Annotated in this window: 59 protein-coding genes, 1 pseudogene and 1 riboswitch (1 of these 61 only partly in view); of the genes and pseudogenes, 15 read left to right on the top strand and 45 right to left on the bottom strand. The window is 70.4% G+C overall.

The features are described 5' to 3' along the window. Positions 1-234, top strand: partial view of a DUF6986 family protein gene (locus ABD808_RS12535; RefSeq protein ID WP_344894814.1) — the 3' end only. It extends 987 nt beyond the left edge of the window; the window shows 234 of its 1,221 coding nt (coding positions 988-1,221); its start codon lies off the left edge, out of view; its stop codon occupies positions 232-234. A gap of 44 nt (positions 235-278) precedes the next feature. On the opposite strand, the gene ABD808_RS12530 is transcribed toward ABD808_RS12535, so the two are convergent. The 4 genes from ABD808_RS12530 to ABD808_RS12515 are packed head-to-tail and all read right to left on the bottom strand — an operon-like array spanning position 279 to position 4,098. Continuing rightward, positions 279-872, bottom strand: coding sequence for a nucleotidyltransferase family protein (locus ABD808_RS12530; protein WP_344894809.1), 594 nt, complete (start codon positions 870-872; stop codon positions 279-281). A gap of 17 nt (positions 873-889) precedes the next feature. Then, the gene (locus ABD808_RS12525) at positions 890-2,014 is read right to left on the bottom strand and encodes an XdhC family protein (protein ID WP_344894802.1); all 1,125 of its coding nucleotides are present in this window, start codon (positions 2,012-2,014) and stop codon (positions 890-892) included. Beyond that, positions 2,007-3,206, bottom strand: coding sequence for a vWA domain-containing protein (locus tag ABD808_RS12520; protein ID WP_344894799.1), 1,200 nt, complete (start codon positions 3,204-3,206; stop codon positions 2,007-2,009). The genes ABD808_RS12525 and ABD808_RS12520 overlap by 8 nt, the downstream gene beginning before the upstream one ends. 7 nt (positions 3,207-3,213) lie before the next feature. Then, entirely contained in the window at positions 3,214-4,098 is an 885-nt protein-coding gene (locus ABD808_RS12515; RefSeq protein ID WP_344894796.1) for an AAA family ATPase, read from the bottom strand. Positions 4,099-4,291: 193 nt separating this feature from the next. On the opposite strand from ABD808_RS12515, the gene ABD808_RS12510 reads away from it, so the two are divergent. Continuing rightward, positions 4,292-5,692: a selenium-binding protein SBP56-related protein gene (locus tag ABD808_RS12510; RefSeq protein ID WP_344894793.1), complete on the top strand. Its 1,401-nt coding sequence runs from the start codon at positions 4,292-4,294 to the stop codon at positions 5,690-5,692. Then, positions 5,689-6,327 (top strand): hypothetical protein, encoded by a 639-nt coding sequence (locus tag ABD808_RS12505; RefSeq protein ID WP_344894791.1) that lies wholly within the window; start codon positions 5,689-5,691, stop codon positions 6,325-6,327. Before ABD808_RS12510 ends, ABD808_RS12505 begins: the two co-directional genes overlap by 4 nt. A 24-nt stretch (positions 6,328-6,351) precedes the next feature. Here the strand turns inward: ABD808_RS12505 and ABD808_RS12500 are convergent, their stop codons facing one another. From ABD808_RS12500 to ABD808_RS38505, 11 genes and pseudogenes are all read right to left on the bottom strand, one after another. Next, complete coding sequence (locus ABD808_RS12500; RefSeq protein WP_425548916.1) at positions 6,352-6,981, bottom strand: Uma2 family endonuclease; 630 nt, start codon at positions 6,979-6,981, stop codon at positions 6,352-6,354. Positions 6,982-7,057: 76 nt separating this feature from the next. Next, a complete protein-coding gene (locus tag ABD808_RS12495) occupies positions 7,058-7,504 on the bottom strand; it encodes a PH domain-containing protein (protein ID WP_344894788.1) in 447 nt (148 codons plus the stop codon). Next, a complete protein-coding gene (hisG, locus tag ABD808_RS12490) occupies positions 7,497-8,372 on the bottom strand; it encodes an ATP phosphoribosyltransferase (protein ID WP_344894785.1) in 876 nt (291 codons plus the stop codon). Before hisG ends, ABD808_RS12495 begins: the two co-directional genes overlap by 8 nt. Positions 8,373-8,481: 109 nt before the next feature. Then, positions 8,482-8,988, bottom strand: coding sequence for a 6,7-dimethyl-8-ribityllumazine synthase (gene ribH / locus ABD808_RS12485; protein ID WP_344894782.1), 507 nt, complete (start codon positions 8,986-8,988; stop codon positions 8,482-8,484). After that, complete coding sequence (locus ABD808_RS12480) at positions 8,985-10,229, bottom strand: bifunctional 3,4-dihydroxy-2-butanone-4-phosphate synthase/GTP cyclohydrolase II (RefSeq protein ID WP_344894779.1); 1,245 nt, start codon at positions 10,227-10,229, stop codon at positions 8,985-8,987. The genes ribH and ABD808_RS12480 overlap by 4 nt, the downstream gene beginning before the upstream one ends. Further along, a complete protein-coding gene (gene pnuC / locus ABD808_RS12475; RefSeq protein WP_344894776.1) occupies positions 10,223-10,867 on the bottom strand; it encodes a nicotinamide riboside transporter PnuC in 645 nt (214 codons plus the stop codon). The genes ABD808_RS12480 and pnuC overlap by 7 nt, the downstream gene beginning before the upstream one ends. Continuing rightward, positions 10,864-11,457 carry a riboflavin synthase gene (locus ABD808_RS12470; protein WP_344894773.1) on the bottom strand — a complete coding sequence of 198 codons (594 nt, stop codon included), beginning with the start codon at positions 11,455-11,457 and terminating at the stop codon, positions 10,864-10,866. Before ABD808_RS12470 ends, pnuC begins: the two co-directional genes overlap by 4 nt. Before the next feature lie 71 nt (positions 11,458-11,528). Beyond that, a riboswitch (FMN riboswitch) is annotated at positions 11,529-11,659 on the bottom strand. Positions 11,660-11,837: 178 nt separating this feature from the next. Further along, positions 11,838-11,969, bottom strand: a complete 132-nt coding sequence (locus ABD808_RS12465; protein WP_425548915.1) for a type II toxin-antitoxin system YoeB family toxin — start codon at positions 11,967-11,969, stop codon at positions 11,838-11,840. Next, entirely contained in the window at positions 11,966-12,238 is a 273-nt protein-coding gene (locus ABD808_RS12460; RefSeq protein WP_344895393.1) for a type II toxin-antitoxin system Phd/YefM family antitoxin, read from the bottom strand. Before ABD808_RS12460 ends, ABD808_RS12465 begins: the two co-directional genes overlap by 4 nt. An 83-nt stretch (positions 12,239-12,321) precedes the next feature. Further along, positions 12,322-12,786, bottom strand: a complete 465-nt coding sequence (locus ABD808_RS12455; RefSeq protein ID WP_344894770.1) for a hypothetical protein — start codon at positions 12,784-12,786, stop codon at positions 12,322-12,324. A 35-nt stretch (positions 12,787-12,821) separates the two neighbouring features. Further along, positions 12,822-13,109: pseudogene (locus tag ABD808_RS38505) on the bottom strand (ATP-binding protein); the annotation flags it as partial. A 167-nt stretch (positions 13,110-13,276) separates the two neighbouring features. Between ABD808_RS38505 and ABD808_RS12450 the strand changes: the two are divergent. Both ABD808_RS12450 and ABD808_RS12445 read left to right on the top strand, forming a co-directional pair. Further along, positions 13,277-14,128 (top strand): helix-turn-helix domain-containing protein, encoded by an 852-nt coding sequence (locus tag ABD808_RS12450; protein WP_344894767.1) that lies wholly within the window; start codon positions 13,277-13,279, stop codon positions 14,126-14,128. Between the two features lie 17 nt (positions 14,129-14,145). Next, complete coding sequence (locus ABD808_RS12445; protein WP_344894764.1) at positions 14,146-14,391, top strand: DUF397 domain-containing protein; 246 nt, start codon at positions 14,146-14,148, stop codon at positions 14,389-14,391. 173 nt (positions 14,392-14,564) lie between these two features. Here ABD808_RS12445 and ABD808_RS12440 read toward each other — a convergent pair whose 3' ends face one another. The 10 genes from ABD808_RS12440 to ABD808_RS12395 all read right to left on the bottom strand — a co-directional run bounded on the left by ABD808_RS12440 (position 14,565) and on the right by ABD808_RS12395 (position 26,817). Continuing rightward, complete coding sequence (locus ABD808_RS12440; RefSeq protein ID WP_344894761.1) at positions 14,565-17,081, bottom strand: tetratricopeptide repeat protein; 2,517 nt, start codon at positions 17,079-17,081, stop codon at positions 14,565-14,567. 122 nt (positions 17,082-17,203) lie between these two features. After that, the gene (locus ABD808_RS12435) at positions 17,204-17,587 is read right to left on the bottom strand and encodes a trypco2 family protein (RefSeq protein ID WP_344894758.1); all 384 of its coding nucleotides are present in this window, start codon (positions 17,585-17,587) and stop codon (positions 17,204-17,206) included. Between the two features lie 87 nt (positions 17,588-17,674). Continuing rightward, entirely contained in the window at positions 17,675-18,313 is a 639-nt protein-coding gene (locus ABD808_RS12430) for an HAD-IA family hydrolase (RefSeq protein WP_344894755.1), read from the bottom strand. Further along, entirely contained in the window at positions 18,310-18,987 is a 678-nt protein-coding gene (gene rpe / locus ABD808_RS12425) for a ribulose-phosphate 3-epimerase (protein ID WP_344894752.1), read from the bottom strand. The genes ABD808_RS12430 and rpe overlap by 4 nt, the downstream gene beginning before the upstream one ends. 12 nt (positions 18,988-18,999) lie before the next feature. Next, a complete protein-coding gene (locus ABD808_RS12420) occupies positions 19,000-19,938 on the bottom strand; it encodes a phosphatase PAP2 family protein (protein ID WP_344894749.1) in 939 nt (312 codons plus the stop codon). A 28-nt stretch (positions 19,939-19,966) separates the two neighbouring features. Then, entirely contained in the window at positions 19,967-21,376 is a 1,410-nt protein-coding gene (locus ABD808_RS12415; RefSeq protein WP_344894746.1) for an RsmB/NOP family class I SAM-dependent RNA methyltransferase, read from the bottom strand. Next, the gene (fmt, locus tag ABD808_RS12410) at positions 21,376-22,302 is read right to left on the bottom strand and encodes a methionyl-tRNA formyltransferase (RefSeq protein ID WP_344894743.1); all 927 of its coding nucleotides are present in this window, start codon (positions 22,300-22,302) and stop codon (positions 21,376-21,378) included. Before fmt ends, ABD808_RS12415 begins: the two co-directional genes overlap by 1 nt. Beyond that, positions 22,303-22,848, bottom strand: a complete 546-nt coding sequence (def, locus tag ABD808_RS12405; RefSeq protein WP_344894740.1) for a peptide deformylase — start codon at positions 22,846-22,848, stop codon at positions 22,303-22,305. It abuts the gene before it with no gap. A 77-nt stretch (positions 22,849-22,925) separates the two neighbouring features. Continuing rightward, complete coding sequence (locus ABD808_RS12400; RefSeq protein ID WP_344894737.1) at positions 22,926-24,734, bottom strand: hypothetical protein; 1,809 nt, start codon at positions 24,732-24,734, stop codon at positions 22,926-22,928. A 16-nt stretch (positions 24,735-24,750) separates the two neighbouring features. Then, on the bottom strand, positions 24,751-26,817 hold the full coding sequence (locus ABD808_RS12395; protein ID WP_425548914.1) for a primosomal protein N': 2,067 nt from the start codon (positions 26,815-26,817) through the stop codon (positions 24,751-24,753). Between the two features lie 133 nt (positions 26,818-26,950). Here ABD808_RS12395 and ABD808_RS12390 point away from each other — a divergent pair, with 133 nt between their 5' ends. Beyond that, positions 26,951-28,618, top strand: coding sequence for an MFS transporter (locus ABD808_RS12390; protein WP_344894734.1), 1,668 nt, complete (start codon positions 26,951-26,953; stop codon positions 28,616-28,618). Between the two features lie 118 nt (positions 28,619-28,736). Here the strand turns inward: ABD808_RS12390 and metK are convergent, their stop codons facing one another. The 13 genes from metK to pyrR all read right to left on the bottom strand — a co-directional run bounded on the left by metK (position 28,737) and on the right by pyrR (position 43,286). Continuing rightward, the gene (gene metK, locus ABD808_RS12385) at positions 28,737-29,930 is read right to left on the bottom strand and encodes a methionine adenosyltransferase (protein WP_344894730.1); all 1,194 of its coding nucleotides are present in this window, start codon (positions 29,928-29,930) and stop codon (positions 28,737-28,739) included. A gap of 151 nt (positions 29,931-30,081) precedes the next feature. Then, complete coding sequence (gene coaBC, locus ABD808_RS12380) at positions 30,082-31,299, bottom strand: bifunctional phosphopantothenoylcysteine decarboxylase/phosphopantothenate--cysteine ligase CoaBC (protein ID WP_344894727.1); 1,218 nt, start codon at positions 31,297-31,299, stop codon at positions 30,082-30,084. A 52-nt stretch (positions 31,300-31,351) separates the two neighbouring features. Beyond that, a complete protein-coding gene (gene rpoZ, locus ABD808_RS12375) occupies positions 31,352-31,606 on the bottom strand; it encodes a DNA-directed RNA polymerase subunit omega (RefSeq protein ID WP_021597645.1) in 255 nt (84 codons plus the stop codon). A 25-nt stretch (positions 31,607-31,631) separates the two neighbouring features. Next, on the bottom strand, positions 31,632-32,225 hold the full coding sequence (gmk, locus tag ABD808_RS12370) for a guanylate kinase (protein ID WP_344894723.1): 594 nt from the start codon (positions 32,223-32,225) through the stop codon (positions 31,632-31,634). A 146-nt stretch (positions 32,226-32,371) separates the two neighbouring features. Next, the gene (mihF, locus tag ABD808_RS12365) at positions 32,372-32,698 is read right to left on the bottom strand and encodes an integration host factor, actinobacterial type (protein ID WP_026405770.1); all 327 of its coding nucleotides are present in this window, start codon (positions 32,696-32,698) and stop codon (positions 32,372-32,374) included. A gap of 724 nt (positions 32,699-33,422) precedes the next feature. Then, positions 33,423-34,145, bottom strand: coding sequence for an orotidine-5'-phosphate decarboxylase (pyrF, locus tag ABD808_RS12360; protein WP_344894717.1), 723 nt, complete (start codon positions 34,143-34,145; stop codon positions 33,423-33,425). Next, positions 34,142-35,122: a dihydroorotate dehydrogenase gene (locus ABD808_RS12355; protein ID WP_344894714.1), complete on the bottom strand. Its 981-nt coding sequence runs from the start codon at positions 35,120-35,122 to the stop codon at positions 34,142-34,144. The genes pyrF and ABD808_RS12355 overlap by 4 nt, the downstream gene beginning before the upstream one ends. Continuing rightward, positions 35,119-36,006: an iron-sulfur cluster-binding protein gene (locus tag ABD808_RS12350; RefSeq protein ID WP_344894711.1), complete on the bottom strand. Its 888-nt coding sequence runs from the start codon at positions 36,004-36,006 to the stop codon at positions 35,119-35,121. Before ABD808_RS12350 ends, ABD808_RS12355 begins: the two co-directional genes overlap by 4 nt. Before the next feature lie 48 nt (positions 36,007-36,054). Next, the gene (gene carB, locus ABD808_RS12345; RefSeq protein ID WP_344894708.1) at positions 36,055-39,393 is read right to left on the bottom strand and encodes a carbamoyl-phosphate synthase large subunit; all 3,339 of its coding nucleotides are present in this window, start codon (positions 39,391-39,393) and stop codon (positions 36,055-36,057) included. Then, on the bottom strand, positions 39,393-40,511 hold the full coding sequence (gene carA, locus ABD808_RS12340; RefSeq protein ID WP_344894705.1) for a glutamine-hydrolyzing carbamoyl-phosphate synthase small subunit: 1,119 nt from the start codon (positions 40,509-40,511) through the stop codon (positions 39,393-39,395). The genes carB and carA overlap by 1 nt, the downstream gene beginning before the upstream one ends. Continuing rightward, positions 40,508-41,791 carry a dihydroorotase gene (locus tag ABD808_RS12335; protein WP_344894702.1) on the bottom strand — a complete coding sequence of 428 codons (1,284 nt, stop codon included), beginning with the start codon at positions 41,789-41,791 and terminating at the stop codon, positions 40,508-40,510. Before ABD808_RS12335 ends, carA begins: the two co-directional genes overlap by 4 nt. Continuing rightward, entirely contained in the window at positions 41,788-42,729 is a 942-nt protein-coding gene (locus tag ABD808_RS12330) for an aspartate carbamoyltransferase catalytic subunit (protein WP_344894699.1), read from the bottom strand. The genes ABD808_RS12335 and ABD808_RS12330 overlap by 4 nt, the downstream gene beginning before the upstream one ends. Next, positions 42,726-43,286: a bifunctional pyr operon transcriptional regulator/uracil phosphoribosyltransferase PyrR gene (gene pyrR / locus ABD808_RS12325; RefSeq protein WP_344894696.1), complete on the bottom strand. Its 561-nt coding sequence runs from the start codon at positions 43,284-43,286 to the stop codon at positions 42,726-42,728. Before pyrR ends, ABD808_RS12330 begins: the two co-directional genes overlap by 4 nt. 433 nt (positions 43,287-43,719) lie before the next feature. Between pyrR and bldD the strand changes: the two genes are divergently transcribed. After that, on the top strand, positions 43,720-44,214 hold the full coding sequence (gene bldD / locus ABD808_RS12320; RefSeq protein ID WP_103935631.1) for a transcriptional regulator BldD: 495 nt from the start codon (positions 43,720-43,722) through the stop codon (positions 44,212-44,214). A 497-nt stretch (positions 44,215-44,711) separates the two neighbouring features. Next, positions 44,712-45,245, top strand: coding sequence for a hypothetical protein (locus ABD808_RS12315; RefSeq protein WP_344894686.1), 534 nt, complete (start codon positions 44,712-44,714; stop codon positions 45,243-45,245). Between the two features lie 346 nt (positions 45,246-45,591). Here ABD808_RS12315 and ABD808_RS12310 read toward each other — a convergent pair whose 3' ends face one another. Both ABD808_RS12310 and ABD808_RS12305 read right to left on the bottom strand, forming a co-directional pair. Further along, positions 45,592-46,089, bottom strand: a complete 498-nt coding sequence (locus ABD808_RS12310) for an SAV_6107 family HEPN domain-containing protein (RefSeq protein ID WP_344894683.1) — start codon at positions 46,087-46,089, stop codon at positions 45,592-45,594. 217 nt (positions 46,090-46,306) lie between these two features. After that, the gene (locus ABD808_RS12305) at positions 46,307-47,077 is read right to left on the bottom strand and encodes a L,D-transpeptidase family protein (protein ID WP_344894680.1); all 771 of its coding nucleotides are present in this window, start codon (positions 47,075-47,077) and stop codon (positions 46,307-46,309) included. A 23-nt stretch (positions 47,078-47,100) separates the two neighbouring features. Between ABD808_RS12305 and ABD808_RS12300 the strand changes: the two genes are divergently transcribed. The 3 genes from ABD808_RS12300 (at position 47,101) to ABD808_RS12290 (ending at position 48,610) form a co-directional block, all read left to right on the top strand. Next, positions 47,101-47,565: a YbaK/EbsC family protein gene (locus ABD808_RS12300; RefSeq protein WP_344894677.1), complete on the top strand. Its 465-nt coding sequence runs from the start codon at positions 47,101-47,103 to the stop codon at positions 47,563-47,565. 5 nt (positions 47,566-47,570) lie between these two features. Continuing rightward, positions 47,571-47,921 carry an arsenate reductase family protein gene (locus ABD808_RS12295; protein WP_344895386.1) on the top strand — a complete coding sequence of 117 codons (351 nt, stop codon included), beginning with the start codon at positions 47,571-47,573 and terminating at the stop codon, positions 47,919-47,921. 86 nt (positions 47,922-48,007) lie between these two features. Beyond that, complete coding sequence (locus tag ABD808_RS12290) at positions 48,008-48,610, top strand: GNAT family N-acetyltransferase (protein WP_344894674.1); 603 nt, start codon at positions 48,008-48,010, stop codon at positions 48,608-48,610. Here ABD808_RS12290 and metF read toward each other — a convergent pair. Further along, positions 48,547-49,482 (bottom strand): methylenetetrahydrofolate reductase [NAD(P)H], encoded by a 936-nt coding sequence (metF, locus tag ABD808_RS12285; protein ID WP_344894671.1) that lies wholly within the window; start codon positions 49,480-49,482, stop codon positions 48,547-48,549. The two genes, ABD808_RS12290 and metF, sit on opposite strands and share 64 nt — an antisense overlap. A gap of 180 nt (positions 49,483-49,662) precedes the next feature. Here metF and ABD808_RS12280 point away from each other — a divergent pair, with 180 nt between their 5' ends. Together ABD808_RS12280 and ABD808_RS12275 are read left to right on the top strand one after the other, a co-directional pair. After that, a complete protein-coding gene (locus ABD808_RS12280) occupies positions 49,663-50,715 on the top strand; it encodes a polyprenyl synthetase family protein (RefSeq protein ID WP_344894668.1) in 1,053 nt (350 codons plus the stop codon). 225 nt (positions 50,716-50,940) lie between these two features. After that, positions 50,941-51,849 (top strand): serine/threonine-protein kinase, encoded by a 909-nt coding sequence (locus ABD808_RS12275; RefSeq protein WP_344894665.1) that lies wholly within the window; start codon positions 50,941-50,943, stop codon positions 51,847-51,849. Positions 51,850-51,871: 22 nt separating this feature from the next. Here ABD808_RS12275 and ABD808_RS12270 read toward each other — a convergent pair whose 3' ends face one another. The 4 genes from ABD808_RS12270 to ABD808_RS12255 all read right to left on the bottom strand — a co-directional run bounded on the left by ABD808_RS12270 (position 51,872) and on the right by ABD808_RS12255 (position 54,523). Next, the gene (locus ABD808_RS12270; RefSeq protein ID WP_344894662.1) at positions 51,872-52,030 is read right to left on the bottom strand and encodes a hypothetical protein; all 159 of its coding nucleotides are present in this window, start codon (positions 52,028-52,030) and stop codon (positions 51,872-51,874) included. A 62-nt stretch (positions 52,031-52,092) separates the two neighbouring features. After that, positions 52,093-52,761: a thiamine phosphate synthase gene (gene thiE, locus ABD808_RS12265; protein ID WP_344894659.1), complete on the bottom strand. Its 669-nt coding sequence runs from the start codon at positions 52,759-52,761 to the stop codon at positions 52,093-52,095. A gap of 79 nt (positions 52,762-52,840) precedes the next feature. Beyond that, entirely contained in the window at positions 52,841-53,224 is a 384-nt protein-coding gene (locus ABD808_RS12260; protein WP_344894656.1) for an Rv2175c family DNA-binding protein, read from the bottom strand. Between the two features lie 69 nt (positions 53,225-53,293). Beyond that, positions 53,294-54,523: an NAD(P)/FAD-dependent oxidoreductase gene (locus ABD808_RS12255; protein ID WP_344894653.1), complete on the bottom strand. Its 1,230-nt coding sequence runs from the start codon at positions 54,521-54,523 to the stop codon at positions 53,294-53,296. A 158-nt stretch (positions 54,524-54,681) separates the two neighbouring features. Here ABD808_RS12255 and thiO point away from each other — a divergent pair, with 158 nt between their 5' ends. Continuing rightward, positions 54,682-55,809, top strand: coding sequence for a glycine oxidase ThiO (thiO, locus tag ABD808_RS12250; protein ID WP_344894650.1), 1,128 nt, complete (start codon positions 54,682-54,684; stop codon positions 55,807-55,809). Continuing rightward, on the top strand, positions 55,806-56,006 hold the full coding sequence (gene thiS, locus ABD808_RS12245) for a sulfur carrier protein ThiS (protein ID WP_344894648.1): 201 nt from the start codon (positions 55,806-55,808) through the stop codon (positions 56,004-56,006). Before thiO ends, thiS begins: the two co-directional genes overlap by 4 nt. Positions 56,007-56,090 lie beyond the last annotated feature (84 nt).

Here is a 56,090-nt window from a genome sequence, read left to right as displayed (position 1 = left end):
CAGGGCTGGGACCTGCACCCCGCGCACCTGCCGAGCCGGTACGCCGCCGTGTACGCCTTCCACCTGACCGGCGTCGACGACGTCATCGGACGGGTACGGGCGTGGCACGAGCAGGCGGGCGGCGGCGCGAACGGCGCCGTGGACGAGCCTCCCGTCATCAGTGCGCTCACGGCCCGCCTCCGCCGCGCCGTCGACTGCGGGGCGCTGGACGAGAGCGTCCTGCCCGCGCCCTGACGCCTTCCCGCCCTGACGCCTTCCTGGCCTGACGCCTTCCCGTCCTAACGCCTTTCCTTCCTGGTCAGGGCGGCGAGGTCGTCCGGGGTGTCGACGTCGTCGGGCGCGGCGACGTCGTCGCACGGGACGGGCGTGACCAGCCCGAGGTTCGCGCGCAGGAACTCGCGCGCCCCCAGGTCGCCGACCGCGGCCTCCGCAGCCCCGGCGAAGTGCTCGGCCCGCAGCAAGACGGGATTTCGTCGCGCTCCCCCATATGTCGCGACCGCGATCCCGGCGCCCGCCTCGTACGCGGCGATCAGCCGCCGGACGGCGTCTGCGGTGACCAGCGGCTGGTCGACGAGCGCGACGACCACGGCGGGACACGCGGGCGGCAGCGCGGCCAACCCGGCGCGCAGCGAGGAGCCCATGCCCGACCGCCAGTCCGCGTTCGGGACGACGACCGCGCCGATCACCTCGACCGGCTCCGCCCCGACCACCACGATGACCGGGGAACAGCCCGCGTCCCGCAGCATCCGGACGCCGCGGTCGACGAGACGTTCACCGTCCAGCTCCAGCGCTGCCTTCGGACGGCCCAGCCGGCGGCCCTCCCCCGCCGCGAGCAGCAGGCCCGCCGGGGGTTCTTGACCGTGCAATGTCATCTTGTGAGGGTAGTGCGTCAGGGCGCGTCGCCGTGGATCCTGCCGGTGGTGTCGGTGAGCGGACGCCCCGACCCGCCCCACCGCAACTGGACCAGCTCCGCCGCGATCGACACCGCCGTCTCCTCGGGGGTGCGGGCGCCGAGGTCGAGCCCCACCGGGGAGCGCAGCCGTCCCAGTTCGGCCTCGGTCAGGCCCGCCTCACGGAGCCGGGCGAGACGGTCGGCATGGGTGCGGCGCGACCCCATCGCGCCGACGTACCCGGCGCCGGTGCGCAACGCGACCTCCAGCAGCGGGACGTCGAACTTCGGGTCGTGGGTCAGGACGCAGATCGCGGTCCGCTCGTCGATGCCGTCCGCCGCCTCCTGGAGGAACTTGTGCGGCCACTGCACCACGACCTCGTCGGCGTCCGGGAACCGCTTGGCCGTCGCGAACACCGGACGCGCGTCGCACACCGTCACGCGGTAGCCGAGGAACGCTCCGATCCGCGCGACGGCGGCGGCGAAGTCGATCGCGCCGAACACCAGCAGGCGCGGCGGCGGCGCGAACGAGTGCACGAAGACGGTCAGGTCGTCGAGCCGCCGCTCCCCCTCACGGCCGTAGTGGCGCTGGCCGGTGAGTCCCTGCGCGAGCATGCCGCGCGCGTCGTCGTCGACGGCGGCGTCGAGCCGCGCGGCGTGCGGGGCGCCGGGCGCGAGCGAACCGTCGGCGCGGTCCGGCCAGACGAGGCGGCGGGCGCCGATCCGGCCGGGCCCCGCGACGACGGTCGCGACGGCTACCGGCTCGTGCGCCCCGATCGCCGCGGCGACCTCCGGGAACTGCGGGAACGTCGCGGGCCCGACCGGCTCGACCAGCACGTCTAGGATCCCTCCGCAGGTCAGCCCGACCGCGAAGGCGTCGTCGTCGCTGACCCCGTAGCGCTGCACGACCGGCTCGCCGCTGTCCAGCACCGACTGCGCCAGCTCGTACACGGCGCCCTCGACGCAGCCGCCGGACACGCTGCCCGCCACCTCGCCGTCCGGCGACACAGCCATCGCAGCGCCCGGCGGACGCGGCGCGCTGCGGAAGGTGTTCACCACGGTCGCGAGCCCGAACGTCCGCCCGGCCGCGTACCAGTCGGCGATGTCGTCCAACACGTCACGCATGCGCGCTCCCCTGCGGGGGAACGACCCCCCGCACCCCCCGGTTCGCTTCGCTCATGTTCGTCCCCTTCCCGGATGTCGCACCGGCACGCCCTCCGGCGCCCGCGACGAGGCGGGCCAGCTCCTCCAGCGCCCCGAGGCTGTGCCCGGACGTGAAGTCGTCGACGTACGGGAGCGCCGCCGCCATCCCGGCCGTCAGCGGCTCGTAGCCGGGACGCGCCTTGTGCGGGTTCGCCCACACGACCCGGTGCGCCAGCCGGTGCAGCCGCGCCATCTGCTCGCCGAGCAGGGCCGCGTCGCCGCGCTCCCAGCCGTCCGACGCGATCACCACGATCGCGCCGCGTGCCAAGCCCCGCTGCCCGAACCGGTCCAGGAACTCCTTCAGCTCCGCGCCGAGCCGGGTGCCGCCGCTCCAGTCCGGGATCGCCGCCGACGCCGCCGCCATCGCCGCGTCCGGGTCGCGGTGCCTCAGCTCGCGGGTGAGGCGGGTCAGGCGCGTCCCGGCGCTGAACACCTCCACGCCGCGTCCACCGGCACGGGTGGCGGCGTGCGCGAACCGCAGCAGGGCGTCGGCGTACGGGCTCATCGAACCGCTGACGTCCACGATCAGCACGACGCGGCGCGGACGGGTGCGGTGCGCGCGGTGCCGTGGCAGCGCCGTCTCGCCGCCGCGCCGCAGCGTCTCCCTGATGGTCCTGGCCGGGTCGAGCCTGCCGGTCGACGCGGGCGCGAACCTGCGCGACCTGCGGCGCTCGGCGCCCGCGTCCAGCACGGCGATCAGGCGGGCGACTTCGGCGCGCTCAGCGGCGGTTAGTCGGGCCACGTCACGGTCGCGCAGAACCTCGGCCGCGCTGGCGTTGGCGGCCCGCACACCACCGGCCCGTTCGCCGCCGTCCCCGCCGCCACCTTGGGCAGGGCTCGCCATCCGGCGGACGACCACCTGCGGCATCCGCCTTCCCGGCCGGACGGTCGTGCCGGAGAAGTACGCGGCGAAGCACCGGTCGTAGCGAGCCAGGTCGTCGGGGCCCGCGCACAACGTCAGCCGTCCCGCCCAGTACACCTCGGACGGGTCGAGCACGTCGAGATGGTCGAGCACCGCCAGCATCGCCTGCACCCGTTCGGGATCGGCGGCGCCGCCCGCCGCGCGCAGCGTCCGCGCGAACCCGACCATCGTCTCGACGACATCCCGTTCCACGCCCCGCTCACCCCCCTTCGAGCAGGGCCTCAAGCGCACCGCCGAGGACGCGCTGTTGGTCCTCCCGGTATTTGAGGACGGCGCCGAGCGTCACCGCCGCCGCGCCGGGGTCGAGGTCGCGGACGCCGAGCGCGACGAGCGCCTCCGTCCAGTCGAGCGTCTCCGCCACGCCGGGCGGTTTCAGCAGGTCGGCGCCGCGCATCCGCTGCGCCGCGCGGGCGACCTGCCCGGCGAGCCGCTCCGCCGCGCCGGGCAGCCGCCGTCTGATGATCGCGACCTCGCGGTCGAACGACGGGTGCTCCAGCCAGTGGTACAGGCAGCGCCGCTTCAGCGCGTCGTGCACCTCGCGGGTGCGGTTGGACGTGACCACCACGACCGGCGGCCGCTCCGCCCGGATCGTGCCGAGCTCCGGGACCGTGATCGTGAAGTCGCTGAGCACCTCGAGCAGGAACGCCTCGAACTCGTCGTCGGCGCGGTCGATCTCGTCCACCAGCAGCACGCTCGGCGCCGTCTCCAGGGCCTGGAGCAGCGGCCTGGCCAGCAGGAACCGGCGGTCGTACAGCTCGCCCTCCAGCCGGTCGACGTCGCGGGCGCCCGCGGCCTCGGCGGCGCGCAGGTGCAGCAGCTGGCGGGGGAAGTCCCAGTCGTACAGGGCCTGGGAGGCGTCGAGCCCCTCGTAGCACTGAAGCCGGATCAGCGGCGCGCCGAGCCCGCGCGCGAGCGCCTTGGCCAGCTCGGTCTTGCCGACGCCCGCCTCGCCTTCGAGGAACAGCGGCCGCCGCATGCGCAGCGCGAGGAAGCACGCCGTCGCGAGGCCCTCATCGCACAGATAGTCGTGCCGGTCGAGCAGCCGCCCGAGTTCGCCGGGCGATTCCACCAGGTCCGCGGTCATCGGCGCCGTCCCCCCACGGCCCCCAGGCTACTCTCCTCCCCCGCCAGGGCATTTCTATGGTAAATCAGTAGGGAAAGCATTGTTTCGAGGGCGGTATTGGCCTTGCCGTCAGGTGACAGGTGTTGGACATCGCGCCCGTCCGGTTGGACGCTTGGCCTGTCGTGGAACCGGCCGCCTTGCCCGAGAGGACACCATGGCACTCTGGACACCAGATCCGACCTTCTACGCCTCACCGCGCGACGCCGCCTCCGCGCCGGCCGAGCGGCTCGCCTACGTGGCCGCGTTCGACCGCGCCGCCGAGAAACCCGACGCCATCGCCGTCCTCGACGTCGACACCGACTCCCCCACCTACGGCTCCGTCGTCGGCTGGACCGATCTACCGTTCCTCGGCGACGAACTGCACCACTTCGGGTGGAACGCGTGCAGCAGCGCCCTGTGCCCCGGGTCGCCGCACCCGCACGTCGAACGCCGCCATCTGATCGTCCCCGGGCTGCGCTCGTCGCGCGTGTACGTCATCGACACCAAGGACGACCCCGTCGCGCCGAAGATCATCAAGGTGATCGAGCCGGACGAGCTGGCCGAACGCGCCGGGTACTCGCGGCCGCACACCGTCCACTGCGGCCCGGAGGGGCTGTACCTGACGGCGCTCGGCGGCGCCAACGGCGAGGACGGCCCCGGCGGGATCGCGCTGCTCGACCACACCTCGTTCGACGTGGTCGGACGCTGGGAGGTCGAGCGCGGGCCACAGTACCTCGCCTACGACGCCTGGTGGCACCTCGCGCACGACGTGCTCGTCACGTCCGAGTGGGGCACCCCGTCCATGGTGGAGGACGGCGTCGTCGCCGAACTCCTGCTCAGCCGCAAGTACGGGCACTCGCTGCACTTCTTCGACCTGCGCACGCGCAAACACGTCCAAACAGTGGACCTCGGCGACCAACACCAGATGGTCCTCGAACTACGTCCGGCACACGACCCGACCAAGCTCTATGGGTTCGCGGGCGTCGTCGTCAGCGTGGAAGACCTGTCGGCCTCCGTATGGCTCTGGCACCGCGACGGCGATTCCTGGGCGGCGCGCAAGGTCATCACCATCCCCGCCGAACCCGCCGACCCCGAGTCCCTGCCGCCGGTCATCCAGCCGTTCGGCGCGGTCCCGCCGCTGATCACCGACATCGACCTGTCCGTGGACGACCAGTGGCTGTACGTCTCGTGCTGGGGCACCGGCGAACTGAAGCGCTACGACGTCAGCGACCCGTTCAACCCGGTCGAGGCGGGCTCGGTCCGCGTCGGCGGCATCGTCGACCGGACGCCGCACCCGGCGGCCCCCGACCAGCCCCTGGCGGGCGGCCCGCAGATGGTGGAGGTCAGCCGCGACGGCAAACGCGTCTACATCACCAACTCGCTCTACGGCTCCTGGGACGACCAGTTCTACCCGGACGGCGTCGGCGCCTGGATGGCCAAGCTCGACTCGACCCCCGACGGTTTCGCCTTCGACGAGCGCTTCTTCCCCAACGGCGACGCCTTCCGCGGGCTCCGCCCGCACCAGACGCGACTCCAGGGCGGCGACGCCTCCTCGGACTCGTACTGCTACCCGTGAACGACGGTTCGCTGGCCGCGCTCGTGGCGCTCGGTGCCTTTCACGGCGTCAACCCCGCCATGGGCTGGCTGTTCGCGGTGGCCCGCGGCCTCCAGGAGCGCAGCCGTTCCCTCGTGCTGCAGTCGCTCCCGGCGATCGCCGCGGGCCACGCAGCCTCGGTCGGCACGGTCGCGATCCTCGTCGCGCTCACCCAATCCGTCATCGCGACACGGGCCCTCGCGATCGGCGGCGGCGCCGTCCTCGTCGGCTTCGGCCTGTGGCGACTGCTCTCGCAACGCCACTTCCGCTGGGTCGGCATGCGAATCTCGCTGCGACAGCTCGCCGGATGGTCGTTCCTGATGTCATCGGCCCACGGCGCAGGCCTAATGCTGCTGCCGGTGCTGACCGCGTCCGGCACGGCCCCGGCGGGCCACGACCACGGCCTGGCATCCTCATCCGGCAACGCGGTCTCGACGGGCGTATTCGTCACGGCCGTCCACACCCTGTCGATGTTCGCCGTCGCGGGCGTGATCGCCGTCGTCGTCTACGAGGTCGTCGGCCTGGCCATCCTCCGCCGAGCCTGGTTCAACCTGGACCGCCTCTGGGCCGCCGCTCTCATTACGGCAGGCACCCTAACCGTCGTCACCGCCCTCTGAACCGAAGACGGCAAGAACCGCAGACTATCGGCGGCGCCTGCCGAGGTCGCCGAGGTCGATATCAATGTCGTACGGCACAGTCAGTTTGAGCCGGTCGTGATGGATCCCTGTTGGGACGTACACGCCGGTCGCCGGATCGAGTTCGTAGATGTACACGACCGTCCGGCCTTCGTCTTCTTCCACCCGCCAGAAGTGCTGAATCCCGGCGGCCGCGTACCGGCGCGGCTTGATATCGCGATCACGAATCCGGGAATCCGGCGAGACCGCCTCGACCGCGAGCACGACGTCTTCTGGGAAGTAGTAGGTGGACGGTTCGTCGCGCTCGTATGCGTCGGCCGTCACGATGAGAACGTCGGGTTCCGGCACCTGCGACACGGCAAGCTTTACCGACATCTCCCGATCTGCGCACAGGTGGCCGGGCGCCTGCCGGTTGAGCTCATACTTGAGGAGATCGATCACCCTGACGTGCCACTTGCGCTGCGGGCTCACGAAGACCAGGCTCCCGTCGATCAGCTCCGTGTGCCGGGGCAGACCACGCATGCTCAGGAAGTCGTCCGCAGTGAATCCGTCCGGCGGGGGGATCACCCAGTCTGGCAGTGGCGCAGCATCCATGTCGCTACTTTCTGCAAATGCCTCGACACTCTGAGCGCTCATGAACACACTGTCGCACACGAACGCTCCCCTGGTCCTGGCAACAGTCTAGAACTTAGTACCGAAACCCTTGACTAAGTCAGGTGGGGTCGGGGGTTTCGCCTCGGGTGTGGAGGAGGGCGCGGAGTTCGGCCAGTTGGTGGGCGGCGAGGGTCTTCTCGGCGCCGTTGATGCCCATCGCGCCGATGGACGTGCCGTCGGCGAGGTCGAGGGTGGGCCAGGGTTCGCCGACGGTCATGGTGACGTCCACGACCTCGGGCCATTCGAGGCGGCGGGTGTTGAAGGCGTTGACGATGGTGAGGCCCGACTCGTCGGCGGCGACGCGGCAGCGGGCCAGCATGTGCAGGACCCAGGCGACCACCAGCCCGAAGAGGATCATCAGGATCCGGTCGAAGGTGGTGAACTGGGGCGCCACCACCACGGCGAGCACGATCATGCCGAGCATGATCACGCCCGCCGTGAGGTAGGCGACGAGCCGGGTGGTGCGGGGGCGCCACACGGTCGGCAGTGCCGGTGTCTCAGTCAACGATCTTCGCGATGGGGATCTCAAGGATGTCGTGGGCTCCGGCGGCCTTCAGCGCCGGGATCAGGGTGTTCACGCCGCGCTTGGCCACTACCGACTCCACCGCGCTCGACTCGCCACCCGCGAGGGAGGTGACGGTGGGCGACGACATAGACGGCATGATGTCCAGGACGGCCTGGAGGTCGGCCTGCGCGACGTTCAGCTTGAGCAGGACGTTGCCGCGAGCCCGGATCGCGCCCTGGAGGAGGAGGGAGACGTCCTCCATGGCGGCGCGCTTCTCGGGGTCCTCGTAGGCGTCGCGGTTGGCGACCAGTTCGGTGTAGCTGGTGAGGAGCGTGTCGAGGATGCGCAGGCCGTTCTTGCGCAGCGACGAACCGGTCTCGGTGAGGTCGACGATCGCGTCCACGATGTCGGGCACCTTCGCCTCGGTCGCGCCGTAGGACGGGACGACCGTCGCCTTCACGCCGTGCTTCTCCAGGAACCGGCGCGTCATCGCGGGGAACTCGGTGGAGATCCGGACGCCCTCCGGCAGGTCGGACACGCTCTGCCACGGCGCGCCCTCCGGCACCGCCATGATCACGCGGACCGGGTTGGAGGTGGCCTTGGAGTAGGTCAGCTCGCCGAGGCTGACGACGTCGGCGCCGGTCTCGGTGATCCAGTCGCGGCCGGTGATGCCGAGGTCGAACAGCCCCTGCTCCAGGTAGGTCGGGATCTCCTGCGGGCGCAGGACCCGGACCCGGTCGATTCGGGGGTCGTCGATGGACGCCCGGTAGTCGCGGTCCGAGCCGCGCCGGACGGTGAGGTCGGCGGCGTCGAACAGCTGCATGGTCGCTTTCTCCAGCGACCCCTTGGGCAGGACGAGTGACAGCACGGAACAAGCCTTTCGATGGGATGAGATGCGGGACCCGGGAAGCTCAGGAGCCCGGACGAGGGCCGTTCAGGGGCGGCCCCCCGAACCCTCATGCGTATGAGCGACGTCGCTACATATGCTCCGAGCCGTGCCCGGCGTGACCGTGATGCCGCAGACCTCGCAGGGTCAGTGCCGTGTCGAGTGCGGCCACAGTCGCCTCCCATCCCTTGTCCTCGCGGCTGCCGGGCAGCCCGCTGCGTTCCATCGCCTGCTCAATGGTGTCACATGTGAGGACCCCGTTGCCCACCGGAGTCGACTCGTCGAGCGCGACGCGGGTCACACCGGCGGTGACCGAGTCGCAGACGTAGTCGAAATGGGCCGTCTCGCCCCGGATGACCGCGCCGAGGCACACCACCGCGTCGAGGTCGCGCGCCATCTGCTGGGCCACCACGGGCAGTTCCAGGGCTCCGGAGACGCGGGCGACGACGGCCTCGTCGACGCCGCACGCCTTGGCCGCCGCGAGGGCCCGCTCCAGGAGCACGTCGGTGATCGGCTCGTGCCAGCGGGTGCAGACGATGCCGAGCGTGACGCCGACGGCGTCGACGGCGGTGTCCTCGGGGCGTCCCGCGCCGCTCATGCGAGTCCTTCGATCTGGTGTCCGAGACGGTCCCGCTTGACCGTCAGGTAGCGCCGGTTGTGCTCGGTGACGACGACGGGCATGGCCTCGCGTCCCCGCACCTGGAGGCCGAAGCCGTCCAGGCCGGTGAGCTTGTCCGGGTTGTTGGTCAGCACCCGGATCGAGTGTACGCCCAGGTCAAGCAGCATATGCGCGGCGTTGGAGTACTCGCGCGCGTCGGCGGGCAGCCCCAACTCCAGGTTCGCGTCGACGGTGTCGGACCCGTTGTCCTGGAGCGCGTACGCCTTGAGCTTGGCGAGTAGGCCGATGCCGCGCCCCTCGTGCCCGCGCAGGTACAGGACGACGCCGCGACCCTCTTCCGCGATGCGTTCCATGGCGGCGTCGAGCTGAGTGCCACAGTCGCAGCGTTCGGAATGCAGGACGTCCCCGGTGAGGCATTCCGAGTGGGCGCGGACAAGGAGGTCCTCACCGTCGCCGATGTCGCCGAGCACGAGCGCTAGGTGTTCGCCGCCGTCGACGGTGCTGGAGAAGCCGACCGCGCGCCACGTCCCGTACCGGTTGGGCAGGCCGGTCTCGACGACGCGGGTGACCATCGGCTCGTGCCGCCTGCGGTACTCGGCGAGCTGCTCGATGGAGACGAGCTTCAGCCGGTGCTCCTTGGCGAAGACCTGGAGTTCGGGCAGGCGCGCCATGGTTCCGTCCTCGTTGACGACCTCGGCGACGACGCCCGCGGGGGCGAGCCCTGCCAGCCTGGCGAGGTCGACGGCGGCCTCGGTGTGGCCGCGCCTGCGCAGGACGCCGCCCTCCCGGGCGCGCAGCGGGAAGATGTGGCCCGGCCGGACAAGGTCGCCCGGCTCGGACGCCGGGTCGCACAGCGTCGTGATCGTCCGGGCCCGGTCGGCGGCGGAGATGCCGGTGGTGACGCCGAGACGGGCGTCCACACTGACCGTGTACGCGGTGCGCAACCGCTCGCTGTTCTGCGAGGTCATCAGGGGGATCTGCAACCGGTCGAGGTCGGCGCCCTCCATCGGGACGCAGACGACGCCGCTGGTGTAGCGGATCGTGAACGTCAACAGCTCCGGCGTGGCCTTGGCCGCCGCGAAGATGATGTCGCCCTCGTTCTCACGGTCCTCGTCGTCGACGACCACGACGGGGCGTCCCGCCGCGATGTCGGCGATCGCCTCCTCGATGGGGTCGAAAATCCCGTCACCGATCCCGTCACCATCAATGCCGCTCAGCATGCGGACACCGCCTCCTGCCTGGGGGAATGTGCGGCCCCGGACTCCCGGAGCCAGTTCCTGAAGCCGACCATCACCATCACGAAGAAGATCCCGTAGACCGCCCCGGAGACGTACAGCCCGGACTTGAGCGCCACCGGCACCCCGACCAGGTCGACCAGCACCCAGACGATCCAGAAGTCGACCAACGCACGACTCTGCGCGAACGTCGCGACCGCGCTGCCGACGAAGATGTAGGCGTTCGCCCATGGCGACCAGGCCACTTTCAGCCAGTCCAGGTGGACGAACAGTTCCGCGACCACCGCCGTGCCCAGCAGCAGGGCACCGGCGAGGGCCGCGCGTTCTTTGAGCGTTGCCTGCCGGACGGCGATGCCTTGCGCATCGCGTCGTCCGCGGGCCCAGGCCGTCCACCCGTATAGGGCGAGGCCACAGAAGAGCACCTGCTTAAGAGCATTCCCGGGGACGTTCGCGTTCAGCGACGCGGCGAGCAGCAGAAGGGCCCCGACAAGCTGCACGGGCCACGTCCAGAGGGTCTTGCGCATGGCGAGCCAGACGACGGCGAGCGACAGCACGTTGCCGGTGAGGTCGGTCCAAAGGATGTGCTCACCGAACACCTCGAAGCCCGCGTCGAGCCAGCTCATGCGCGATCACCGAGCATGCGCTCGACATACTTGGCGACGACATCGACCTCCAGGTTCACAGGGTCACCCGGACGCTTGTGACCAAGCGTGGTAAGCGCGAGCGTCGTAGGAATGAGCGCCACACTGAACCGGTCGGCGCCCGCCTCGACAACCGTCAGGCTGATGCCATCAACAGTGATGGAACCCTTGTCCACCAGATAACGGCTCAGTTCGCCTGGCAGCGACACGGTGACAACGTCCCACCGCTCCCCCGGCTCCCTGGAGAGGATCTCGCCAACGCCATCAACATGGCCCTGAACGAGATGCCCGCCAAGCCGATCGGACAGCCGCACGGGCCGCTCAAGATTGACCTTGGACCCGGGCTCCAACGCGCCCAGGCTCGACTTGTCGAGGGTCTCCTTGATGACGTCGGCGGTGAAAACCTCGCCCTTGACGTCAACCACAGTGAGACAGACGCCGTTAACGGCGATCGACGCCCCGTGCACGGCGTCCTGCGTGACCAGCGGGCCACGGACGGCGAGCGTGACAGCGTCCTCGTCGGGCTCGATCGCCGCGATCTCGCCGAGCTCCTCGACGATGCCGGTGAACATCTCCCGGGCCTCCTAGATCAAGGCTCCGGGGGACGTCGATACGCCGACGCACGCCCCTGGACAGGGACGTACCGCGCACTGCCTCCCATCCGGACTTTAACCGTCGGTCCCGGAGTTCCACCGGGTCAACCGGCCGATGGCTTCGGCCGGGTCGCGGACTTTTACCGCCGGTTCGGAATTTCACCGACCCCGGAGCGCGCGTTCAATGGTCACCAACCAGTGTGCCATGCAACTCATTCCCCACCCCTGTGACCATCGCCACGACTTCAGGCAACCCAACGACCGGTCCAGCCGTGACAGAACGACTGTCGGCGACCCTGGGGGCCGCCCGTCACAGGCGCCATCCCGGAGCTCATCGAGAGGCGCGAGTCTCCGTCCGATCACTCGCAGTGAGCCCGGCAGGCGACGACATAGACGACGCGGTGTTCGGTGGTGATGCGCCGTGAGCAGAAGCCCGCCAGGTTCGGCCGAAGGGGCTCAGGCTTACCGATGCCTTCGATCAGCCGGTTCAAGTTCCGCTGCCACCAGAGGTAGTCGGATCTTCGACGAGTTCACGCGGCCGAGCTTGACCGTCACGCAGGCTCTGGATCGAGGCTGCGAGATGGGAGGAGTTGGCGGGGATGCCGAGCAGGAACGCCGTCTCTTTCAGAGACTCGTACTCGCGCAGGCTCACCATGACGGCGGGTTCGCGGTTGGCCCGGGTCACGATGATCTCGTCGAGATCCTCGGTGACACGGTCCAGCGCCGCCGCCATCTTCGAGTGGAACTCACTCGCCGACATCGAGTGCACCGCGCCTCCCCTCCCCCGAAGCGGGGGCAATCACGTACCTGCAAGTCTCCATGAAGATCATGAGGATGGGGGTGTCATCGGACGTCCTCTCCGGAGACAGCGCCGCGCTCGTGATGGCAGACGACCTCGTCGGCGACATCGTGTAGATCGGCGTACGGACGACACGCATAGGCGTTCCGTACCCCCGGTCGGACGCGCCATCGGAACACCCCGGGCGGCTCGGACCAGACCGTCAGCCCGCGCAACGTGACCACGGAACGGTCGGACCCGTGGTGGCAATGCGTACCGTCCAGCCCACGCGCGATCAGCAGCCTGCACAACACCACGGCCGCCTCCCACGGAAGCGGACGATGATCACGCGGCGGCACACACACCGGCGTCACCGGCACGGCGAACCAGGTCGCCTTGCCTGACACCGGCCGGGGCAGCAGCCTGGACCGCGTCCGATGCCAGCCCCACTGCGACGAGAGGGCCTCAACGAGCGCGAGCCGCGCCCATGCTCCGCCCAGTTCCCGGCCGCCATCGCGGGACTCGTCCACACGGGCCCGGGGTCGAAGACCTTGAACACGAACTGACTCTCCGGCGTGATCCGGTGATACGCCCACAGCTCCAGGACGGCCCGTCCAGGCACCGCTGAACTCCGCGAGCCGGATGCGCCGCCGACACCGTGCCGCAGCCCATTCGTCGCCAGCTCGGACACAGCGAGGGTGACGTCATCGACGAGTTCGCCCGGAACCTTGACCGCCGTCAACGCCCCTCGCAGATGCGCACGAGCGATACCGGCGCACGTCTCATCAGCGGGCAGCGCCCACGCCGAACACCCGCCGAGCGCCAGGTCAGGAAGATGGCCGTTCTCAGCCATGGGGCCGCCTCCACGTGAGGGTTCGTACTGATCGAAGATCAGTTTCAGTAATCGCCTGCGAACGCTGCGTTACGGCCTAGATACTGCTCTCGGCAGTTCGACACATCAAGCGGTTTGACTTAGATTCTCGAAAATTCAGTATTCGATCATACTGAAGAGGTAGACATATGCCCTCGATCCAGGCAAGCGGCTACAGCCCAACGATCAAGAAGCGCGCGCTCAGCCGAAAACTCGTGGAGTTGCGAGATCAATGCGGCATGACGACCAGCGAGGTCTGCAAGCGCCTCCGCTGGAGCCCGTCCAAGCTCAACTACATCGAGAAGGCGAAGTGGGTCGACCCGAACAGCGACTCGGTCACCGACCTCTGCGAGCTGTACGGCGTCGGCCCTACGGACACCGAGGCCCTGATCAAGCTCACCCGCGAGGCCCGCCAACGCGGCTGGTGGCGCAAGTACAACGACGTCTTCCGTGACGACTACGTGGGGCTGGAGGCAGGCGCTTCCGAGATCTACACGTTCCAGACCACGCTCGTGCCCGGCCTGCTGCAAACACCAGGGTACGTGAGGTTGATCAACAACAACGCGGGCATGCACGACAGCGCCGAGCTGAATCGGCACGTGGATGCCCGAACACAACGCCAGAAGATCCTTACGAGACGGCCAAATCCTTGCCGACTCCACGCGCTGGTCGATGAAAATGCGCTGTTGCGGATCAACGATCCCCTAGTTCGGTCGGAACAGATTCGCCATCTCATCAGCGTCTCGTCAAGAGTCAACATCGACGTACAGGTCCTCAAGATCGCCGATGGCGTCTACCCCGGCACCAGCGAACCCTTCGTCTACCTGAAGTTCCCTGAACCCACCGATCGAGACATCGTCTACCTCGAGACCACCATCGATGACCGCATGATGGAGGAAGAAGACGAGCTGGAACGCTACATGGACAGGTTCGACCGCCTGCGGGCAGTGGCGCCGGACAATGCTGCCACTGGCGCATACCTCACAAGATTGATTGAGTGACTTATATGGATCTTTCAATGATGATCTGGCGGAAGAGCAGCAGATCAAGCGCTGGCGGCCAGGAGTGTGTCGAGATCGCCGCGACCTGGCGCAAGAGCAGCAGGTCTAGCGGTGGCTACCAGAACTGCGTCGAGCTGGCCAGCGTTCCCAATGCTGTACTCATCAGGGACAGCAAGGACGCGACAGGCCCCCTACACATGATCACCCCGGAAGCGTTCCGCATCTTGGCCCACCTGGTCAAGAGCGGCGGCCTCGACTCGTAGACGCAAAGCACACATTGACTTGCGGCGGGTCGGCGTCATGGCAGTCCGGGTGACCCGACTAGCCACAAGTCAACGACGTGACGACGGCCCGGGCTCGGCGGATAGGGTCAAGCACGGCTCGGAGTTCGCTGCCAGCGAGTCAACCGCCCACTGCATGCAAGCAGCAGCCTCGGCTACAAATCTGGAAGCCCCTTCAGCCATGCCATTACCCGCTGGGATCGTTCAAGCTCCGCCTGATGAACTACCGGACGCCTCTCGACCAACTGCTGCCAAATCCCCACCGCCTCAGCAATAGTCTCCAATCCCTCCTCCTGACGCCCCAACTCCCTGAGCCGGACCGACAGGTTATTCAAACTCGTCGCCAGGGAGGGCAAGAACGCATCAGGGCGCACCTCAGCCAACCGCCGCCGAATCTCCACCGCCTCCACAACAGCCTCCAAACCCTCCTCCCGACGCCCCAACTCCCCAAGGTCAACCGACAAATTATTCAAACTCGCCGCCAGGGAGGGCAAGAACGCATCCGGACGCCCCTCAGCCAACCGCCGATACACCCCCACAGCCTCAGCAACAGCCTCCAAACCCTCCTCCCAACGCCCCAACTCCCCAAGCCGAATCGACAAATTGTTCAAGCACGCCGCCAGGGAGGGCAAGAACACATCCGGATCCCTATTGGCTTGGGCGCGATAATGATCGGTCATTCGAGCTGCCAGTTGGGCGGCATAGTCGGCCAGGGTTTGGCTGGGGTAAGGAAGCTGGTCAGCCAGTGCAGTGAGTCGGTCGATGGAGGTTGCGGGGTCGTCGGTTATCTGGTGGAGAGCTTGCAGTAGCGGTGTGGGCTCTTCCACCTGAGTGGCCACATGGGTGGCTGCTGGCGCTAGTTCGTCGGGGCGGCTGGTGCACAATCGGGTCAGGTCCGCGTTCAAGGCGCCGCCAAAGGCGGGGTGCGCGGCGGCTCTGGCGTACACCGTCAGCAATCGCATGGCTTGTTCGGGGCCGCACCCGGTCGCCAACAGATCGGCGAGGCCAGGGGCGTCGCGGAGTCGACGGCCGATGAAGCGTTCCGCCAGCCGGTCCGGTTGCAGGGTGTCCCATGGTCGCGACGGGGACGGCGGGTACAGCGCGGCGATCCACCGGCGGACTCGGTCACGTATGTCACGACTCTGGTCGGCCAACCCCGGAACACGGCACAGCAGTTCATCCGCTTCACCGTGGTCGTCGGCGCCGACGAGGACACTGGCGGCAACCGCATCGGTGAGAGTCTCCCAGCCGAGGACCTCGCTCAGCCCCTGCGCCGCTGCCACCGTCCGCCAATAGCGTCGCTCATGGACCAGCAGGCGATCCTCCACCTCCATGGCGTCATCAGCAGCCGCCTCAGATTGTTCGTCTGTCCGTTGAGCGGTAGCGGTGTCCAGCAGGTCGGCCAAGGCCCGCATCTGTACTGCCAACGCCGTCGCCGCCTGAGCCATTGGCGGCGGGTCCAGCCGTTCCGCCAGAGCGCCCCAGTTGTTGTCTTGGGGACCTATGGAGCCAGGCATGTCACGGAGGAGGGCAGCGAACGCGGTCACCGCTTCCCGGTAAGCGTCGCGTCGCCCTTCGGCGGCGGTGTCCAATGCGGGCAGCCGGGTCACCTGCGCTACACCCAACACCTGCTCAGCGGAGGGTGAGGCGTCCTGGGCCTGCTGCCACCATCCGTCGGCGGTCCGGGCGAGCAGCAGGATCCGGACGGGGCTGGCACCCGAGTGGCGGGCGAGCGCCTCGGCTACCGCCGCCACCTGGGCTGGACGAGTCTCGGCATAGTCAATGATCAGCAGTAGCGGCACAGCGGCGTCCGCCAGATCGCGTAGATCGGCGGCCTGGCCGCTCAGCCACATCACCGCCCAGCCTGCCGCTGATAGTTCGCCCGCCAACCGAGCCGCCAGGCGCGTTTTGCCCTGGCCGCCTGGGCCGTGCACGAGCCGCGCCGCCGTCCCGCTCCCCTGCTGGGCCCACGCCCGTAGCTGGCGCATCAGCTCGGCGCGGCCTCGGAACGGCGTCGCCTCGCGGCGTGCGCGCAGTAGCTCCGCCGGTGATCCGCTCAACCCGCCTGGTGGAACAACCTCACCGGCATCAGCAAGGCCGGTCCACTCCACCGGCTCCAGCACCACAGCCGCCCGCTGACCGGCGTGCTCGACCAGCGCCGCACGGAACTTCTCGTCTTGGTGCAGCACATACGCCGGTACCGCCTCCAGCCGTGCGTGCCCCCAGCCCACCGGGTCGGTGGCCATCACCCCGATCAGGAGATCGGCTCGGTCTCCGCTGAACAGCCCGGCGCCCGACAACCCGCCCCATGGTGAATCATCCCTGGCGTTGGATGGGGCAGGCTGGGTCAAGCTCACCAGGTACCGGTCGGCGACGTATCGATCCCCAGGGTTGAACGTCCCTGACGGTTGCAGCATGTCCACCGGTTGCCCTGTCCGTTGGACGACCTCGGGCACCCCGGCGGTGGTGCACTCGATCTCCGTCCGGTGGGTCACCGTTCGGCCCCATCGGACACCTGCCCCTGCGGGCGCCTGCCAGGACGTATCGTCCACCCGTAGGAGGGCGGCGTCATTGCGACCGCCGGGTGTTCCCCTCCAGACCACCGTCGCGTCGAACACACCCTCGCGGCCTGGGAAGAACACCTGGGCGGCGCTGCCGACCTCGCCGGTCACATGCGCCGAGGCGAGAAGCAGGCGGCCGCCGAGCGCGTATCCCGAACCGGGTCCGCCTGGGCCGGTCACCCCGACCACACGCCTTAGATCCATGGCTGCCCTTCACATGGCTCGTGCGGATCTCAGCGGCCGATGTGGCCTTGCACTGGCCCTGGGCCTGGGGCGCGTTCTGGTTGTCCTGCGATTAGGAGGTCACCGCCATTGGGTCCCTTGGGGTTCAGCGACACTTTCACCCGATGCGTCTGTGCCCGTGCCACCCCGGCTTCGGCGCCGCCCGACACTACCCATGCCTTGACGCCGAACTTGGCCTTGGCGTCCACCCGCAGTTCGACCGCGAACTCCAACTCGATCGGGCCGACGACGAACGCGACGTCCTCACCGGCGCCTCTTGCGGCGGCCTCCATCAGCTCGGACCGCACCGCCGCCACCGCGTCCGCCAGTCCGATCTCCAAGACGTCCCACCCCTCAGGCACGGCCCGGCCCGGCGAGCCCGGCATCCGAAGCATCAACCCTAGAAAATCCGTTCCTGCCAGAACTGGAGAAGCGGATATCGGCCAGTCTCGGACGTCGCTGGAGGGTTAAGCGGGCGTCGGTCAGGCGTTGGTTAGGTGTAGGCCGGTTGGGGTTGTTGTGACGTGGGTGAGGTCGGGGATGGTTCGGTGGGCGTTCGTTAGGACGGCGGGGTCGTGGCTGGTGGTTACGGCCAGGACGGTTGCGCCAGCGGCACGGCCTGCTGCGATGCCTGCGGGGGCGTCTTCTATGACTACGCAGGTGGTGGGGTCTACGCCCAGGTGCGCGGCTGCCTGGAGGTAGCCGGATGGGTCTGGTTTGCCTGCTGGGACGTCGTCGGCGGTCACGACGATGGGTGGGAGGGGTATGGCTGCTACGGCCGTGCGGACCTTTAGCTGCTTTCTGTCCATGGACGTCACGAACGCGTAGGGCAGGCCGTTCATGGTCGTCAGGAGGTCCAGGGCGCCGGGTAGGGCGGTGATGCCGTCGGATCCGGTCGACTCTAAGGCGTCCAAGCGGGCGGTGGCTTCTTGGACCTGGTCGGGTGGGAGGAAGTCCGCTACGCGGTCCATGGTGCGGCGGCCGTGGGCGTCGGACAGGAACTCGTCCGCGTCGATGCCGTATTCGACGGCCCATTCGCGGGCCGCCCGTTCTACGAGGGGTGTGGAGTCGACGAGGGTGCCGTCCACGTCGAACAGGACGGCTTCGCAGGGGAGGATCACCAGTCGGCCTTCCGGGTCGCTTCTTCGGCCTGGGCCCGGAGGCCCTGGACTGCTTTGGCGGGGTCGTCGGCACCGTAGACGGCGCTGCCCGCGACGAACACGTCGGCTCCCGCCTCCGCGCAACGTTCGATGGTCTCCGCGCTGACGCCGCCGTCCACCTGGAGCCAGACGGGGAGGTCGCGGCCCTTGATGAGCTCGCGGGCGCGGCGGACCTTCGGCAGGACGACGTCCAGGAACTTCTGGCCGCCGAATCCGGGCTCGACGGTCATGAGAAGGAGCATGTCGATTTCGCCCAGGAGGTCTTCGAAGCCGTCCACGGGGGTGGCTGGATTGACGCCGAGGCCCGCGCGCGCGCCTGCGGAGCGGATGGCGCGCAGGGTGCGGATGGGTGCCTTTGCTGCTTCGGCGTGGATGGTGACGCTCTTCGCACCGGCCTCGGCGTACTCCGGCGCCCAGCGGTCGGGGTCCTCGATCATCAGGTGGCAGTCGAGTGGCAGCGCGCTGGTCCTGAGCAACGCCTGGACGACGGGCAGTCCCAGGGTGAGGTTCGGGACGAAGTGGTTGTCCATGACGTCGACGTGGACCCAGTCGGCGGAGTCGGCGATGCGCTCGACGTCCTCGGCCAGACGGGCGAAGTCGGCGGACAGGATGCTGGGTGCGATCTGAGGAGCCATGATGCCCCGAGTCTATTGGGGCAGTTCCTCCCGATCGCCGTCTGACCTTGTGATCGCGCGCACGGGACGGCGGGCGAGGCGGAGCCGGACGAACACCTCCGGCGCACCGGCCGTGACCCACAGGGCGAGCAACGTTTGGACGGCGAACGCCTGGATCACGTGAGAGCCGCCGAGCGGGTGGATGGCTGCGGCTCCGGCCAGGCCGACCGGGATACGGGACAGGCGGCGCCAGGGTTCGCCGCCAGGGTCGAACCAGCCGCGAAACGCGAGTAGGGACAGCCCCGCTACGGCTCCGCAGAATCCGCCCGTCGCCTTGGCCGACTCGATGAGGGTGACGGGGTCTGTCCTTCCCCCGGCCGCTCGAACGGCGCGGGCCCAGGCGTCCGGCCAAGTCCAGCCCTGGAGCGGCTGTAGGGCGCCCCAGGCCGCTGTCAGGAGGAGTAGGGAGATGACGAGGGCGAGGGTCATCTGTACGGCCAGTGGGAGGCGGGTCCACCAGGGGACGATGATGGGTTCGAGGCCCAGTGCGGCTACCAGGAGTCCTGCGCCGATGGCCCAGCCCGCCAGGACCTGACCGGTCGAGTGCACTCCTAGCTGGACGCGGGACACGCCGATCAAGGCGATCACGACGAGTGCGGCCGCCCACAGGGCCCTTCGCCTGGTCTGCGTGGCGAAGAAGCCCCAGGCGACCGGGGCGTTCTGGGCGTGGCCGGACGGCATTCCGAACGAGGAGTACGACTGTTTGCCCTCGACGGAGGGGTCCGTCCAGTAGGGGCGGGGGTCGTGGAAGACCAGTTTGAGGAGCGTGTTGAGGTACGCGCTGAACAGGAGGATGACCGTCGCCCGCGCTACCAGGCGCGGGGCGACGCACCAGAAGAGGACCATGAGCAACGGGACGTAGAACGCCGCACTGCCCAGGAAGGACATGACCTGCATGAAGCTGGTCAGCATCCGTCTCCCTGGGTTAGTTCATGCGGCGTCAGGTGCGGCGTAGGAGGGCCAGGAACATGGCGTCGGTGCCATGGCGGTGTGGCCAGAACTGCGCGTATGGGCCGTCTCCGAGGCCGGTGAGGTCCTTGGCCACGGACGTCAGTGCTGCCGGGGCGTCGAGGCGTTCGATGTCGTCGCGCCCACGTAGGACGTCGTCCACGACGACCCTTGTTTCGGCCAGGTGCGGTGAGCACGTGACGTAGGCGACGACGCCGCCTGGGCGGACGGAGTTCAGTGCGGCGGCGAGCAGGTTTCGCTGCAAGGGGCCCAGGTCCGCGACCGATTCGGGGCCGCGTCGCCAGCGGGCCTCCGGGCGGCGGCGGAGGGCGCCGAGGCCGGTGCACGGCGCGTCCACCATGACGCGGTCGAAGGACGCGGGCCGCCACGCGGGCGCCGTGCCGTCGGCCGCGATCACCCCGGCGCGGTCGTCGACCGCGCGCCGGACGAGACCGGCGCGGTGCGGCTGGACGTCGGACGCCAGGAGCCGCGCGTCCCGCTGGGCGGCGAGGGCGGCGAGGAGCCCCGCCTTGCCGCCGGGGCCCGCGCAGAGGTCGGCCCAGCGCGCGTCGGGACCGCCGTTCAGGGGCGCTTCGGCCAAGGCGAGCGCGACCATTTGGCTGGCCTCGTCCTGGACGGCTCCGCGACCATCACGGACGGCCTCGACAGCGGCTGGATCGCCCTCGGGCAAGACGGCGCCGTAGGGCGAGTAGGGGGCGGGTTCGGCGCCCGCGTCGATCAGCTCTTGGACGGCGGCCCGTCCCGGGCGCGCGACCAGCGTCACGCGGGGGCGCGCGTTGTCGGCGGCGAGCAACGCTTCGATTTCGCCGTCGCCTACTGCGTCACGCAGTGCGGAGACGATCCATTTGGGGTGGCTGTGCAGCACGGACAGACGGGTGGTGGTCTCGGCGTCTGCGGGCGCCACGATTTCCAGCCAGGCGTCCAGGTCTCGCGTGGCGACCTTGCGGAGCACCGCGTTGGCGAACCTGGACTGGCCGGGGCCAGCCACGGAGCGGGCCAGTTCGACCGCCGTACCCACGGCGGCGTGTGGCGGGATGCGGGTTCCGAGGATCTGGTGGGCGCCTAGGCGCAGCACGTCCAGAAGCGGCCCGTCGATGCGGCGCAGTTCGCGGTCGCTGCACAGCGCGAGGACCGCGTCGTAAGTGCCGCGGCCACGGAGGGTGCCGTAGGTCAGTTCGGTGGCGAGGGCGGCGTCGCGTCCAGTGAGGGCGCGGTCGCGCAGACGGCTGGGCAGCAGCAGGTTTGCGTAGGCGTCGCGGGTTTCGACGGCGCGGATGACATCGAACGCGGTGCGACGGACGAGATCCTGTGGACGACCCGTCTTGCGGGGGCCGCCCGGCCTGCGGTTCTGGGTGCGTCGTCGGTCACGGGCTGGCGGCATCAGTGCAGAGCGTCCTTGCCGATGAGGTTGATGCCGCGAGCCCAGTCGGCCCCGGCCATGGGGCGCTTGCCCTGCGGTTGGACGTCCCCCAGCGCGACGGGATGTGTGGCCGTCCCCACCAGTACCTCGTTCCTTCCCGCGCGTAGTTCGCCGGGCGACAGCTTGTCCGCGTTGGGCATGAGCCGGACGGGGCCGAGCTTGAGGCGCGTCTCACGGAAGTGGGTCCAGGCGCTCGGCGCGGGGGTGTAGGCACGGACGAGACGGTCGATGTGCAAGGCGGGGCTTCGCCAGTCGACGTGTCCGTCCTCTGACGTCAGCTTGGCGGCGTGAGACACGCCTTCCGTGGGCTGGGGCCGGGGTTCGAGGACGCCCGCCTCGATGCCGTTCATCGTGTCCAGCAGCAGGCTCGCCCCGGCGGCGGCGAGGCGGCCCAGGAGGTCGCCGGTGGTGTCGTCCGGACGGATCGGCTCGGTGAGCACCCCGTAGACCGGGCCCGTGTCCAAGCCTTCCTCGATCTGGAAGGTGGCCGCGCCGGTCATGTCGTCGCCGTGCAGGATCGCGCGTTGCACGGGCGCGGCGCCGCGCCAGGCGGGCAGTAGCGAGAAGTGCAGGTTCACCCAGCCGTGCCGAGGGATGTCGAGGGCCTCCCGGGGCAGCAGCGCGCCGTAGGCGACGACGGGACAGCAGTCGGGCGCGATCTCGCGGAGCCGGTCCAGGAACTCGGGGTCGCGGGCCTTGGCGGGCTTGAGCACCTCGACGCCCGCCTCGGCGGCCAGCTCCGCCACCGGAGAGGCGCTGAGATGGCGCCCACGGCCCGCGCGGCCGTCGGGACGGGTAATGACCGCGGCCACCTCGTGCGAGGAGCCGAGAAGCGCCGTCAGGGCCGGCAGGGCGGTCTCGGGGGTCCCGGCGAACGCCAGCCGCATCTAGATCGCCTTCCCGAAGGTGCGGTGCGGCGACTCCTTGACGACGGGGGCCGAGTCGCCGAACCACTCGGCCTCCCGGATCGCCTTCATGGCCTCCTTGCGCTGCTCGGGGTCCATCCGGTCGATGAAGATGACGCCGTCGAGGTGGTCGGTCTCGTGCTGGACGCAGCGCGCCAGCAGATGCGTCCCCTCCAGCGTGATCGGCTCGCCGTGCATGTTGAACCCCTTCGCCACGGCGCTGATCGCCCGCGGCGTTGGGAAGGCCAGGCCGGGAAGGGACAGGCAGCCCTCGTCGCCGGTCTCCTGCTCCTCGGACAGGTCGAGGGACGGGTTGATCACGTGCCCCAGCCGGTCGTCGACGTAGTAGGTGAACACCCGCAGGCCCACACCGAGTTGCGGCGCCGCCAGGCCGACGCCGGGAGCGTCGATCATCGTGTCGGTGAGGTCCTTCACGAGCTGACGAAGCTCTTTGTCGAAGTCCTTCACCGGCTCCGCGGGCGTGCGCAGCACGGGATCGCCGAAGAGGCGGATGGGCTTGACGGCCACCGAGAACTCCGTTTCGTGCGGTGTGGGGATGCTGCGTCCAGTCTACGGAGCAACATGTGGCGGATTCACAATCCGCGTCAGACTCGGCGGGACGCGCCCTGCTCCGCGGACCGCGCCTTGTAGGCGGCGGTACGGGCCGCCTTCGCGGTGGCCCTGTCCGGATGGTGCGCGCCCAGGGCCTCCAGGACGTCGGCCACCCCGGGATGGTCGGTGCGCCACAGGTCGTCGACCATGGTCTTCATCTCCGCCTCCGGCGGCGCGTCGATGAGGGCGGCCTCGACCGCCTCCTCGGGTTCGGCGGTCTCCAACATCCCCGCGACGGTGTCGACGAACACCCACAGGTACTCCTCGTGGGCCAGCTCCCGTCCGGACGGGTCGCCCGCGGCGTTCAGCCAGAGCGCGGCGTAGGGCGACACCAGCGGGTGCTCCTGCGCGGCGCGGACGACGGCCGCCGCCTCGGGGCCGACACGGTGCAGGACGGCGGCGGCCAGGTTGCGCGCGCCGGGACCGCCCGTCCGCATGACGTCCAGGAGGTCGGCGGCGGCGTCCTTGGAATCGTGCCGGGCCAGCCAGCCGTCGATCTCCTCGTCGGCGGCCTCGGGCCGGTACCAGGCGAGCCCCGCGATGAGCTCGGACGCCCGGGCCTCGGCCAGCTCACCGACGACGGGCGCGGTGAACCCGTCCGCGAGCAACAGTTCACGCACGGCCCACACACCCAGCGGCGTCAACGCACGGCCCTTGCCGGACGGCTCGACGATGCCCCATTCCTCCAACGTGGCCAGTTCCAAGTGGAAGGCGTCCGTGACAAGAGCGGGCATGGTCTCCGCGTCGGTGAGGTCGTACGCCTCCACCACGTGGTCGAGCAGCGCACCGACGAGCACCTCGGGCTCGGTGGGCTCCTCCTGCTCGTACAGGTGGATCAGAACGCCCGTCATCTCGTTCTGGACGAGATCGACCGCGTCCAGACCGTCCGCGTAGTCATGCCCGGGGACGACGAGCGCCTCGAACAACGGCAACCAGGCGGCGAGCAAGGCCGCGTCATCATCGGATTCGAGACCGTCCAATGCGGGCCCTGGGGTAGCGGCACCGTTTTCCGCCGTAATGACCTTCGCCTCTATGGCGGCCCACCAGAGCCGTTCCAGTTCGCCCGCGTCCTCCATCCGGCCGTAGCGGCGGGGAACCTCCAGCCCGAGCGCGAGCGCGGCGGCCTGCTCGTCAGCGTCGGTGAGCATGTCGTGTTCGGTGAGGCCACGCTCGCCCGTCCAGCGAGCCAATCCAAGGATGTTCTCCGTCAACCTCGAACGCCGCGCCGCGTCCGCGACATCCGCCTCGGACGCGAGCCAGACCGGCGGAACGACCAGTTCCTCGGCCTGCCGCAGATACCCCTCGGTGCGGGCGTAGCGCTCGTCCTCCGGCAACGCCTCGAAATCACGGATCCAGGCGTCAACGGCCTCTTCGTCATCCAGGGGGACGCCGTCGGCGCGCATCAGTCCACCGATGACCTCCGCGGCGGCCTGCCGCTCCTCGCTGTCCATCTCGGCGACGAGGTCGGAGAACGCGGGCCCGTTCGCGTCGACCTCCTCGGTCAGGTCGGCGGCGACCTCCGGAGACACAGCGCCGGTGTCCCCCAGGTAGGCGACGATCCGGTGGAGGGCGCCCAGAACGGTGGGAACGTCATCGCTCCCCGCGACCACGAGTTCCGGGAACACGTCCAGAAGCAACCGCCGGACCCCCTCCGGGGTCAGCTCTTCCGGCCCGGCCAGGCCCATCTCGTTCCGCAGGAGGTCGAGCAGGATGCGCGCACCCTGCTCGTCCAACGCCTCGCCGCGTTCGCCAGCCCACCGCCGCAGGTCGGTCGCGGTGGTCTCCACCCAGTTGTCGGCCACCCGAGAACCCTATTGGTCAGATCAGCTCCAGGGGGTCGATCTGGACCCGTACAGTTTCCGTCGCCTTCCGCGCACTCCGCACACCCTGCGCTTCCTTCAACGCACGCGCCAACGCGTGGCCACCGTCCCTGGGCACACGGACCAACGCACGCTCCTTCTCCTGCGCATCAGCACCAGGGCCGGACGGGACCGGCACCGGTCCGAGCACCTCGGCGCCCTCCGGCAACCGCACGTCGGCCAGCAGTTCCCGAACAGCGCCCGGCGATGCGGTGAGCGACGCCATCCGTGCGGCAGGCGGAAAACCCACCTCCCTCCGTTCGGCCAGCTCCCGCTCAGCGAACGTGACCGGATCCCACCGAACGAGGGCCTGCACAACGGGCAGCGATCCATCCGCCGCGACCACCACGGGCCCCTGCGGGCGGACGAGCGACGCCGCGTTCATCCAACGCCGCAACGTCTCCTCACCGGCGCGCAGATGGGGACGTCCAAGCAGCACCCAACCGTCCAGCAACAGCGCCGCGCAGTAGCCATCTTCTGCGGGAGGTTCGGCCCCAGGGGTGGCCACTACGAGAGCACGCTCCGACCCCACACGTTCAAGGACCGCGTCACCACCAGAAGTACGCACCGGCACACCGGGGAACGCCCTGCCCAACTCCTCAGCAGTCCGTTTGGCGCCCACCACCAACGCCCGCAGATGAACGAACCCGCATTCAGGACACTTCCAGTCACCCGCGATACGCCCGCACCACCGGCAGTACGGCGCCGCATGGGACGACGGCAACGACAGCGGCCCCTGACAAGCGACGCACTGCGCGGGCGTACGGCAACGGGCGCACGCGACGGCCGGGACGTACCCACGCCGAGGAACCTGCACAAGCACAGGCCCCTCTTCCAAGGCCCGCCGCGCCGCCTCAAAAGCAAGGTTCGGCAGACGCGCGCTACGCGCGGCCGCGTCACGCGCGAGTTGCCCGTCCTCACCCACGTAACGAACACGAGGCATCACAGCCCGGATCTGCGCACGATCGGCCGCGAGAGCATGCGCCCACCCTGACTCCACGAGCTGAGTCGCGTCAGTCGTCCTGGAGAACCCCCCGATAATGGCCGCCGCTCCCGCCCGGTGCGCGCGCAAGGCGAGAACGTCACGGGCGTGCGGGTACGGCGCATGCGGTTCGGCGTGGACGTCGTCCCCGTCATCCCACAACACGACCAGACCGAGGTCAGCGACAGGCGCGAACATGGCGGCACGCGTCCCGACCACGGCACGCGCGGTCCCCCGCAGAAGAGCAAGCCACCTCCGGTACCGCTCAGCAGGGCCGAGCTCGGCCGTCAGAACAACGTGAAGGCCCTCCCCCAGCTCCGTCTTCAGCGCCGCATCGACCCGTGCCGCGTCACGCCCGTCAGCCACCACCACCAAGGCGCCCCGACCGGCTCGAAGTGTCACCGCGACGGCCCGCGCTATGGCCTCCGTCCAACCGGGCCCGGGCAACGCCGTCCACACGGCTCGCGGTGCCCTCCCGTCGGCCAACGCACTCAGAAAGGACGCCCCAGCCGGATATTCACCCCAAACACCCGGGCCACCATCCCCAGACAATTCAGCACCATCAACCACGGCCGCAGGCTCCGCCTCCACGCGAGCATGCCGTGGAGGAACGGCCAACCGAAGCACGTCCGCGAACGTCCCGGCGTAACGATCGGCCACTTCCCGCACCAACGCCGCCACCTCCGGCGTAAGAACCCGCTCCGACGAAGTGACCCGCTCAAGAAAAAGAAGCTTCCCCGCATGGTCGCTCTCAGCGACCCGCTCCAAAACGAACCCGTCGACAAGCTGCCCGGCAAACCGCACCCTCACCCGGCATCCGGGCACAACACCGTCCGACAACTCCGCGGGCACCTGATAATCGAACGGCCGATCCAGATGCGGAAGCGACATGTCGACCGCGACCCGCGCGACGGGAAGCTCATCCGCCGGACGACGCGCCCCCTTCTTCCGGGCCTTACCCGGCTTTTCGGGCTTCTTCGGGGACGTGCGCGGCAGATCGTCCAGCCCCGGGATCTGGTCAGTTCCCGCACCGTCCTTCGTCACGTTCCCGTCCTACCAGATCAACCCGACAGCCCACGGCGCACGCTAGTGTTGATCCGATCAAACGGGGCGCGCCCGTTGGCCCATTGCCCGATTCCCATCGCGCCCTCGCCGTCCGACGAGCCCCGTGCAGGCGATGACCACAGCGCATACTCCAGAGCGGGCGGACGCCCAAGCCCCGACTGGGCCGCCGTCACGTCCCTCCCCGAAGCCTTCCGCCCCCGCCTGGAAGAAGTGGGCGAACCCACGCCACCCGGTGGTCGCGGGCACCGTCACGGCTGCCGTCCTCCATCTGATCTGGGCGCTGTACCTGGCGACGGAGGGCGGCGACCTGGCCGCCCAGGCGGCCTGGACCGACTTCGCCTGGAAGCACCCGGACGCCGCCTACAGCTTCGCCTGGTACGGCGGGATGCACCCCGCCTCCTACAGCGTCATGTCGCCGTACCTGATGGCGTTGTTCGGCATCCGCACGGTGGCCGTCGTGTCCGGCACGCTGTCCGCCGCCCTCACCGGATACCTGCTCAAGCAGTTCAGGGCACCCGTCGCCCTACCCGCGTCGCTGTGGGCCGCGTTCGCGCTGTCCTGCAACTCGGCGTCCGGCCGGGTCACGTTCGGGCTCGGGCTCACGTTCGCCCTCATGGCCGTGATCGTGGCGTTCACCCCGCACGGGACGCCCGCGTTGCGCGCCGCCGGGATGGTCGGCCTCGGGCTGCTGTCCACGCTCTCCAGCCCCGTCGCGGGCCTGTTCCTCATGGTGCTGGCCGCCGCGCTGTTCCTCACCGGCCGCCGCCGCGCCGGGATCTGCATCGCCGCGGGCCCGCCCATCGTCGTCGGGACGACGAGCCTGCTGTTCCCGTTCAGCGGCGTCCAGCCGATCTCCCTCACCGCGATCGTGCTGCCCGCCATCGCGTCCGTCATCGCGATCCTGACCTGCGCGCCACGGGGCTGGACGCTCGTTCGCCTCGGCGCGGGCATCTACCTGCTCGGCATCACGCTGACCTGGCTGATCCCCTCACCGGTCGGCAGCAACGTCGAACGCCTCTCGCTGCTGTTCGGCGGCATGTTCCTGCTGTCGGCCGTCGCGCGCGCGCACGGCCGCGTCCGCATCGCCGTCCTGTCCCTGGCGTTCATCGTCACCGCGTCCTGGCAGGTCGTGAAACCCGTCGACGACCTCATCCACACAGAACCCGCCGACGCCGCCGCAGGCCACGCCAGCGCACTCATCGCCGAACTACAGTCCGTCGGCGCCGAGGACGCCCGCATCGAGGTCGTCCCCCTGCGGTCCCACTGGGAGTCGTCCGGCCTGAGCCGCCACTTCGTCCTCGCCCGGGGCTGGAACCGCCAGGTCGACGCCGAACGCCACAAACTCTTCTACGAGGAAGGCGCCCTCACGGCCACGTCCTACCGCGACTGGCTATACAAGTGGGCGGTGCAGTACGTCGTCCTCCCCGAACAGGAACGAGACTGGTCGGCCCGGGACGAGGCCGCGATCGTCGAGGACGGCCAGCCCTACCTGACCCAGGTCTGGCGGGACGAGCACTGGCGCATCTTCCGCGTCCTCCAGTCCACGCCCCTGGTCGACCGCCCGGCGTCCGTCCACGAGCTCAACTCCGGCGAACTGATCGTCGACATGCCGTCCCCGGGGTCGGTCCTGGTCCGGGTCTACTGGTCCCCCTGGCTCCGCGTCACCGGCGGCGACGCGTGCCTGAGCCGCGCGGGCGACTTCGTCCGCCTCAAGGCCGACAAGGCGGCCCGCTACAAAATAGCGGCGCCCTACAGCCCCCACCGCGGAAACCACTGCTGATTCGGGGACCATCCCTAGCAATGCGTCGCACCGGGTACACACGTCGAGCGCGCACCGGAAACCAGGAACGCCGTGCCCCCGCGAAGGCGGGGACACGGCGACCAGAGTTAGCGGACTGCTACAAACCGGCGGCGGCGGCCAGGGCCTCGGCGCGGTCGGTGGACTCCCAGGAGAAGTCCGGCTCCTGACGGCCGAAGTGGCCGTAGGCGGCGGTCTTCTGGTAGATCGGACGCAGGAGGTCGAGGTCGCGGACGATCGCGGCCGGGCGGAGGTCGAAGACGTCCTCGATGGCCTTCTCGATCTTCTCGGGGGCGACCTTCTCGGTGCCGAAGGTCTCCACGAAGACGCCGACCGGGTGGGCCTTGCCGATGGCGTAGGCGACCTGGACCTCGGCGCGGTCGGCGAGGTGCGCGGCGACGATGTTCTTGGCGACCCAGCGCATGGCGTACGCGGCGGACCGGTCGACCTTGGACGGGTCCTTGCCGGAGAAGGCGCCGCCGCCGTGGCGGGCCATACCCCCGTAGGTGTCCACGATGATCTTGCGGCCGGTGAGGCCCGCGTCGCCCATCGGGCCGCCGATCTCGAAGCGGCCGGTCGGGTTGACCAGGAGGCGGTAGCCGTCGATGTCCAGGTCGAACTGGGCGAGCACCGGGTCGACGACGTGCTCCTTGACGTCGGGGGCCAGCAGCTCCTTCAGGTCGATGTCGGGGGCGTGCTGGCTGGACACGACGACGGTGTCGAGGCGGATGCCGCGGTCGCCGTCGTACTCGATGGTGACCTGGGTCTTGCCGTCGGGACGCAGGTAGGGCACGTCGCCGTTCTTGCGGACCGCCGACAGCCGCTGCGCCAGCCGGTGCGCCAGCGTGATCGGCAGCGGCATCAGCTCGGGGGTCTCGTTGGTGGCGTAGCCGAACATCAGGCCCTGGTCGCCCGCGCCCTGCCGGTCGAGGTCGTCGACGCCCTCGCCCTCGCGGGTCTCGTAGGCGTCGTCGACGCCCTGCGCGATGTCGGGCGACTGCGCGCCGATCGACACCGAGACGCCGCAGGAGTGGCCGTCGAAGCCCTTCTTGGACGAGTCGTAGCCGATCTCCAGGATCTTCTCCCGGATCACACCCGGGAGGTCCACGTAGGTCTCGGTGGTGACCTCACCGGCCACGTGCACCTGACCGGTGGTGATCATAGTCTCCACGGCGACCCGGGACTTGGGGTCGTCCTTGAGCATCGAGTCGAGGATCGCGTCGCTGATCTGGTCCGCGATCTTGTCCGGGTGTCCTTCGGTGACCGACTCGGAGGTGAACAGGCGGCGAGACACGTACGGGCACTCCTTGCAGCGGCTGCTGACTGATGTCGCAGGACGGATATGTCTGAAGAGTTCCGGCGAGGGCGCGTCCCCTCGCGCTATTCCTCACGGATGCTAGTTCCCCTGAGATCTTAGAGTCGCAGTCTAGCGGGATCTTCGCTTGTCAGTCCGGCGGGCGGCGGCCCAGCCGTGCGACGACCAGGTCCCAGACGGCGTCGGCGAGGGCCTCCTTGGCGCCGCGCGGCACCTCGGTCTCGGAGCCGTCGGCGCCGAGGACGACGGCCGCGTTGTCGGGACGGCCGAACGCGAGGCCGTCGCCGACCTGGTTGACGACGAGGAGGTCGCTGCGTTTGCGGGCGAGTTTGGCGCGGCCGTTCGGCAGCACATCGTGGGTCTCGGCGGCGAAGCCGACGATCACCTGGCCCGGACGCCGGGTCTCGCCCAGTTCGGCGAGGATGTCGGGGTTCTTGACCAGGCGGATCGGCTCGGGTTCCGCGTCCACCTTCTTGATCTTGCTTTCCCGGTAGTCGGCGGGACGGAAGTCGGCGACGGCGGCGGCCATGACGACCGCGTCGGCGGTGGCGGCGGCGTCCAGGACGGCGGCACGCAACTCGGTCGCGGACCCGACGGGGACGACCTCGGCGCCCGCCGGGTCGGGCAGCGCGACGTTCGCGGCGACGAGCGTCACGCGCGCGCCGCGGGCCACGGCCGTCCGGGCGAGCGCGTGGCCCTGGAGGCCGGACGAGCGGTTCCCGAGGAAGCGGACGGGGTCGAGGGCCTCCCGGGTCCCGCCCGCGGAGACGACGACGTGCCGTCCGGCGAGGTCGGGGGCCGTGGCGCCGCGGGCCAGGACGCGCCGGGCGACCTCGAACAGTTCGGCGGGGTCGGGCAGCCGCCCCGGGCCGGTGTCCTTGCCGGTGAGCCGTCCGGAGGCCGGTTCGACGACGACGGCCCCACGGGACCGCAGCGTCGCGACGTTCGCGCGGGTGGCGGGGTGCTCCCACATCTCGGTGTGCATCGCGGGCGCGAACACGACGGGGCACCGCGCGGTGAGCAGGGTGTTGGTGAGCAGGTCGTCCGCGAGGCCCTGCGCCGCCCGGGCGAGCAGGTCGGCGGTGGCCGGGGCGACGAACACCAGGTCGGCGTTCTGTCCGAGCCGGACGTGCGGGACGTCGGCGACACCGTCCCACACCCGGGTGAAGACCGGTCTGCCGGACAGCGCGGCCCAGGTCGGCTCTCCCACGAAGCGGAGCGCGTCGTCGGTCGGGACGACGGTGACGTCGTGCCCGGACTCGGTGAGCCGCCGGAGCAGCTCGCACACCTTGTACGCGGCGATTCCGGCGCTCACACCCAGGACGACACGCGGCTTCGGGGAGGTCATGCGATCACTGTCGCATCCCGCGACCGGCGCGCGGGCGCCGGGGTGGTCTCGCTCAGCCCTCGATGGGCTCGGCGTTCAGGAGGCCCTCGCGTGTCTCGCGCAGGGCGATCGACAGCGGCTTCTCCTGGACCTGCGTCTCGACGAGCGGGCCGACGTACTCGAGCAGGCCCTCGCCCAGCTGGGCGTAGTAGGCGTTGATCTGCCGGGCGCGCTTGGCCGCGATGCTCACGAGGCCGTACTTGGTGTCGACGACTTCGAGCAGCTCGTCGATCGACGGGTTGGTGATGCCCTCATTGCTGGCTGCCACTCGGTGGCCTTCCACTAGAACCGGGCTATTGAACAACCATCAAGGTTACCAGCTCATCGCACACGTCCTGGACGGACGTGTTGACGAGCGTCAGGTCGAACTCGCTCTCGGCGGCGAGCTCCACGCGGGCGGCGTCGAGGCGGCGTTCGATGACTTCGGGGGCCTCGGTGCCGCGTCCGGTGAGCCGCCGGACGAGCTCCTCCCAGGTGGGAGGGGCGAGGAACACCAGGCGCGCGTCCGGCATGGATCGCCGGACCTGGCGGGCGCCCTGGAGGTCGATCTCCAGGAGCACCGGCTCGCCGCGGGCGAGCCGCTCCTCGACGGGCCGACGCGGGGTTCCGTAGCGGTTGCCCGCGAACTCGGCCCATTCGAGGAGCTCCCCTCCGGCGACGAGCCGGTCGAAACCGGCGTCGTCGACGAAGAAGTACTGCACACCGTGGGTTTCACCCGGCCGGGGGGACCGGGTGGTCACCGAGACCGACAGCCACACCCGGGGGTGTGATCGCCGGATCTCGGCGACGACCGTGCTCTTGCCGACGCCCGACGGCCCGGAGAGGACCGTCAGCCGCCGCATGAGCTGGCCATGCGATTCGGAGCCATCCGGCGCGGAGAGGACCATGTCACCCAGCCTGTCCGCGTACACACGGCCAGGAGGACGAACGGTACTCGCCTGGTGCGCCGGAGCCGGACGAGATGGCGCCGGACCCGGGTCGCCCCGGTCCGGCCGCGGCGGCCAGGCCGCCGCGCCCGCCCGTGAGTCGTGCGTCAGCGGTTCGCACTTCCGCCGAACTCACGCTCCAGGGATGCGCGCTGGTTGGCGCCGAGACCCCGCACACGGCGGGATTCGGCGATGCCCAGACGCTCCATGATCTGCTTCGCACGAACCTTGCCCACGCCGGGCAGTGATTCAAGAAGGGCCGACACCTTCATCTTTCCGATGACGTCGTCGGACTGACCCTCTTTGAGAACCTCGGCGAGCGAGGTTCCCCCGTGCTTGAGCCGATTCTTAACCTCGGCCCGCTCCTTGCGAGCCTTGGCAGCCTTCTCCAAGGCTGCGGCGCGCTGTTCGGGGGTTAGGGGCGGAAGAGCCACGCCGGGTCACCTCAGGTTTCCACTCGACGGAGTCGGACGGGTTGGGAAACTAGCGAGTTCACCGCCGATTAGGCAACGTGAAAGGCCGTTTAGCCCGCCACAAATTCATGAAAATCACTCTTCGGAGTGTCCTGAATACAGAGTGTACACAACTTGAGCCCGCTGGGGGCGCATCCCCTTGCCTTGCTGGGACTTTCGCATGATCGTGAAAATCCCCCCGTTCTGACCCCATATGCGGCACTAGATACCGGGTTCCAGGCGCCCTTCGGCGCCCGAAAGAGACCGCGTCGCCATGATCCCCGGCGACTCGTCCGGACGCCCGATCCCCCGCCGCCGCACGCTTCCGTGAGCTTCCCCACAACCACTCCCGACCGAGTGACGCTCATCACGCCGTGCCGTTCCGCACGTCGCGGCGGCACCGCAACTGCCATCCTCGACAAGACGCCACCCCGCCAAGCTCGCTCTCCCCCTCCCCGGAGGCACCACCGACGCACCAGCTCCCGGCCCTCCCCCAGGGCTTCCCATGAACGCGGAATCACGGTCCACCACACCAGAGACGCGCCCGGCATGAATCGCCACTCCGCGTGAACGAGTTGCTCGTTCGGTACGTATGCCAATGCGGAACACTCCGCCCCGCATTCGCACGCGACTAAAGCCACAAAGTGCGACCGCTGTTTATTGGCACGCCTATGGTCCGACTCGCGCCGCGATCAGGATGTCGCGATCAGGTTCTCGCGAGGTTCCCGGCAATCCGCGCGGCCGCCGCGCCGGGGTCTTCGGCCGCGGTGACGGGGCGGCCGATGACCAGGAGGTCGGCGCCCGCGGCCAGCGCCTCCTCGGGGGTGGCCACGCGGGCCTGGTCCTGGGTGGCGGCGCCCGCCGGACGGACGCCGGGGGTGATCAGCGCGATGTCCGGGCCGACCTCGGCGCGGACGGCGGCGACCTCCCGGGGGGAGCAGACCAGGGCCCGGGCGCCCGCCTCGACGGCCAGGACGGCCAGGCGGCGGACGGCGTCCGGCGCGGGGCCCGTGAGCCCGACGGCGGCGAGATCGGCCTCCGTGAGCGACGTCAGGACCGTCACGGCGGCGATCTTGGTGTCGGGGGCGGCCTCGACGGCGGCGCGGATCATGGCCGGGCCGCCGGTGGCGTGGACGGTCAGATAGGCGGGCTTGAGGCGGGCGACGGCGCGGGCGGCGCCGCGCACGGTGGCGGGGATGTCGTGGAGCTTGAGGTCCAGGAAGACGTCGACGCCATTCGCGCCCCGGACGCCATTCGCGCCCCGGACACCGCTCGCGCCCCGGACGCCGTCGACGGCGTCCGGGCCGTACCGCAGGTAGAGCTCAAGGCCGACCTTGACGGTGGAGACGTGCGGGGCGACCTGGGCGGCCCAGCGGGCGGCCGTGTCCAGGTCGGGCGCGTCCAGGGCGACGGCGATGGGGGCGGTCACGTTCTCTCCTCCACGGGTTCTTCGGGGCGCACCTGGGGCGGGACGTACCCGGCGGGCTTGTGCGCGAGGCCGACGGCATCGGCGAGGCGGGCGATGCCGCGGGCCGCGAGGGCCTCGTCGAGTTCGCGCAGGACGCGGGGGCCCGCCGCGGGGTCGTGGAAGACGGCGGTGCCGACGGCGACCGCGGAGGCCCCGGCCAGGATGAACTCCAGGGCGTCCAGGCCGGTCGCGACGCCGCCGACGCCGATGATGGGCGTGCTGGGCAGCGCCGCGTGCACCTGGTAGACGCAGCGGACCGCCACGGGCCGGATGGCGGGCCCCGACAGGCCGCCCGAGACACCGCTGAGGGCGGGCCTGAGCGTGTGCGGGTCGATCGCCATGGCCTCCATCGTGTTGATCAACGTGAGGCCGTCGGCACCGGCGTCGACGCAGGCCAGGGCGATGGTCACGATGTCGGTCACGTCGGGCGCGAGCTTGGCGAAGATGGGGGTGCCGGGACGCGCCTGGGCCCGGACGGCGCGGACGACGGACGCGGCGGCCGCCGGGTGCCAGCCGAACATGCGGCCGCGGTCCTCGACGTTCGGGCAGGCGATGTTCACCTCGATCGCGGCGACGCCCGGGACGTTGCGCAGCCGCCGCGCCAGATCGCCGTACTCCTGGACGCTGCTGCCCGCCACGGACACGATCGTGCGGACGTCGTTCTCGATGAGCCACGGCAGCTCGTGTTCGAGAAAAGTTTCGATGCCGGGCCCCGGTAGGCCCATTGCGGTCAGAAGACCACTGGGGGTTTCGGACACGCGAGGAGTGGGCCGTCCGGCGCGCGCTTGGGGCATCACGGAGGTCGTGACGAACGCTCCGAGACGGGTCAGATCGAAGAACGGGGCGAGTTCGCGTCCCGTCCCACCGCACCCGGACGCCGTCATGACGGGGTTGGGCAGTTCGAGTGGGCCGAGCGTGGTCCTGAGCCGGTCGCTCACAGGGAGCCCCCCTCAGTGACGTTCAGGACGCGCGGCGCGCCGAGCGCGTCGAACGGGATGGTGCCGAGGTCGCCCCAGCGGACGAGGTCGCCGCGCAGAACGGGTCCGTCCGCGCATGCGCGGACCATCCGGGTGACGCCGTCCTCCCCGTGGACGGGCAGCATGCACGTCATGCACACGCCGATGCCGCACGCGCCCGTCCGCTGGAGGAACTCCTCGACCGAGACCTGGGACGGCAGTCCGAAGTCGGTGGCGACCTGGGTGACGGAACGCAGCAGGTCGGTCGGGCCGCAGCCGTAGACGACGTCGGCGCCGGTCTCGTCGATGACGCCGGGCAGGACGTCCCGGACGGTGCCCTTCTCCCCCATCGACCCGTCGCCGGTGGCGACGGTGGAGCTGTCGCCTATGCGGAGCGCCATGCGGGAACCGAACACCTGCTTGGCGGACGGCCCGCCCAACACGAAGTGCACCTGGCACCCGCGCCGCAGCAACGTGTCAGCAAGCGCGAAGACGGCCGCGCCCCCAGGCCCGCCACCGACGAGAACGCAGGTGACTGGGTCACGGGGCAGACGGAACGGGCGTCCGAGCGGCCCAAGGAGGTCGATCTGGTCGCGGGAGCGGCGTCCCGCGAGCCAGGCGGTCCCCGGTTCGGTGTCGGCGAACACCAACTCGACGGTGCCGCCGTAGTCCGACTTGACCTCGTGGACCCCGAAACAGCGGCGGATCAGCCGGGACGTGTGCTCGCCGCCCACCGCGAGGGCCACGAACTGCCCCGGCCTGAACCGTTCGGCGATGGCCGGGGCCACCAGCGTCACCGCGTGGTAGTCCTGCACCTGGCGGACCGTCAGAACCGTCGCCGACGTCTGCACCGGTGTGTCGGACACCCGTCTCCCTCTCGTCGTCGCGTACGCCGCGCCCCCGGAACGGCCCGGCTACCGCCCGCCCGCGCGCCCGTGCGCGCCGCTGAGCAGCTCGGCGTGCTCCTGGAGGGAGCGGACGCCGACCTGGCCCCCGGCGACGGCCTCGATGCCCTGCACGGCCGCCGCGAGGCCCTGGACGGTCGTCACGCACGGTACGCCCCGCAGCACGGCCGCGGTACGGATCTCGTACCCGTCGAGCCGGGGCCCGGACTGGCCGGGGCTGCCGAAGGGGGTGTTGACGATGAGGTCGACCTCGCCGTCCAGGACACGCCGCACGATCGTGGGTTCGCCGGACGGGCCGGGCCCCTCGCTGTGCTTGCGCACGATCTTGGCACGCACGCCGTTGCGGCGCAGGACCTCGGCGGTCCCTTCCGTGGCAAGAATCTCAAAGCCCAGGTCAGCCAGCCGTTTGACGGGGAAGACCATGTGTCGTTTGTCGCGGTTCGCGACGGATACGAAGACACGCCCCTTCGTCGGGAGCGACCCGCCGTAGGCGGCCTGCTGCGACTTGGCGAACGCCGTGCCGAACACCTCGTCGATGCCCATGACCTCGCCGGTGGAGCGCATCTCGGGGCCGAGGACGATGTCGACGCCCTGCCCGTTCTCGTTGCGGAACCGGTCGAACGGCAGGACGGCCTCCTTCACCGCGATCGGCGCGTCCAGCGGCAGGGTCCCGCCGTCGCCCGCCTCCGGCAGCAGGCCCTCGGCGCGCAGTTCGGCGATGGTGGCGCCCATCATGACGCGGGCGGCGGCCTTGGCGAGCGGCACGGCCGTCGCCTTGGACACGAACGGGACGGTGCGGGACGCCCGCGGGTTGGCCTCCAGGACGTACAGGACGCCCGCGGAGATCGCGTACTGGACGTTCATCAGCCCGCGCACCCCGACGCCGCGTGCGAGCGCCTCGGTGGCCTCCCGGATGCGGCGGATGTCGTCGTGCCCGAGGGTGATGGGCGGCAGGGCGCACGCCGAGTCGCCGGAGTGGATCCCGGCTTCCTCGATGTGTTCCATGACGCCGCCCAGGTACAGTTCGTCGCCGTCGAACAGGGCGTCCACGTCGATCTCGATGGCCTCGTCCAAGAAGCGGTCGACGAGAACGGGATGTTCGGGGCTCGCCTCCGTGGCGCGGGCCATGTACGACTCCAGCGTGACGTCGTCGTACACGATCTCCATGCCGCGTCCACCGAGAACGTAGGACGGGCGCACCAGCACCGGGTAGCCGATCTCGGCGGCGATCTCCCGGGCGTCCTCGTAGGACATGGCGGTGCCGTGCTTGGGCGCGAGCAGCCCGGCCTTGTGGAGGACACGTCCGAACGCGCCGCGCTCCTCCGCGAGGTGGATGCTCTCCGGCGACGTGCCCACGATCGGGACACCGGCGTCCTTCAGCTTCTGCGCGAGCCCCAGGGGCGTCTGGCCGCCGAGCTGGACGATGACACCCGCGACCTCACCGGACTGCTGCTCCGCGTAGACGACCTCTAGGACGTCCTCCAGCGTGAGGGGTTCGAAGTAGAGCCGGTCGGAAGTGTCGTAGTCGGTGGAGACCGTCTCGGGGTTGCAGTTGACCATCACGGTCTCGTAGCCCGCCTCGGCCAGCGTGAACGAGGCGTGGACGCACGAATAGTCGAATTCGACGCCCTGACCGATGCGGTTGGGCCCGCTACCGAGGATGAGCACCTTCGGCTTGGCGCCGGGCGGTACTTCGGTCTCCTCGTCGTAGGCCGAGTACAGGTACGGGGTCTGCGCCTCGAACTCGGCGGCGCAGGTGTCCACCGTCAGGTACACGGGACGGACGCCGAGCGCGTGCCGCACCTCCCGGACAACCTCCTCCGACAGGCCGCGCAGTTCACCGATCTGCGCGTCGGAGAACCCGTGCCGCTTGGCGCGCAGAAGCTTCTCCTTGGTGAGCGCGTCGTAGGAGGTGCGGATCTCCTGGGCGACCTCGTTGATGGCGACGATCTGGTCCAGGAACCACGGGTCGATGCCGGTCGCCTTGTACAGCTCGTCGATGGTGGCTCCGGCCCAGAGCGCGCGCTGGACGTCCTTCAACCGTCCGTCGTGCGGGCGGCCGGCCGACTCGACCAGGGCCGCCGCGTCGAACTCACCGGACCAGCTGAACGTGGAGCCCTTCTGTTCGAGCGACCGCAGCGCCTTCTGCAACGCCTCGGTGAAGCAGCGTCCGATGGCCATGGCCTCGCCCACGGACTTCATGTGCGTGGTGAGCGTGCCGTCGGCGCCGGGGAACTTCTCGAACGCGAACCGCGGCACCTTCACCACGACGTAGTCGAGCGTGGGCTCGAACGACGCGGGCGTCTCGCGGGTGATGTCGTTCGGGATCTCGTCGAGCGTGTACCCGATCGCCAGCTTCGCCGCGATCTTGGCGATGGGGAAGCCGGTGGCCTTGGACGCCAGCGCCGACGACCGCGACACCCGCGGGTTCATCTCGATGACGATCATGCGCCCGGTGCCGGGGTGCACGGCGAACTGGATGTTGCAGCCGCCGGTGTCGACGCCGACCTCGCGGATCACGGCGATCGCGACGTCCCGCATGTTCTGGTACTCGCGGTCGGTCAGGGTCAGCGCGGGCGCGACGGTGATCGAGTCGCCGGTGTGCACGCCCATCGGGTCGAGGTTCTCGATCGAGCACACGATCACCACGTTGTCGTGGCGGTCGCGCATGACCTCCAGCTCGTACTCCTTCCAGCCGAGGATCGACTCCTCCAGGAGCACCTCGCTGGTCGGGGACGCGTCGAGCCCGGCGCCCGCGATGCGGCGCAGGCCGTCCTCGTCGTGGGCGAAGCCGGAGCCGCGCCCGCCCATCGTGAACGACGGCCGCACGACGACCGGGTAGCCGAGCCCGTCGGCGGCGGCCAGGCACTCGTCCATCGTGTGGCAGATCACCGACCGGGCGGACTCGGCGTTCAGGCCCTGCTCGCGCGCGACCTTGGCGACGACCTCCTTGAACCTCTCCCGGTTCTCCCCGGCCTGGATCGCGTCCACGTCGGCGCCGATCAGCTCGACCCCGTACCGGTCCAGGACGCCGCCCTCGTAGAGCGCGATGGCGGTGTTCAGGGCCGTCTGGCCGCCGAGCGTGGGCAGCAGCGCGTCCGGTCGCTCCTTGGCGATGATCTTCTCGACGACCTCGGGGGTGATCGGCTCGACATAGGTGGCGTCGGCGAACTCGGGGTCGGTCATGATCGTGGCCGGGTTGCTGTTGACCAGCGTCACCCGCAGCCCCTCGGCCTTGAGGACGCGGCACGCCTGCGTGCCGGAGTAGTCGAACTCGCACGCCTGCCCGATGACGATCGGGCCGGAGCCGATGACCAGGACGGACGTCAGATCTTCACGGCGTGGCATTACCTCGGCCCCTCCATCAGGTCGCAGAAGCGGTCGAAGAGCCCGGAGGCGTCGTGCGGGCCCGCCGCGGCCTCCGGGTGGTACTGGACGCTGAACGCGGGCCGCTCCAGCAGCCTCAGCCCTTCCACGCATCCGTCGTTCAGGTTGACGTGGGTGACCTCGGCCGGGCCGTAGGGGGTGTCGAACGGACCGTCCTTGGGGGCGTCCACGGCGAACCCGTGGTTGTGGGCCGAGACGTCGACCTTGCCCGTCGTCCGATCCTGGACGGGCTGGTTGATCCCCCGGTGGCCGAACCTCAGCTTGTACGTGCCGAGACCCAGCGCGCGACCGAAGATCTGGTTTCCGAAGCAGATACCGAAGAACGGAACTCCCGCGTCGAGGACGCCCTTCAGCGCGTCCACGGCGTAGTCAGCCGCAGCGGGGTCGCCCGGACCGTTGGAGAAGAACACGCCGTCCGGAGCGATGGCGAGAATGTCGCTTGTCGTGCTCGTAGCGGGCAACACATGCACTTCGCAGCCGCGCTCAGACATCCGGTAGGGCGTCATCGCCTTGATACCCAGGTCGACAGCGGCGACGGTGTAGCGCTTCTCCCCCTTCGCGGGAACGACGTACGACTCCGTGGTGGAAACGTCCCGCGCCAGGTCGGCGCCCTCCATCGACGGGGTCTGCCGCACACGTTCCAGTAGGGCCGCCTCACCGGGGGCGACGGCCGCCGTCCCGCTGAAGATGGCCGCACGCATCGCGCCCCTGTCGCGCAGATGCCGCGTCAACGCGCGCGTGCCGGGCACGGCGATACCCACCACACCCTGCTCACGCAACGCGGACCCCAGCGAACCAGTCGCCCGCCAGTTAGACGCCACCCGCGCGGGTTCACGAACCACATAACCCGCCACCTGGATACGACTGGACTCCGGATCCTCGTCGTTGATTCCGGTGTTGCCGATGTGGGGGGACGTCATGGCCACGATCTGGCGCGCGTAAGACGGGTCGGTGAGGGTCTCCTGGTAACCGGTCATCCCGGTGTTGAACACCATCTCGCCGAAGGTCTCCCCCTCGGCCCCGTACGCGACCCCCTGGAAGACCCTGCCGTCTTCCAGAACAAGCAGAGCAGGGTTCACTGAAGCTTTCCTTCCAGGACAGTCGGCTTACCGCGCAGGAACGTGGCGATGACCCGTCCGGGCAGCTCCAAACCCGCGAAGGGCGTGTTGCGGCTCTTGGACGTCATCGCCGACGGGTCCACGGCGCGGCGCGGCGACGGGTCGTACAACGTGATGTTGGCGGGCGAACCGGTCTCCAACCGACGACCCTGCCCGCTGAGACGGCCGATGCGCGCGGGGGCGGCGGACATGCGGTCGGCGACCCCGGCCCAGTCGAGCAACCCCGTCTCGACCATCGCCTCCTGGACGACCGGCAGCGCCGTCTCCAGGCCGATCATGCCCATCGCGGCGACGGCCCACTCGGTCTCCTTCGCCTCCACCGGATGGGGGGCGTGGTCGGTGGCGACGCAGTCGATCGTGCCGTCCGCGAGGGCCTGCCGCAGCGCGGCCACGTCGTCGGCGGTGCGCAGCGGCGGATTCACCTTGAAGATCGGGTCGTAGGACCCGGCGCGGGTGTCGTCCAGCAGCAGATGGTGCGGGGTGACCTCGGCGGTCACCGGGCAGCCCCGGCTCTTCGCCCACCGGATGATCTCCACGGACCCGGCGGTCGACACATGGCAGACGTGCAGCCGCGACCCGACGTGCTGGGCGAGCAGCACGTCCCGGGCGATGATCGCCTCCTCGGCCACGGCGGGCCAGCCGCGCAGCCCGAGCGCCGCCGACATCTCGCCCTCGTTCAGCTGCGCGCCCTCGGTCAACCGCGGCTCCTGCGCGTGCTGCGCGACGACGCCGTCGAACGCCTTCACGTACTCCAGCGCCCTGCGCATGATGACCGCGTCCGACACGCAGTGCCCATCGTCGGAGAACACGCGGACCCTCGCGGCGGAGTCGGCCATGGCGCCAAGCTCCGCGAGCTGCTCGCCCGCGATGCTGCGCGTAACAGCGCCTACTGGGAGGACGTCGCAGTACCCGGCCTCGCGCCCCAGGCGCCACACCTGCTCGACCACACCGGCCGTGTCTGCGACCGGGTCGGTGTTGGCCATCGCGTGGACGGCGGTGTATCCGCCCATCGCGGCGGACTTCGTCCCGGACTCGACGGTCTCCGCGTCCTCGCGGCCGGGTTCACGCAGATGGGTGTGCAGATCGACGAGCCCGGGCAGCGCTATGAGCCCGTCCGCGTCGACGATCTGCGCACCAGCGGCGTCCAACCCGGAACCCACCTCGGCGATGGCACCGTCCCGGACGAGGATGTCGGCGGCGTCCCCGCCACCGATCCGCGCCCCTTTGATGAGAAACGTCACTCGGAGACCTCCTTGCCGATGGCGGGCTCGGAACCCCCGAGCAACAGGTACAGGACGGCCATGCGAGCACTCACACCATTGGCGACCTGCTCGACGATCGTCGAACGGACGGAGTCGGCCACCTCGGCGGCGATCTCGACACCCCGGTTCATGGGGCCGGGATGCATGACGATGGCGTGTTCGGGCAGTTGCGCCATCCGCTCGGCGTCCAACCCGTAACGGCGGCTGTACTCCCGCACGGTCGGGAAGTAGGCGGCGTTCATCCGTTCCTGCTGGACGCGCAGCATCATGATGACGTCGCTCTTGGGCAGGACCCCGTCCAGGTCGTACGACACCGAACACGGCCACGTGTCGATGGCGAGGGGCAGCAGCGTCGGTGGCGCGACCACGGTCACGTCCGCGCCGAGCGTGTCGAGCAACAGCACATTGGACCGCGCGACCCTGCTGTGCAGCACGTCACCCACGATCGTGACTTTGCGACCCTCCAGGTCACCGAGCCGCTTGCGCATGGTGAAGGCGTCCAGGAGGGCCTGCGTCGGATGCTCGTGCGTGCCGTCCCCGGCATTGACCACACTGCCCTGGACCCACCCCGCGAGCCGATGCGGAGCCCCGGAGGCGCCGTGCCTGACGACGACGCCGTCCGCGCCCATCGCCTCCAGCGTCAGCGCGGTGTCCTTCAGGCTCTCGCCCTTGGACACGCTCGACCCCTTCGCCGAGAAATTGATCACATCGGCGGACAGCCGCTTGGCGGCCGCCTCGAACGAGATGCGGGTACGCGTCGAGTCCTCGAAGAACAGGTTCACGACCGTGCGGCCGCGCAGCGTCGGCAGCTTCTTGATGGACCGCCCCGAGACCTGCGCGAGCTCCTCGGCCGTGTCCAGGACGAGCAGCGCGTCGTCCCTGCTCAGGTCGGCGGCGGAGATCAGATGACGGTTCATTCGGCACCCCCCGACGGACCGAGCAGCACGGCGTCGTGCCCGTCGTTCTCGTCCAGCAGCACCTTCACGGTCTCCCGCATCGAGGTCGGCAGGTTCTTGCCCACGTAGTCGGCCCGGATCGGCAACTGCCGGTGCCCACGATCGACGAGCACGGCCAACTGCACGGCACGCGGCCGCCCAAGGTCGTTCAACGCGTCGAGAGCGGCACGGACAGTCCGCCCAGAGAAGAGCACGTCATCAACGAGCACGACGACCCGGTCATCCACGCCCTCAGGCGGCAACTCGGTGCGTCCGAGAGCCCTCGCGGGCCGCAGGCGCAGGTCGTCCCGGTACATGGTCACGTCCAGCGAGCCCCAGGGCACCGGACGGCCCTCGACCTCGCGCAGCGCCCCCGCCAGCCGCTCGGCCAGCGTCACGCCGCGGGTCTGGATCCCGAGCAGCAGGACGTCGTGCCCGCCCTTGGTCCGCTCAAGGATCTCGTGTGCGATACGGGTCAGCGCGCGCCTGATATCGGGACCCTCCAGAACGGCCTTCGACCGTGGGTCACCGTCCGCCACGCGCGCTCCCGCGGGCCGTTCCGGCCTCGAGGCAGCATGCACCGCCAAACCTCCTTTCCCGCCTCACTGGACGGGTCTTAAAGGATGTCTTTGCCTTCCACACGGTAGCAGCCGCACCCCACCACCCCGAACCCGGGCCCACCGACGTCTACGCAGGTGAGAGGCGTCACAATGGAGGTGGGCCGGGTAGCGCGCCCGCCACCGCGACGGGCCCGCCGCCCGGGTTGCGGACGATCCGGACAGCCCGCATCGAGTCCTGCTGATTCGACCGCTTTTTTCCAATCAGCTTGACCTGGGGCCGTCCCCGTTTTACCGTCACTGTCCGTAACCATCCCTGGGGACGGATTCCGAGGTCCAAAGGCCGACGAATCCGATCCCCCTCCGGCGACCGCCGGGGTCCGACGACGATGAAAGTGAGCCTGGGGGGCCAGAAATGCCGTCTGAATACGCAAAGGCTCTGGGCGCGCGCCTGCGCGCCATCCGCACCCAGCAGGGACTGTCCCTGCACGGCGTGGAAGAGAAGTCCCGTGGCCGCTGGAAGGCCGTCGTCGTGGGTTCGTACGAGCGGGGCGACCGCGCCGTCACCGTTCAGAAGCTGGCCGAGCTCGCCGATTTCTACGGCGTGCCGGTTTCCGAGTTGCTGCCCGGCGGAGCCGCGCCGAGCCCGCTCGGGCCTACACCCAAGCTCGTGATCGATCTAGAGCGGTTGCAGCAGCTTCCGAAAGACAAGGCCGGTCCTCTCGCCCGCTACGCCGCGACGATTCAAAGCCAGCGAGGCGACTACAACGGAAAGGTCCTGTCCATCCGTCAAGAAGACCTGCGTTCACTCGCGGTCATCTACGACAAGTCCCCGACCGAACTGACCGAAGAGCTCATCGGCTGGGGCGTCCTCGACCCCGAGGCCCGCCGCGCCGTCGAAGCTTTCTAGTTTCGGGGGGCTGGTTTCTATTGGGGGGGCGACCCCCCAAACCCCCCGGCTGCGCGGTTCGGGTCTCCTCGCTCCGGTCGCTGGCGCTCCCTGCGCTGGGGGGCACGCCCGCGCGCGGGCGTGCCCGCTGCGCTCGCAGGGCTCGCTCCACGTGCCCACCCGTAACCCTGTGGCTGAGCTTGGAACCCTGTTTATCCGGAGGGCAACCTCCGGATAAACAGGGCCCCAGCCACCCCACAACCCAACACCAGACAGCCCAACCACAGGCCCGAAGCGCAACCACAGGGCCCCAGCACGACCACTAGGCTTGAACCGTGTCCGGAGGCCCGCATGGGCAGCCACGGGGCCCTGAGCCCTCGCGCTGGACCGGCCCGGGTGACGGGCAGATTCCGCGCGGCCGCGACGGGTCGTGAACCGGGGATGCTCCCCCGTGCGGGGGAGGCCGTTGGGTCGCTGGCGGGAGGTGTGCTCGCCGCGCGATGGACATGATCGTCGGCATGAGCACCACCGTCGAGCGTCTCACCTCCACCGCTCCCCCGGCACGCCACGCCTCCCGCTGGGAGCACCGGGTCGCGCATGCGATCACGCTGATCTCGTTGCCGTCCGGCCTCTGGCGCCTCGGGCTGGCCATGGGATTTCCGCTCGGCTACACCGCGGACGGCTACCAGACGATCTGCCCTCCCGGGTTCTGGGGCCCCGCCTATCTGGTGCTGCTCGCCGTGGTCAGCGAGAGTGCCGCGTTCCTGTCGCTCGGCCTGGTGCGGCAGTGGGGCGAGGTGGTCCCCCGGTGGATCCCGATCATGGGCGGCAGAAGCGTCCCACCGAAGGCGGCGCTGGTCCCCGCCTGGCTGGGCGTTGCCGTCCTGACGGTCCTGTGGACCCCTCTACTGGCCTGGTGGGCGATGCCCGCGGACGACATGACCCCGACAGGCCACACCCTGGTCGGCTTCCTCTACCTCCCCCTGGTCGCCTGGGCACCAATGCTCGCCACACTGGCCGTCGCCTACAACCGCCGCCACCGCCACCACTGATCACAACAACACCCAAACCCCCCCAAAGCTCGAACCAAAGCCCCAGCACCCCAAGCCCAGCCCCAGCGTTCTAAGCCCGGCCCAGGGCTCTAAGCCCGGCCATAGGAGTACGGGCGGGCACGTGGAGCGAGCGCCAGCGAGCGGAGCGGGCACGCCCGCGCGCGGGCGCGTCCCCGCAGCGCAGGGAGCGCCAGCGACCGAAGCGAGGAGACCCGAACCGCGCACCGGGGGTCTGGGGGTCGCCCCCCAGATAAACAGGGCCCGGAGGCCGGGCGGCGACGTGTGGGGTCGGTCGCCCGGCCTCCGGCCGGGGCCGGTCCTGGGGAGGGGACGGCCTCTGGGTTGGTTAGTTGGCCTCGGGTAGCGGCAGGGTGGGTTGGCTGGTTATGCCGAGGGTGTCTTCTACCAGGGTTACGAAGACGTTGGCGTCGTGGAGGAGTTCTTCGGCCTCGCGTGGGGTTACGGCGCGTGGGAGGCCCGCTTCGGCGGCGGCGCGTTTGTCGGCGCCGGCGGCGAAGAAGGCGGCCCATTCGCGGAGGGCGGGTTCTGCTTCGGGGAGCAGGACCCAGACGCTGCGGGGGCGGCCCCGGCGGTGGGTCTCCAGTGGTTCCTTGGACGCCAGGACGGCGGCCGCGGCGCGTAGCGCGGCCAGGTGCGCGCAGACGTAGCGGACGGCGGGTGAGGTCGCCTCGGCGGCTTCGGCGAGGCCGATGCGGGCGGCGCCCAGCTGGCCGGCGGCGGTGTGCGCCGGACGGGGTGCGGGCGTCGGACGGTGGCGTGGGCTCGGCGGCGGGACGGCCTCGGCGGCGGCGTGCACCCCGCGTGCTGTCATCGTTCCGGACATGTTCTGCCTCCTTCCGGGCTCGGGCCGGCCGGGCGGAGAGCTTCCCCTCACTCCGCCCGGCCGTCCGTCCCGCCGACACATGGCGACCGGCGGAGACGTCGCCCTGGCGCGGGCCGCGAGTCCCGCACCACCTCGAACATAAGTTCGACGCACCACCCAGTAAACCCCCCAGTCGGCGATTCGTCAACGTGTTCGAAGACGTGTCCGTTTCCGCAGGTCAGCGAGGTCGCCTGACGTGCACGGGGACTTTCGTCCCGAGGAGGTCGGGAAAGTACTCGGCGATGTGCATCGGCATCCGGACGCAGCCGTGCGAGGCAGGGTCCCTGGGCACGTCCAGTGCGCCGTGGAACGCGATGCCGCCGTTGAAGTAGATCGGGTTGTAGAGGCGGCCCAGCGGCGAGGTCTCCCAGCCGGAGGCGCGGCGTCCGGTGCGGAAGTCGCCCGTACCGGTGGTGGCGTAGCGGCAGCGGGGGACGGTGGCGCCGCGGTCCTTGGCGCAGTAGTACTCGCCGGAGCCCGAGGAGATGTGGGAGATGAGACGCGGCCGTCCGTCCTTGTAGAGGACGAGGTACTGGCGTTTCAGGTCGACGTCGACGCGGTCCTTCTCGCGCTTCTTGGCCATCGGGCGCGGTTGCTCGGGGTGGTCCAGGGCTTCCCAGAAGGATTTTCCTAGAGTGCCCTTCTGCTTCATGTGATTAACCGCCTGGAACGCCCATACGGCTGTTTCGGTGGACGGTCCGTACTTCCCGTCCACCTTGCCGGGGTCGTAGTTCAGTTCCTTGAGGCGGCGTTGGAGGTTCTCGACATCGGCACCCTTCGCGCCTGGTTTCAGCTTGGGGTGCGTTGGTGTCGGCGTCGGTGTGGGGGTGGGGGTCGTTGGTTTCGCGGACGTGCTCGGTGGCGGGCCGACGGCCTTGTCCGCGCCGTTGCAGGCCGTCAGGAGGACGGCTCCGGCCAGCAGAACCGCGCTCTTGGGTCTCCCTCGCATGAGGCGACCTTAAAGTGCTACCCATGCATCCGAATACCGAAATCGTGGCAACGGCCCTGTTGGAGCTGGGGGCGTCCGGGAGCGTGGTGGAGTTGCCCGACTCCGCGCGGACGGCGCAGGCGGCCGCCGAGCAGCTCGGCTGCGAGGTCGGCGCGATCGCCAACAGCCTGGTGTTCGACGCGGACGGGGCGCCGCTGCTGGTGATGACGAGCGGCGCGCACCGGGTCGACACGGCCAGGGTCGCGGCGCTGGTGGGGGCGGCGAAGGTGCGGCGGGCGTCGCCGGAGTTCGTCCGGGAGGCGACCGGGCAGGCGATCGGCGGGGTGGCGCCACTCGGCCATCCGGCGCCGATCCGTACGCTCGTGGACGTCTGGCTGGACAAGTACGAGCAGGTCTGGGCGGCGGCGGGGCATCCGCACACCGTCTTCCCGACGTCGTACGACGAGCTGTTGAGGATCACCGGGGGCACCCCGGCGGAGGTGGAGTGAGCGACATGGAGATCTGGCACAACCCGCGCTGTTCGAAGAGCCGCGCCGCCAAGGCCGCGCTGGACGAGGCGGGCGTCGAGTACACCGAGCGCCGCTACCTGGACGAGCCGCCCACGGCGGACGAACTCGACGCCGTCCTCACCAAGATCGGCGCGGAGCCCTGGGACGAGGCGCGCCTGACCGAGCCGGTGGCCAAGGAACTCGGACTGAAGGATCTTGAGCACGACCGGGCGCGGTGGATCGAGATCATGGTCGCGAACCCCGTGCTGATCCAGCGGCCGATCGTCCTGACCGGGGAGAACGCCGTCGTTGCGCGGGACGAGGCGTCGGTGCGCCGGGCCCTGGACGGCGGCTGAGACCACCGTGGGTGACGCCCCGGAGGCCGTCCGGGACGTATACGATCACCGGCGGCCGGGCGTCGCCCGGGGCTAGTCTCTGTCGGGTGAAGGACCCGAAGCTGCGGGAGATCGACGAGCGCGCCTTCCTGCGCAGGCTCAGTCCCATGCTGGACGTGTACGCCGCCGCGATGACACCGCCGAACGAGCAGCTCCCGGGTCGGCACACCATCATGGAGCGCCACGCCACGTATCCGGGGTTCCGCGCGTTCGTGGCGGAGCGGCGCGGGACGCTGCCCGTCCTGGCCGGTCCGGTGCAGGGGTTCGCGTACGGGTTCCACGGGACACGCGGCCAGTGGTGGCACGACGTCGTCTTCCGCGCGCTCGGCGAGCGGGAGGGCCCCGAGCGCGCGGAGGGGTGGCTGGAGGACGCCTTCGAGGTCGCCGAACTCCACGTCCATCCGGAGTCGCAGGGCCGGGGCCTCGGCCGGGCGCTGCTGAACGCCCTGTGCGAGGGCAGGCAGGAGCGGACCGTCGTCCTGTCGACGCTGGACAGGCGTCCGGACACGCCCGCCAGAATCCTGTACCGCTCCGTCGGCATGGTCGATCTGCTGACGGACTTCGAGTTCCCCGGCGGCGGGCCCCGCTACGCGGTCATGGGCGGGACGCTGCCGCTGACGCCGTACCCGCCGGTGTCGAGCAGCCCGTAAACCTCACGCGTCGCCGTGGACTTGTTGAACGTGATGAAGTGGATGCCGGGCGCGTCCTGGTCGAGCAGTTCCTGGCACAGTTCGGCTGCGTGCTCGACGCCGAGGCGGCGCACCGCCTCCGGGTCGTCCGCGACGGCGTCGAAGCGCGCCTTGACCTCGGGCGGGAACGGCGCGCCCGACAGCTGCTCGGACCGCTCGATCGTGCTGATCTGGGTGACCGGCATGATGCCGGGCAGGATCGGCACGTCGCAGCCGGTGGCGGCGACGCGGTCGCGGAGGCGGAAGTAGTCCTCGGCGCGGAAGAACATCTGCGTGATCGCGTAGTCGGCGCCCGCGCGGCACTTCTCGACGAAGTAGCGGGTGTCGCTCTCGATGTCGGGCGAGCGCGGATGCTTGTAGGGGAACGCGGCGACGCCGACGCTGAAGTCGCCGTAGGAGCGGATCATCCGGACGAGGTCGGAGGCGTACTCGACGCCCTCGGGATGCCTGACCCACTCCCCCATCGGGTCGCCGGGCGGGTCGCCGCGCAGCGCGAGGACGTTGCGGACGCCAGCGGCGGCGAACCGTCCGATCAGGTTGCGCAGCTCGGCCTGGGAGTGGTTCACGGCGGTGAAGTGCGCGACGGGAGTGAGCGTGGTGTCGGTGGCGATCCGCTCGACGATGTCGACGGTCGTGTCGCGGGTGCCGCCGCCCGCGCCGTAGGTCACCGACACGAACGTCGGGTGCAGCGATTCCAGCTCGCGGATGGTACGCCAGAGGTTGCGCGCGCCCTTCTCGGTCTTGGGCGGGAAGAACTCGAACGAGAAGGACGGGGCGCCGGAGGCCAGCAGCTCTCGGACGGCCGGCGGACGGTCGGGGCGCAGGCGTGGCATCCCCCAAGCCTACAGAAGCCCGCCCCGAACCCTCCGCAGCCATTGAGGCTCGCCGGGGTCCGCCGATACGAGTGATGCTCCGCACACCGCACGGGCGTTATGTCCGTATTTCCGAACATCTAGTGACTTCTCACTTTTTGGGCGGACAGTTGGATCTTCCCAGGTGGATACCATCTCGGCATGTCGACCAGCCGCATCCGCAAGGAGGTCGACGAGGCGCTCCTGGCCTTCGTCGACCGGCAGCGCCCGACCCTGCTGGCCATCAGCGACGACCTCACGCCGCTGCTGTCCGCCCTGGACGTGTTGCTGGCGGGAGGCAAGCGCCTCCGCCCCGCGTTCTGCTACTGGGGCTGGCGGGCGGCGGGCGGCGCCGACTGCGCGGCGATCGTCCAGGCCGCCGCGTCGCTGGAGCTGCTCCAGGCGAGCGCGCTGATCCACGACGACGTGATGGACTCCAGCGACACCCGGCGCGGGCAGCCGTCCGTCCACCGCCGGTTCGAGGCCCTGCACGGCGCGCAGTCCTGGCCGGGCGACGCGGAGGCGTTCGGCTCCGGCGCCGCGATCCTGCTCGGCGACCTGTGCCTGGCCTGGTCGAGCGAGATGTTCGAGACGTGCGGGCTCGGCGGCGACCGCAGGCGGCACGCCCGCGACGTGTACGACATGATGCGCACCGAGGTCATGTGCGGCCAGTACCTCGACATGCTGGAGAGCACCCGGGGCGAGGCGACCGCCGACACCGCGCTGCGCGTGGTGGAGTACAAGAGCGCCAAGTACACGATCGAGCGCCCCCTGCACCTCGGCGCGGCCCTCGCCGGGGCCCGTCCCGACGTGACCGGCGCCCTCACCGCCTACGGCCTGCCGCTCGGCATCGCCTTCCAGCTGCGCGACGACGTCCTCGGCGTCTTCGGCGACCCCGGCGAGACCGGTAAGCCCGCGGGCGACGACCTGCGCGAAGGCAAGCGGACCGTGCTGATCGCCCTCACACTCGAACGCGCCTCGTCCGCCCAGGCCGACGCGATCCAGCGCCGCCTCGGCGACCCCGACCTGGACCGTCCCGGCGTGGACGAGCTGCGCACGATCATCACCGAGACCGGCGGCCTGGCCGCCTGCGAGGCGATGATCGACCAGTACCTCACCGACGCGGAGAAGGCCCTCACGTCCGCCCCCGTCACGCCCGAGGCGCACCAGGCCCTCTCCGAGCTGGCGGTGGCGGCCACGACCCGCAGCATGTAGCGACCTTGGGGCTGGAGTGGGCAAAGATCGTGGTTTGGGTGCCGGGCGGGGCGGGGGCGCGGTAGAAATGGGGGAGTCTTCCGTCCGTCCCGCCGAGTCGGAGCCCCCCACGTGACGCATGACACCTCCCGAGGGAGGACGAGTCCCCATTCCGCCGTCCATTCCGGACGGGCGGGGCAGGGGCCTGCGCGTGCGCGGGTCGGACGCAACCATGGCGCGCGGCGGGTGCGGGCTCCGCTCGGGCCCGAGGATCCGCGCGGGCTCGGCGGGTACACGCTGCTCGGACGGCTCGGCGAGGGCGGCCAGGGCGTCGTCTACCTGGGGCGCGACGGCGACGGCGAACTCGTCACCGTCAAACTGCTGCGCGGCGGAGGTGCCGCCGGGGAACGGGCACGCAAGCGGTTCGTGAAGGAGGCGGACGCGGCGTTGCGGGTGTCGGGACGGCACACCGCCCGGGTCCTGGACGCCGACATGACCGGCGACCGCCCGTACATCGTCAGCGAATACGTCGAAGGCCCCGCGCTCCAGCAGATCGTGGAGGATCGGGGCCCGCTGCCCGAGCCGAAGCTGCACAAGCTCGCCTTGCGGACGGCGGCCGCGCTCGCCGCCGTCCACCGGGCCGGGATCGTGCACCGCGACTTCAAGCCCGGGAACGTGCTGCTCGGCCCGGACGGCGCCAAGGTGATCGACTTCGGCATCGCCCGCCTCGCCGACGCCACCCCGGTGACGACGGGACCGATCGGGACGCCCGCCTACATGGCGCCCGAGCAGATCGAGGACGAGCCCGTGGGCCCGCCCGCCGACGTGTTCGCGTGGGGCGCGACCCTGGTCTTCGCGGCGACGGGACGCCCGCCGTTCGGCACGGGGCCGAGCGCGGCCGTCATGCGGCGCGTCACGTCCCGCCGCCCCGATCTCGGCGATCTGGACGGGCCGCTGCGCGACCTCGCGGCCCGATGCCTCGACAAGAATCCGGCAGCCCGGCCGACCGCTCCGCAGATCGTCCGGGCGCTGCGCGAAGGGCGGGGACCGATGCCGAAGCCGCGGCCGACCCAGATTCCGCGCTACCGCTGGCGGATGATGGTGGCGCTCGGCGCCGTCGTCATCGTCGGCTTCGTCCTCGGCATGCTGTTCTGACCGGGCCTGCTGTTCTGAACGCTCACCAGTGCGGCGGGCGGTCTTCGAGGAGCCGGGAGTCGTCGTCGCCGTCGTCGCGCCATTCGCCCCAGCCGGTGTCGGTGTCGTCGGACGTCTGGTCGGGCAGGATCTCCAGGTCCTCGTCCAGGTCGACCGTCCGGTCGTCGTCGGGTCCGTTCATGATCCCCATTGTCGGCGATGGGACGGCCGCGCGCACTGTGATGAGGGTCAAACCGGGGGGGCTCAAGGGGCCAGGCGACGGGCGAACTCGGCCGCGGCGGCGCCGGGGTCGTCCGCCTCGGTGATCGCCCGGACGACGACGACGCGGTCCGCGCCCGCGGCCCGGACGTCGTCGAGGTTGCCGAGGTCGATTCCGCCGATCGCGAACCAGGGCCGCGCCGGACGCCGCGCCGCGACGTACTCCAGGAGCCCCGGGCCGGGCGCTGGGCGGCCGGGCTTGGTGGGCGTGGGCCAGACCGGGCCCGCGCAGAAGTAGTCGACGCCCGGCTCGTCGGCCGCCGCCGACGCCTGCTCGTCCGAGTGCGTGGACCGGCCGATCAGCATGTCGTCGCCGACGAGCTGGCGGGCCACCGGCACCGGCAGGTCGTCCTGCCCGAGGTGCAGGACGTCGGCGCGGGCGGCGTACGCCACGTCCGCCCGGTCGTTGACCGCGAGGAGCGCGCCGTGCCGGTCGCACGCCGCCCGGAAGACCTCCAGGTACGCCAGCTCCTGCCGGGCCTCCAGGCCCTTCTGGCGGAGCTGGACGATATCGACGCCGCCCGCGAGCACGGCGTCCAGGAAGGCGGCCAGGTCGCCCTGCCGCTCCCGCGCGTCCGTGCAGAGATAGAGGCGGGCCTGGCCGAGCCGGGCGCGCGGCGCGACGGCGCGTTCGGTGGGGAGATCGCTGGACACGCGGCCACGCTACCTTCCACGCCTCACGACGCGGTCACACGGGTCGCGCCGCCCAACACCCGCCGTGCTCGCTGCCGGTCTAGAAGGCGAGCGCCTGGGCGCGGCGGCGGACCTCCGTGCCGCGGTTCTCGGCGAGCGCGTCCACGGGCGTTCCCGGCAGCGTGTCGTCGGCGGTGAACAGCCAGCGGATCGTCTCGATGTCGTCGAAACCCGCGTCCGACAGCAGCGTCAGCGTGCCGGGCAGGCCCTTGATGACCTGACCGTCCTTGATGAACGCCGCGGGGACCATCGGCTCGCCGCCACGGCGGACGGCCAGGAGCCGGTGCTCGCTGATGAGCTGCTTGATCCGGTTGGGCTTGATCCCGAGCAGCGCGGCCGCGTCCTTGAGGGCGAGCCACTCGCCCGCGAGGGCGTCCGTCCGGGGGTCCAGTGCGCTGTCAACGGTTGCGTGCGTCTGCGTCACGCCCCCTTGCTACCACGCCTTCGGAACAATCAAACCCACCGCGCAGCCGTTGCGCTCCGCGAGTGATCGCTATCCGCGAACGGCCTGGCGGACGGGCACGTCCGGGTCGGCGATGGCGGCGGCGTCCACGGGTGTCCCGGCGGCGATGACCCGCTTGGCCTGCACCAGATCGCGGGGACGGTCGACGGTGAGGATCGCGTCGAGCCGGTCATCGGTCAGCCACGCCACGGACCACTTCCGGCCGGACGAGTCGCCGCGATGCACGATCCGTTCTGACGTTGCGTGGTTGCCCGCGTACTGCACCATCCGGCCGAACTGCTCGGACCAGAAGTAGGGGGCGACGTCGTACACGGCGTTCCCGCCGAGGAGGGCGGCGGCGGCGACGTCCGGGGCGTTGAGGGCGACGTCCCAGTGTTCGACGAGGAGCGGCCGCCCGTAGCGGGCCGACCACCAGGCGGCGCAGTCGCCGACCGCGACGACGTCCGGGCGGGTGGAGCCGGGCTCCCCGTCGTCCAGCAGGGCGCGGAACGAGCCGTCGGTGACGACGCCGCGCTCCAGCAGCAGCCCGGACCCGTCCAGCCAGGACAGGTCGGGCCGGACGCCGATGCCGACGACGACCTCGTCCGCGTCGATCCGGCCGCCCCCGGCGAGGAGGAGACCGCCGTCGCGCACCTCGGCGACCTTGACGCCGGTGCGCAGTTCGACGCCCGCCTCCGCGTACCAGGGGGCGGTGAACGCGCCGACCTCGGGCCCGAGCGCGGTGGACAGCGGGGCGTCGGCGGCCTCGACGACGGTCACGGCGCAGCCCCGCTTCGCGGCCGCGGTCGCGACCTCGGCGCCGATCCAGCCCGCCCCGACGATGACGATCCGGGCCCCGTCGACGAGCCTGGACCGCAGCTCGCGGGCCTGGTCGATGGTGCGCAGGACGTGCTGGCGCCCGTCCCCCGGCAGCGTGATCGGGGCGGCGCCGGTCGCGATGACCAGCCCATCGAAGGGGAGGTCGCCCGCCGTGGACGCGACGACGCCGCCGCGTCCCGGGGCGTCCAGCCGCAGTCCGGTGGCGCGCTGGCCGAGGAGCAGGTCGCAGCGCAGCAGGTCCCAGTCGGCTTCGACGGTGGTGTCGTCGGTCTCGCCCGCGAGGACGGCCTTCGACAGCGGCGGACGGTCGTAGGGCGGATGCGGCTCGGCGGAGACGAGGGTCAGCGCGCCCTCGTGACCGTTGCCGCGCAGGGCCTCCACGGCGCGCAGGCCCGCCAGCCCGCCGCCCACGACGATCACCTTCTCTCCATGGGCGTCCACCCTAGTGAGGCGGCCCTCGCCGACCCGCGTCAGAGGGGTCGTATGGTGGGGGCCGGAGACAAAGCGCGGGAGTCCGGTGCGACCGGGCTGAGAGGGCGGCTGAACGGGCCGCCGACCGCCACGACCTGATCCGGATCATGCCGGCGAAGGGAGCGCGCATGGAGATCGTGATCGTCGGTGCCGGGATCATCGGCCTGGCCACCGCCTGGCGGGCCGCGGCCGGGGGCGCGACCGTCACCCTGGTCGACCCGGAGCCCGCGAGCGGCGCGTCGTCGGTCGCGGCGGGCATGCTCACCCCGGTCAGCGAGCTGACCTACGGCGAGGAGCCGCTGCTGCGCCTCGGCCTCGCGTCCCGCGACCGCTATGGCGCGTTCGTGGCCGAGTTGGAGGAGCTGACCGGGCACGACACCGGCTACCGCACCGACGGGATCATCGAGGTCGCGTTCGACGCCGACGACCTCACGTACCTGGACGATCTGCGCCGCTTCCAGGAGAGCGTCGGCATCACCGTCCAAGCGCTGACCGGACGCGAGTGCCGCCGCCTTGAACCGATGCTCGCGCCCGGCGTGCGCGGCGGCCTCCTCGCCCCCGAGGACGGCTCCATCGACCCACGCCGACTGACCCCAGCCCTACTCGCAGCAGGCGAACGGCTCGGCGTGCGTCTCGTCCGGCAGCGGGCCACTGGAATCGTCATCGAACACGACACAGCGGTCGGCGTAACCCTCGACGACGGGACGACGCTCCGCGCCGACCGAACACTGCTGGCCGCGGGCTCCTGGTCGGGCGACCTCGACGGACTACCTCCCGGGACCGTTCCACCCGTCCGTCCGGTGAAGGGGCAGGTGATCCGGCTCCACACCCGCACGCCGTTCCTCAACCGGACCACGCGCGGGCTCGTGAAGGGGTCGCCGGTCTACCTGGTGCCCCGCGCGGACGGTGAGATCGTCGTCGGCGCCACCCAGGAGGAGCTGGGCTTCGACACGCGCGTCACGGCCGGTGGCCTGTGGGAGCTGCTGCGCGACGCCCGCGAGTTGCTGCCCGGCGTCACCGAGCTGGAGTTCGTCGAGGTGTCGGCGGGCCTGCGTCCCGGCTCTCCGGACAACGCGCCCGTCATGGGCCCGTCCGCCCTGCCCGGCCTGTTCGTCGGCACGGGTCATTTCCGCAACGGCGTCCTGCTCACCCCCGTGAGCGCCGACATCCTGTCCGCGATGCTGCTGGACGGCCCCGTCCCGGCCGTCGCCGAACCGTTCTCCCCCAGCCGTTTCTCCCCCGAGGTGCTGTCATGAAGGTGATCGTCAACGGTGAGCCCCGCGAGCTGCCGGACGGCGCGAGCGTGGCCGACGTGGTCGCGTCCGTCACGACCGCCGGTTCCGGCGTGGCGGCGGCGGTGAACGACGAGGTCGTGCGCCGCTCCGCCTGGGCGGCGACGCCCCTGCGCGACGCCGACCGCCTCGAAGTCCTCACAGCCGTCCAGGGAGGTTGAGCGGCGTATGGAACGGAGCGCCAGCGGAGTGCAATACGCCGGTCGGCCCCCTGCCGGGGGGCGTGGGGGGTCGTCCCCCCACAC

Source organism: Actinomadura meridiana (genome assembly GCF_039537545.1).
Classification (GTDB): Bacteria; Actinomycetota; Actinomycetes; order Streptosporangiales; family Streptosporangiaceae; genus Spirillospora; species Spirillospora meridiana.
Note: the sequence above shows the minus strand (reverse complement) of the source record. Positions and strands in the feature narration are given on the sequence as shown.

Bases quoted from the DNA above. Each gene is read 5' to 3' on its own strand.
- ABD808_RS12460 (WP_344895393.1), bottom strand. From the start codon at position 12,238: ATGTCGGCGAGTGAGTTCCACTCGAAGATGGCGGCGGCGCTGGACCGT.
- ABD808_RS12315 (WP_344894686.1), top strand. From the start codon at position 44,712: ATGAGCACCACCGTCGAGCGTCTCACCTCCACCGCTCCCCCGGCACGC.
- ABD808_RS12270 (WP_344894662.1), bottom strand. From the start codon at position 52,030: ATGAACGGACCCGACGACGACCGGACGGTCGACCTGGACGAGGACCTG.
- ABD808_RS12500 (WP_425548916.1), bottom strand. From the start codon at position 6,981: ATGAGCGCTCAGAGTGTCGAGGCATTTGCAGAAAGTAGCGACATGGAT.
- ABD808_RS12420 (WP_344894749.1), bottom strand. From the start codon at position 19,938: ATGCTGACCAGCTTCATGCAGGTCATGTCCTTCCTGGGCAGTGCGGCG.
- thiO (WP_344894650.1), top strand. From the start codon at position 54,682: ATGGAGATCGTGATCGTCGGTGCCGGGATCATCGGCCTGGCCACCGCC.
- ABD808_RS12470 (WP_344894773.1), bottom strand. From the start codon at position 11,457: ATGTTCACCGGCATCGTCGAGGAGCTCGGCGAGATCGCGGCGATCGAG.
- fmt (WP_344894743.1), bottom strand. From the start codon at position 22,302: ATGCGGCTGGCGTTCGCCGGGACCCCCGAGACCGCCCTGCCGGCCCTG.
- metF (WP_344894671.1), bottom strand. From the start codon at position 49,482: ATGCCACGCCTGCGCCCCGACCGTCCGCCGGCCGTCCGAGAGCTGCTG.
- ABD808_RS12515 (WP_344894796.1), bottom strand. From the start codon at position 4,098: ATGACCGCGGACCTGGTGGAATCGCCCGGCGAACTCGGGCGGCTGCTC.
- ABD808_RS12390 (WP_344894734.1), top strand. From the start codon at position 26,951: ATGACCACAGCGCATACTCCAGAGCGGGCGGACGCCCAAGCCCCGACT.
- ribH (WP_344894782.1), bottom strand. From the start codon at position 8,988: ATGAGCGGCGCGGGACGCCCCGAGGACACCGCCGTCGACGCCGTCGGC.
- pnuC (WP_344894776.1), bottom strand. From the start codon at position 10,867: ATGAGCTGGCTCGACGCGGGCTTCGAGGTGTTCGGTGAGCACATCCTT.
- ABD808_RS12300 (WP_344894677.1), top strand. From the start codon at position 47,101: ATGCATCCGAATACCGAAATCGTGGCAACGGCCCTGTTGGAGCTGGGG.
- ABD808_RS12530 (WP_344894809.1), bottom strand. From the start codon at position 872: ATGACATTGCACGGTCAAGAACCCCCGGCGGGCCTGCTGCTCGCGGCG.
- ABD808_RS12415 (WP_344894746.1), bottom strand. From the start codon at position 21,376: ATGCCGCCAGCCCGTGACCGACGACGCACCCAGAACCGCAGGCCGGGC.
- ABD808_RS12435 (WP_344894758.1), bottom strand. From the start codon at position 17,587: ATGCTTCGGATGCCGGGCTCGCCGGGCCGGGCCGTGCCTGAGGGGTGG.
- ABD808_RS12330 (WP_344894699.1), bottom strand. From the start codon at position 42,729: ATGAACCGTCATCTGATCTCCGCCGCCGACCTGAGCAGGGACGACGCG.
- ABD808_RS12480 (WP_344894779.1), bottom strand. From the start codon at position 10,229: ATGCTGAGCGGCATTGATGGTGACGGGATCGGTGACGGGATTTTCGAC.
- carB (WP_344894708.1), bottom strand. From the start codon at position 39,393: ATGCCACGCCGTGAAGATCTGACGTCCGTCCTGGTCATCGGCTCCGGC.
- bldD (WP_103935631.1), top strand. From the start codon at position 43,720: ATGCCGTCTGAATACGCAAAGGCTCTGGGCGCGCGCCTGCGCGCCATC.
- ABD808_RS12510 (WP_344894793.1), top strand. From the start codon at position 4,292: ATGGCACTCTGGACACCAGATCCGACCTTCTACGCCTCACCGCGCGAC.
- rpe (WP_344894752.1), bottom strand. From the start codon at position 18,987: ATGGCTCCTCAGATCGCACCCAGCATCCTGTCCGCCGACTTCGCCCGT.
- thiS (WP_344894648.1), top strand. From the start codon at position 55,806: ATGAAGGTGATCGTCAACGGTGAGCCCCGCGAGCTGCCGGACGGCGCG.
- ABD808_RS12525 (WP_344894802.1), bottom strand. From the start codon at position 2,014: ATGCGTGACGTGTTGGACGACATCGCCGACTGGTACGCGGCCGGGCGG.
- gmk (WP_344894723.1), bottom strand. From the start codon at position 32,225: ATGGTCCTCTCCGCGCCGGATGGCTCCGAATCGCATGGCCAGCTCATG.
- ABD808_RS12310 (WP_344894683.1), bottom strand. From the start codon at position 46,089: ATGTCCGGAACGATGACAGCACGCGGGGTGCACGCCGCCGCCGAGGCC.
- ABD808_RS12295 (WP_344895386.1), top strand. From the start codon at position 47,571: ATGGAGATCTGGCACAACCCGCGCTGTTCGAAGAGCCGCGCCGCCAAG.
- coaBC (WP_344894727.1), bottom strand. From the start codon at position 31,299: ATGACCTCCCCGAAGCCGCGTGTCGTCCTGGGTGTGAGCGCCGGAATC.
- ABD808_RS12450 (WP_344894767.1), top strand. From the start codon at position 13,277: ATGCCCTCGATCCAGGCAAGCGGCTACAGCCCAACGATCAAGAAGCGC.
- ABD808_RS12305 (WP_344894680.1), bottom strand. From the start codon at position 47,077: ATGCGAGGGAGACCCAAGAGCGCGGTTCTGCTGGCCGGAGCCGTCCTC.
- ABD808_RS12445 (WP_344894764.1), top strand. From the start codon at position 14,146: ATGATGATCTGGCGGAAGAGCAGCAGATCAAGCGCTGGCGGCCAGGAG.
- ABD808_RS12280 (WP_344894668.1), top strand. From the start codon at position 49,663: ATGTCGACCAGCCGCATCCGCAAGGAGGTCGACGAGGCGCTCCTGGCC.